Here is a 56,783-nt window from a genome sequence, read left to right as displayed (position 1 = left end):
CCATGATAAGAAAGAAACCCCAGCTGTGGCTGGGGTTTCTACTGCTGACGTAACCAAAACAAGGCCAGGGAATGGCGCCGCATGAACTGGGCATCACCGAACAGCGTGGCATCATACCTGCGCAGTCTCATCCCCTGCAATTGGCCTCCTAGAGTTTTGTTCTCATCCGAACCTGTGGCAGACTACCCGCTCACAAAAAGGGCAGACAAATATCGGGAGAATTCATGGCGGCCAAAAACATCTGTGAGCTGAATCTCGACGAGTTCACCAGGATACAAGGCCCGGAGCGCGGCAGCGCCAGAGACGGCAGCAGAGTCATGGTGGGCCGAGCAGGGGATCGCGATAGCTGTGTGAAAATGGTGGACGGCAAACTGCAGATCACCGGCTCTGACGAGTTCCGTCGCACAGTCGAGGAAGCCTATGAGGCCAAGCAAACCCCATCCAGCGGGTTTGGTTCTGCCCCCTATCACCCACAACCTACTTCAGAACCCGAGCCTACCCTGAGCAAGCTGATGCCGGCAACCCAAGGCCCGGAGATAGAAATCTTTGACGTGGGGTACTACTGGAACGAATTCCACCAGAGCAAGGAAGCGATCTACAAGAAGTTGTACGGCCCAGAGGCCAACTTTCAGCAGCAATCGATGTTTGAACGCAATAACGAGCACCTGCAAGACATGGTGCTGCCAGGTGAGATTGTGATTCTGGCCAACAACCCTCAAACATTGGCAGAAAAAGACCGGCTGATCCTGCTTGAGACACAAGCGAAAGCAGCAAGTGGGGCGCTCCAGAAATTAACCCCAGAAGAGGCCTCAACACTCAAACAACATTTTGACGTCTTTGACTGGGTGGCGGCTCATGACCTAAGCACTACATCGGCAACATTCGGGGCAATAAGCACTGCAGCTTCCAAGAAGTTGGAGCAAGTACAAAATGTACTCAAAGAGCTCAATACCCTTTATGTTGCTCACGTCAGCAGCAGCAAAGGGAAACCTTTCCCCCCTGAATTTTACCTGCAAAGACAAATGCTATTCAGCAAGCTGGATGGACACTTGTCAAAACTAGCCGTGTCTGGAATCAGTATCTCGGATTACAGCACCCTCAAAAAGCGACTCGGTCTATCCACAAAATCGGTACTGCATAACTGGCGAACTGTCTCACGCCATGGAGAAGTCCCAGCACTTGGAGAACGAATTGCCCATATGAGTAAGTTCGTTGCAGGCGCAAACCGGATTGGATATGTCAGTATCGGGCTGGACGCGGCGACAGGCTTAACCAAGATTCATCACGCATGTACCGAAGGTACTCAATGCCAAAAAACTACTGCGCGTGAAATTGGGCGCTTTAGTGGGGCCGTCGGTGGAGGGATCTGGGGAGCTGAAGTTGGGGGTTCTTTCGCTATTGGGGCGGCCAGTGGTGTCGCTATCGCCTTTGGCGTTGTGCTATCAGCTCCTGTTATTGCTGTAGTTGGCATCGGTGGAGCAGTGGCCGGCGGCTATTACGCTGGTGACAAGTTCAGTGAGATGGGAGCTATGGTTGGAGAGATCATTTCCGATGCTGCCGACAAAGGTTCAGAAAAGATGATGGATGTTTTGTATAAAATGAAAGGTGTTCTTGATGACTGACATACTCAATCTGATTGGGGCCATCAGCAGCCTAATATTATTAGGGCTATTTTTCACATTGCCGTTCACTTTGCTCATGATGATTTTCATGACGCCAAAGCTGGATCAGTTCATGTCTGATAACCCAAAGTTTGAAAGCCAGTGGTTAGTTAATCGCTTCACAAGATTCCACCGGTATGGTATTGCACTAATGGTCGATTCAAAACGCTACAAATGCCCAAACGGGCTAAAGTGGCTAGCTGTCATATCAACCCTGATGAGTTTCATCTTCCTAGCCGCATGTGTTGGCACACTCTTAATACTTGGCTGACCCTAACCGGTAGACGATACCTCTTAAAGAATTTGATATAGCTCTAAATTAGAATAAAAAGACACCGGCTAGAGGCCGGTGTCAGAATATTACTAATATCCGCACACACATTTTTTAAAGAATTACATTTTCTTGTAATTACCATTATTATCTAGGCGGTAATTCTCGTTATCTACAGATTTTATTTCTGGCTTCTCAGTTTTCAAGCGGCCATCACTGCGGGCTCTATTGTTAGCCCAATGCAGTGGCCTGAGGTTGCTAAGGTTGTCAGAACCTCCTGACGACACTGGCGTGATGTGATCAATTTCCCACCCATAAGTACCTGTCGTACCGTAAGAACTTTTCTTAATCCAAGCGGTACACTGATCTTTCCTGAAGCCATTTCCTTCATTTTCGGTGCCACAATGTGTTGCTTTTGCCCAAACGGCATCTATCGTTTGTTGAGAAAATGCCATGTTATGCTTCCTCAGTTACTGGGATCAAATCGCTATCCCATGCTTTGAATTCATTTTCATTTGAGGTGTGATTACAATCGCTGCCTTTACAAAGAGGAAGAATGTATTCTTTGCCACCGTCTCCGGATTTGATGACATGTGCGCCAACTAGATCTTTGGTTTCTTCACAACCTAATCTCTCACATACAGTTGCAGCTTTTCCTTTCTTTTTTTCCCAAAAATCTAACCAGCTTGTGTATTCGGCTGGAGGGGTTTTATCCGATGTGTGCTTCTTATTCTTTACTAAAATAAAAGCCATATAATGTAACTTTGTGGATTTATATCGTGAGCACCATTGCTAAATTCTCATATGGGGCTATCCATTATTGATTTCAAGGTCTTTTTTGAGGTTTCTCAAGCCGCCTTTGGAAACGAGGCCATCACCCATAAACAGGTGGTATGGATGATGCTTAGGAAGAATGATCACGGCTATGCTGCGTTGAAGTGTGCGTTCACAAACTCAGAGGTACGGTTTGATAGAAGAAAGGGGCCAATGGCCCCAAGTATTCTCGATGTGGTCAACATGTGGACAAAATTAGAAATAAATCCTTTTATTTCAATCGATTGAACCATTTCACCAAGGCGCTCAAAGCGCCTTTTTATTCATTTCAGACTCACCCTTTCCCCAGCAGGGTGCCCAGGTCGTCCGCCTTGGTGTGGCGCACGTCCTTGCCTTTCACGTAGTAGACGATGTATTCGCAGATATGCTGGCAGCGATCGCCGACCCGCTCGATGGCCCGCGCCGCCCACAGCACGTTGAGCACCTGCGGTATGGTACGCGGATCTTCCATCATGTAGGTCATCAGCTCGCGAATGATGGACTCGTACTCCCGGTCCACCTTGTCATCTTCCTTGTAGACCGCCAGCGCAGCATCGAGATCCATACGGGCGAAGGCGTCCAGCACGTCGTGCAGCATTTTGATGGTGCGGCGGCCCATGTTCTCCAGCGACACCAGCGGCGGCTGCGGCTTGTTGGCGTTGTCGGTCAGCATGCGGGCGATCTTGTCCGCCACATCGCCAATGCGCTCCAAGTCGGTGATGGTCTTGATGATGGCCATCACCAGCCGCAGGTCGGAGGCGGTGGGCTGGCGCTTGGCGATGATGCGGGTGCACTCCTCGTCGATCGCCACTTCCATGGCGTTGACGTTATGGTCGTTGGCGACGATCTTGCGCGCCGCGTCCAGATCCTGATCGTGGATCGCCGCGATGGCGTCGGTCAGCTGCTGCTCCACCAGCCCGCCCATCACCAGCACCTGGTTGCGCACGCTCTCGAGCTCGGCATTGAACTGACCGGAGATGTGTTTGTTGAGGTTCATATTGTCCATACCAATAATCCTTGATGCTCCGAGTATGCCTTAGTCGTTGAACTGACGGGTAATCTGTTTGTTGATGCTCATCTTGCTCATCCCCATAACCCTTGTTGCACCAACACGCCCTAGCCGTTGAACTGACGGGTAATCTGTTTGTTGATGCTCATCTTGCTCATCTCCATCACCAGCATCCCTTAGCCGTAACGACCGGTGATGTAGTCTTCGGTCTTCTTCTTGGCCGGGGTGGTGAAGATGGTGTTGGTGTCCGAGTACTCGATGAGCTCGCCCATGTACATGAAGGCGGTCTGATCCGACACCCGCGCCGCCTGCTGCATGTTGTGGGTCACGATCACCACGGTGAACTGGCTCTTGAGCTCGTTGATCAGCTCCTCGATGGTGAGGGTGGAGATGGGGTCGAGCGCCGAGGTGGGTTCATCGAGCAGCAGCACTTCCGGCTCGATGGCGATGGCACGGGCAATCACCAGACGCTGCTGCTGACCACCGGAGAGGCCGAAGGCGTTGTCATGCAGACGGTCCTTCACCTCGTCCCACAGGGCCGCGCCGCGCAGGGAGCGCTCGGCCGCCTCGTCCAGGGTGCGTCTGTCGTTGATGCCCTGCAGGCGCAGGCCATAGACCACGTTCTCGTAGATGGACTTGGGGAAGGGGTTGGGGCGCTGGAACACCATGCCCACCTGACGGCGCAGGGCGGAGACATCGACGCTCTTGTCATAGATGTTGTGACCGTGCAGCTGAATTTCGCCCTCGATGCGGCAGATCTCCACCAGGTCGTTCATCCGGTTGATGCAGCGCAGCAGGGTGGACTTGCCGCAGCCGGAGGGGCCGATAAAGGCGGTGACCTGGCCCTTGGGGATCTTCATGTTGACGTTGAACAGCGCCTGTTTGTTGCCGTAGTACAGGTTGAGATCCTTCACCTCCAGCGCGGTCTGCTCCGGGCTCAGGTTGAGCAGGTCGGTCGCGGTATGCTGGGTCGCGGCGGTCGTTACGTTGATCATCTGTTACCTCAAAATCTGTCGGTGGCGGCGGGCACTCTCATTGCCCGCGGCCGGAACGCTTGGCTGGCAAGGAACCCCGTTCCCTGCCCGTCTCTGTGGTGCTGGTCTATCAATGTTCCAGCGACCGGAATTTCTCACGCAAGTGGTTGCGGATACCGATGGCCGTCAGGTTGAGGCCGACAATCACCGTCACCAGCAGGAAGGAGGTGGCGTAGACCAGGGGACGCGCCGCCTCGACGTTGGGGCTCTGGAAGCCGACGTCATAGATGTGGAAGCCCAGGTGCATGAACTTGCGCTCCACGTGCAGATACGGGAAGTTGCCGTCCATCGGCAGGGTCGGCGCCAGTTTCACCACCCCCACCAGCATCAGCGGCGCCACTTCACCGGCCGCGCGGGCGATGGCCAGGATGAGGCCGGTCATGATGGCCGGGCTCGCCATGGGCAGCACGATGCGCCACAGGGTCTCGGCCTGGGTGGCCCCCAGCGCGAGGGACCCCTGGCGGATGGTGCTCGGGATCCGGGCCAGCCCCTCTTCGGTGGAGACGATCACCACCGGCAGGGTCAGGATGGCCAGGGTCAGCGCAGACCAGATGACGCCAGGGGAGCCGAAGGTCGGACTCGGCAGCGCTTCCGGATAGAACAGCTGGTCCAGCGAACCACCGAGGGTGTAGACGAAGAAGCCCAGACCGAACACGCCGTACACGATGGAGGGCACGCCCGCCAGGTTGATCACCGCAATGCGGATGATCTTGGTCAGGCTGTTCTTGCCCGCGTACTCGTGCAGGTAGACCGCAGCGATAACCCCCAGCGGAGTCACGATGATCGCCATCAGGAACACCATGAAGACAGTGCCGAAGATGGCCGGGAACACCCCGCCCTCAGTGTTGGCCTCGCGCGGATCGTCGGAGACAAACTTGCCGATCTGGTGGAACCAGTAACCCACCTTGGCCGGCAGGCTCATGTCGTTGGGCCACACCACGTCCAGCACCTTGGACATGGGCATGGTCACCAGTTCGCCACGCATGTCCTTGACCGTGATGCTGTCTCTGTCTGCCTGGGCACGCAGGGAGAAGAGCTCCTTCTCCAGCACCTGATAACGATCGTTGAGGGCCTGACGCTCGCTCGCCAGCTCAGCTTTAAGCTGATCGGTCAGCTTGTCGTCCAGCTCGGCCTTGCGCTCTTTCAGGCGCAGCCGCTCCAGTTGATAGTTGATGCTGCCGATGTCCCCTTTTTGCAGATCGTCGGCCTGTTCGGAGAGGCCGTTGGCCCGCGCCAGCACCCGCTGCAGGGCAGGATGCAGATCCGAGGTGAGCTCGCGGCCATCCTCTTTCACCGCGACGATATAGCCGTAGAAGTTGCCGTTGGTGGCACGCTCCACCATGGCCAGCTCCGCCGGCAGGCTCTGGGACTTGATGTCGGTCTCCAGCACCCAGCGGAAGTCCAGGTCGACGAACTCGCGGTTGCCGGTCTTGACCAGATAGCGGGTCAGCAGCTCGCGCTCCTCCCCTGCCAGCGGCAGGCCGGCGGCCCGCAACCGCTCGACCGGCACCAGCTCGCGGTCGTTGATTTCGCCGATCAGCACGCTCTTGTTGCCTTGGGCGTCTTCCAATTGCCACTCATAGATGGGGTGGGGCCAGAAGTAGACCAGACCACGCCAGCCGATCAGCAGCAGCAGACCCAGTACCGCTACCAGACTCAGGCTGACGGCGCCGCCGGTCATCCAGATCCAGGGGGCCCCCGATTTAAACCACTTACCCATTGTCGATTCCTCGATCCTTACAGAGCAGCCCATCACAGGGAGCTGTATTTTTCACGCAACCGCTGACGGATGAACTCGGCCAGGGTATTGAACAAGAAGGTGAACACGAACAGCACGAAGGCGGCGAGGAACAGTACCCGATAGTGAGAGCTGCCCACTTCCGATTCCGGCATCTCCACCGCGATGTTGGCGGCCAGGGTGCGCAGCCCCTGGAACATGGAGAAGTCCATGATGGGGGTATTGCCGGTGGCCATCAGCACTATCATGGTCTCGCCCACGGCGCGGCCAAGGCCCATCATCACCGCCGAGAAGATGCCCGGGCTGGCGGTGAGGATCACCACCCGGCTCAGGGTCTGCCATGGCGTGGCACCGAGGGCCAGGGAGCCCTGGGTGAGGTGCTTGGGCACCGAGAAGACGGCGTCTTCGGCGATGGAGAAGATGGTGGGAATGACCGCAAAGCCCATGGCGATGCCGACCACCAGGGAGTTGCGCTGGTCAAACTTGATGCCCATGTCGTGGGTCAGCCAGATGCGCGAGTCACCGTGCATGAAGGCGTTCTCGATGAGCGGGCTCACCGCGAAGGCGCCCCAGCCAATCAGCAGCAGCACCGGGATCAGCAGGATGGCGTGCCATCCCTCCGGCAGCCAGGATTTGCCGCGCTCCGGCAGGTAGTTCCAGACCAGGGCGGTCAGCAGCATCCCCATCGGCAGCAGGATCAGCAGCAGCACCACGCCGGGCAGCGCCCCCTCGATGATGGGAGCGAGCCACAGACCCGCCAGGAAGCCGAGGATAACGGTCGGCAGGGCCGCCATGATCTCCACCGTCGGCTTGACGTATTTGCGCAGCCCCGCCGACATGAAGTAGGCGGTGTAGATGGCGCCGGCGACGCCGAGCGGCACCGCAAACACCATGGCATAGAAGGAAGCCTTGAGGGTACCGAACACCAGCGGCACCAGGCTCAGCTTGGCTTCGAAGTCGTTGCTGGCGGAGGTGGACTGCCACACGTACTGGGGCTCGGGGTAGCCTTCATACCACACCTGTTGCCAGAGCGCCGACCAGGTCACCTCGGGGTGCTCGTTCTCCACCGCAAACAGCTTGAAGGCGTCCCCCTGCTGCATCAGCAGCACGTTGTGACGGGGTGAGATGGCCAGCGCCGACAGGGCGCCGCCCTCCACCTTCTCGCTCAGCAGCTTGGTTTCGCCGGTGGCGTGGAAGAAGCTGATGGTGCCGCTCTTGTCGGCACTGATGAAGCCCTTGCGAAAATGTTCCGGGGTCAGCTGCGCCACGGCACCATCACCCTTGAAGTCGCGGATCTGGGTGAACTGGCGCTTGCCGTCCCGGGCCACTTCGAACCACTGGGAGATGACGCCATTGTCGTTGCCCACCAGCAGGGAGGAGGCACCTGAGAGCAGCTCGACCCGGGTCACGTTTGCATCGGGGGCATTGATCTCCAGCACGTTGCGCAGGGAGATGTCGTTCAGATTGTGAATGTCGTAGACCGAGAGGCGATTGCCCTCGCGCACGAACAGGATCCGCAGGTTGGGGGTCAGCAACATCTGATCCACGTGGCGCGGCAGGGAGGGGATGCTGTAGTTCTGGGCGCTCCACTCGACTTCGCCGGAGAGGAAGTTCTCCTCGCCGCTCATCACCATCATGACGCCGCGACCATCGGCGGTCACGGCCGCGGTGGCCATCTTGTCCTTGGTGGCTTCAAATACCATCAGCGACAGCGCCTTGCCCTCAGGGTCCACCACGACCGGCTCTTCGCCGAAGGGGTACTGCAGACTGGGTTCGATGACCCGCACGTCGTTGGGATAGGAGACCTTGAAAGCGGGCTGCACCACCTGGGCCTTGCCGTCGGCAAAACCGTAGGCCATCAGCTTCTGGCCCGGCGACGGCGGCGCGACGGCGGTGATGTCACCCTTTACCTGTGCCTGACCGAGCGACTGGCCCACCTTGACCTTGCCATCATTCTGGACGGCAAAGAAATTGACCTGGCCCTGGTCGCTGAAGCGATAGCCGATCTCGTTCTGCTCCTCCACCCCGAGCCAGGCGGTTTTGCCCTGAATGGGCAGGGTAAACGATGCGGTCGGCTCCATGGAGGCGCCATTGAAGATGGGTTTCACCACATAGAGCAGATAGAAGAAAATAAGCAACAGGGCGACCAGTACCAGGGCTCCGCCCGTGGTCACCCCGTACTTGGCCAACTTATCCTTGATACGGCGCTTTCTGCTCCCCGCCATAACCAGGTGCAACGATTCCGATGACATGCAAAACCTCAATGTGAGCTAGGCTTGGCGGCATTATATGGCGGTTGCATGACAGTTTTGTTACATGAAGGTCCCGTGAACCAGGCTTATTTGCAGGCAAGAAAGCGGCATCAAAGATGCCATGGAGAAGATGGCAACCAACTGTTTTATAAGGCTAAAAATGTAGTGCAAGCACCTCTGGGGCGCGCCGCTTGCGCCGATGCGCCTCAATCGTTGGCGGCCGGGGTTTGTTGCAGTGCCAATCTGGCGGCCTTTTTCTCGGCGCGGCGACGCCTGAAGAAATCCGACAGCTGGGCCGAGCAGGCCTCTGCCAGCACGCCGCCGGTCAGCTCGACCCTGTGATTGTGACGCGGGTCCTGCAGGATCTCGAACACTGAGCCGGCCGCGCCGGTCTTCAAATCCCGCGCGCCATAGACCACCCGCTTGACCCGGCTGTGGATCAGGGCGCCGGCACACATGCAGCAGGGCTCCAGGGTCACATAGAGGGTGGTGTCGAGCAGACGGTAGTTTTGCAGCCGCTCGCCGGCAGCCCGGAGCGCCATCACCTCGGCATGGGCACAGGCATCGTGCTCGCTGATGGAGCGGTTCCAACCCTCTGCGACGATCTCCTCCCCCAGCACCAGCACGGCGCCCACCGGGATCTCGCCGATCCCCTCGGCCCTGGCGGCCAGCGCCATGGCATGGCGCATCCAGCGTTCATCCTGCTCGTGCTGGCTCGCCTGTGCGGCAACGTCCGATGGTTTCACGCCCTGCTCCTCTCTGACTGGTTGATGACGACAGATAATGCTGTCGGCGAAAGACGGTATCACGGCCCCGTGCCGCCGATCTCTGTGGCATAGGTCCCGCCATCCATGCCTGCGGCAGGGCGGCGATTATGCCAAATCCCGCTGGCGCCCCCAAGTTCCATCTGTGCTGAGCAATAAAGAAGCAGTCAGCATCTCTATGATAAAAAAGGAGTTGCGTCCAAAGGTGCGGAACATTAGACTTCCTCCCCGTCAGCACAGACTGACCTTGTCGGCGTGTAGCGCAGCCAGGTAGCGCACTGTCATGGGGTGTCAGGGGTCGGAGGTTCAAATCCTCTCACGCCGACCATCATTCCCCGCAAATAGCCCAGTCCAGCGACTGGGCTATTTTTTTGTCCGTCATCCCGATCTTCACCCGCCGCTCGCCATTAGCCTCTCGTGTCACGCCCTCTCCTTCAAAGAGTCACCAATCAGTTGCGGTACGGATTTTATTCAGAACCGCTTGAAACCTTTCGAGAGTATCGCTAGGATACGCGACTTTTCCGCCGGCATTTCGTACAGGGAGGTGGAAACCCGGGTGATGGAGTCACCAACCGGCTTGCAATCCAGTGAGGCAAGCACCCATGACGCAAGCAGTTGAAGCACAACCCGAACACTCTCCCCTGCCCCAGCCGACTACCGAAACCGGTGCCAACCAGTATGTGGCCGAGCATGGCCCCGTCGTACGGCTCGACATCGTCGATCTGGCGGCGCCGGACGATGACTACTGAACCGTCAGCCTTGGCGTCAACCCTTCCTGTCACGGGAGCTCAGGGTCGCGACACTCGGGATCATCTCCCCTTGATACCTCCTTTGAGGGCCAGGATGGCCCGCTGATACAAATAACAACAATATCCTGCGTAACGAAATAGCGGCAGTCATATCTGCTGCCAGCGTTCCTCCCCTCACCTGCACACGCCATCCTCTGAGGTGATACAAACCTACGTTATTGCCCATCACTTTCTCACTCTGCTGCCACTGGACCCCATTTGGTCCCATTGAGCGACTTAAGTTTTAAACAACCGTTCTCCAGCCAATGCCAGAAGGCACCAAGCGCTTGCTGGGTTGCTCAAACACATTTCATACGGACGTTTTTTGAAAGCTTGGAGTGAGGTCGGGATTTGTTTTTGCATTTGTAATTTTATTACGTAATAAGTTACATCCCGTCGACTGTTCTCCCCCCGATATGGGACCACCGCGAAGGGATGGAAAACAAGAGCATAACCATCTGCATAGAGTTTTTGCGCTAATCAAACAAAATCATTTAAAACATATAGTTAACATCATGACCAAAACGGGTGTTTTAAAAAAGCTGTTGACGAATAGAGCAATATTTCGCACCTTATGAATCGTGTTATCCCGTTGTTACGGGAAGATTGAAAAAACAGGGATCGACTTTAGTCGTAGTTAATTAGTTCAAAATGTAATTCTCAAAGGAGTGAACACTATGTCGGCACCGGCCCAGACCCACTGTAGCGCCCGTCTGCGCATCCAGGGCGAAATGCATCCCGATTACGCGCAAATTCTGACGCCGGACGCGGTGGCCCTGGTATCCGAACTGGTGGAACGCTTTGCTCCCCAACGGGACGAATTGTTGAAACAACGTGTGGCACGCCAGGCCCGTATCGATGGCGGCGAGCTGCCGGACTTCCTGCCTGAGACTGCCCACATCCGCGCCGGCGACTGGACGGTACGCGGCATTCCTGCCGACCTGCAGGATCGCCGTGTGGAGATCACCGGCCCGGTCGAGCGCAAGATGGTGATCAACGCCCTCAACGCCAACGTCAAGGTGTTCATGGCGGACTTCGAAGATTCGCTGGCCCCCGCCTGGAACAAGGTGATCGAGGGTCAAATCAACCTGCGCGATGCGGTCAATGGCACCATTGCCTATCAGAGCCCGGAGGGGAAATCCTATACCCTAAATGCCGATCCGGCCGTGCTCATCTGCCGGGTGCGCGGTCTGCACCTGCCGGAAAAACACGTCACCTTTGATGGTGCCCCCATTCCCGGCGGCCTGTTCGACTTCGCCCTCTATTTCCTGCACAACCACAAGGCGCTGCTGGCCAAGGGATCCGGCCCCTACTTCTACGTACCCAAGTTGCAGAGCCATCTGGAAGGGCGCTGGTGGAGCGAGGTGTTCGCCTGGACCGAAGACAAGTTCGGCCTGCCCCGCGGCACCATCAAGGCCACCGTGCTGATCGAAACCCTGCCGGCGGTATTCGAGATGGACGAGCTGCTCTATCAGATGAAGGATCACATCGTGGCCCTCAACTGCGGCCGCTGGGACTACATCTTCAGCTACATCAAGACGCTCAAGAATCACCCTGATCGCGTCCTGCCGGACCGCCAGGTGGTGACCATGGACAAACCTTTCCTCTCCGCCTACTCGCGGCTGCTGATCAAGACCTGTCACAAGCGCGGCGCGCTGGCGATGGGGGGCATGGCCGCCTTCATTCCGGCCAAGGATGCCGCCGTCAACGAACAGGTCTTCGCCAAGGTACATGCCGACAAACAGCGTGAAGCCGACAACGGCCATGATGGCACCTGGGTGGCCCACCCGGGCCTGGCCGACACCGCCATGGCCGTGTTCAACGCTACCATCCCGACCAGCGCCAAGAACCAGATCGGCGTACTGCGCGAGCAGGATGCCCCCATCACAGCCGCCGACCTGCTGGCACCCTGCGAGGGCGAGCGCACCGAGGCAGGCATGCGCACCAACATCCGGGTTGCCCTGCAATACCTGGAGGCCTGGATCAATGGCAACGGCTGCGTGCCCATCTACGGTCTGATGGAAGATGCGGCCACCGCCGAGATCTCCCGCACCTCCATCTGGCAATGGATCCGCCACGGCAAGAGCCTCTCCAACGGCCAGGTGGTGACCAAGGATCTGTTCCGCCAGATGCTGGCCGAGGAGCAGGAGGTGGTCAAACGCGAGGTGGGCGAAGCCCGCTGGCAGTCGGGTCGTTTCGCCGAGGCGAGCGCCCTGATGGAAGAGATCACCTGCGCCGATACCCTGATCGATTTTCTGACGCTGCCCGGTTACGAGCGGCTCTGAATCACGGGCTCCGCAAGGGGCTCGCCAATAACAAGTCAATGGAAACGTGAAATCAATGAAAGAGGGAACTGATATGGCACTGACCCGTGAGCAACAGATCCAGGCTATCGAGAAAGACTGGGCACAGAACCCCCGCTGGAAAGGGATCAAACGCGGCTACAGCGCCGAGGACGTGGTCAACCTGCGCGGCAGCCTGCAGCCGCAGCACACCCTGGCCCAACGCGGCGCAGACAAGCTGTGGGAGCTGATCCACGGCGGCGCCAAGAAGGGCTACGTCAACTGCCTCGGCGCCCTGACCGGCGGCCAGGCGGTGCAACAGGCCAAGGCGGGGATCGAGGCGATTTACCTCTCCGGCTGGCAGGTAGCGGCAGACAACAACCTCTCCTCCACCATGTATCCGGATCAGTCCCTCTATCCGGCCAACTCGGTGCCGTCGGTGGTGGAGCGCATCAACAACTCCTTCGCCCGTGCCGACCAGATCCAGTGGGCCAACAAGGTCGGGCCGCAAGATGAGGGCTTCATCGACTACTTCCTGCCCATAGTCGCGGATGCGGAAGCCGGCTTCGGCGGCGTGCTGAACGCCTTCGAGCTGATGAAGGGGATGATTGAAGCGGGCGCCGCCGGCGTCCACTTCGAAGATCAGCTCGCCTCCGTCAAGAAGTGCGGCCATATGGGCGGCAAGGTGCTGGTTCCGACCCAGGAAGCGGTGCAGAAGCTCGTCGCGGCTCGTCTGGCGGCCGACGTGTGCGGCACCAGCACCCTGGTGATCGCCCGAACCGACGCCAACGCGGCAGACCTGCTGACCACGGATGCAGACCCTTACGATGCGGACTTCCTGACCGGTGAGCGCACCGCCGAAGGTTTCTACAAGGTGCGAGCCGGCATCGATCAGGCCATCGCCCGCGGTCTGGCCTACGCCCCTTACGCCGACATGGTGTGGTGCGAAACCGCCAAGCCGGATCTGGACGAGGCGCGCAAGTTTGCCGAAGCGATCAAGGCCCAGTTCCCGGATCGCATCCTGGCCTACAACTGCTCGCCGAGCTTTAACTGGAAGAAGAACCTGGACGATGCCACCATCGCCCGCTTCCAGCAGGAGCTGTCCGACATGGGTTACAAGTACCAGTTCATCACCCTGGCGGGCATCCACAACATGTGGTTCCACATGTACGAGCTGGCCTACCAGTACGCCCGTGGCGAAGGGATGAAGCACTATGTCGAGATGGTGCAGCAGCCCGAGTTTGCCGCCGCCGAACGTGGTTACACCTTCGTGGCACACCAGCAAGAGGTGGGCACCGGTTACTTCGACAAGGTCACCACCGTCATCCAGGGCGGCCAATCCTCGGTGACCGCTTTAACGGGTTCCACCGAAGAAGATCAGTTCCACTGATAGGCAGAACTCTTTGAGAGAGTCCTTGAGATAGCAAAACCCCGGCCACTGGCCGGGGTTTCTTTTTATTCATTGCTTAGGCGTCGCTCACGCTCAAACACACCCGAAGGGCTCAGAGCTCGAGGATCTCTTTAACAAAGGGGATAGTCAGCTTGCGCTTGGCACGAAAAGAGGCGTTGTCGAGCTGATTGAGGGTGGTGAGCAGGGTGCGCATGTCGCGCGAGAGGCGGTTGAGCAGGAAGCGGCCCACGTCGATGGGCAGTTTGAAGCCCCGCAGCTCGGCACGCAGCTGCAGGGCACTGAGCTTGCCCTCATCGTCCAGCTCGTCGAGGTGGAAGCTCACCCCCCAATCGAGGCGGGAGGCGAGATCCGGCAGCTGCAGCCCCAGTTTGCGCGGCGCGCTGCAACCGGTCACCACCAGGGTCCCCTCGCCCTTCTCCTTCCAGCGGTTGTAAAAGTCGAACAGGGCCCGTTCCCACAGGGCATTGCCGGCGATCGCCTCCAGGCTGTCGAGGCAGACCAGCGGCAGGCTCTCGAGGGCGTCGAGCATGCTGGGATCCAGCTGTTCGAACTGATCGAGGGAGAGATAGGCGGCTGCGGCGTCGCGGGCATTGACCTCGGCACAGGTGGCGTGCAGCAGATGGGAGCGGCCCGATCCCTTGGCCCCCCAGAAATAGAGGAAAGGCGAACCCTGACCAATGGCCGCATTCTTGAGGGCGGTGATCAGATGAGCATTGTTGCCGGGATAAAAACTGACGAAGGTTTCATCATCCGGTAGTTGTACGGCTAAAGACAGTTGGGCCGGTTGCTTCACTCGTTGGGCTTTGACTGTGACATTTGCGGGCAAGTGTATCATCGCGAAGGCGGATAGAGAACCGCCCGGACGATGCCGGGCGGTGTGGATCCTCATAAAGGATCCAGGCTGCGACCATTGCTAACGGGAACGGCTACTCCTTGGCCGACGCACTCAAGCCCTGGCAGGAGAGCGCCCATGGCTCTCGGCCGAACGGTCAGGATCCTCGGCCAGGATCAGGGCTGCGACCATTGATAGCTCAGCCCCTCTGGGGTATCCGCCAGCTGGCGCAACCGGCTCTCCAGCTGCAGCCCGCGGATGAGCTCGGCCTTGTCCCCCTGCAGGCTCAAGTTGAAGGTCACCTTGTCCCCCTCCAGTTTACCAATCTCCACCTTGGTGACGCTGGCCATCCCCTGCAGCATTTTCTGCACCGTGATCATGCCGTCGATACCGGACAATCCCTCCACCACCAGTGTCTGGCTGGAGGCCACGCCCGAGATGCGCGCCCCGTAGTTTTGTACCAGCCAGCCTGCCAGGGCATCGGCGAACGTCTGCGCTACCTCGGCCTGGCTGCCGGCGCCCTCGCCCCTGGTCAGTTCACTCAGCTCACCGCCAGCCTTGGGCCCGTAGAGACCCCAGTCGATGCTCCACTTTTCCCCCTCCGGGGTGAGCTTGCCCAGCACCACCATCTCGGCACCGTAACGCTGGCTCGCCTTGAGGATGGGATCGGCGAAACGGCCCCAGACGTCGGTGGCATTGACCGCCATGTTGTCATCCAAGTCCATCAGCGGAATGCTGACCGGCAGCCCCATCGCCTGGGCCTGGGTACGCAGGGCGGCGGCCCAGCCATCGCTGGACTGATCCGGCAGAATGCGCCGCTCCCCTTCATTGATCACCAGCCAGATGGCCACTTGCGGCCGGGCCGGGCCCAGCAGGGCGAACTTGCTCTCGGCCACCAGGGCATTGACCTTGGTCACGTCGAAATCGGCCTTGAGAAACTTCACCGGCCCCACGTCCTGATAACCGTAGTGCTGCACGAACGCGCCGGGGGCCGCCAACGCCTTGATCACCGCCGGCTGGGTCAGGATGTCGCGCTTGCCGGTCACCTTGACGAGCACCTCGCCCAGGGCCTGGGACTGGGCTGCCGCCATGTCGCCGCTGGTGGGGGCCTTGCCCTGATAGAGATCGGTCACCTGGGCGGCCGACACCATGAATGACAAGCCGCAGCAGAAGGCGGTCACAACACGTTTGAGCATGAGAAAAGTCTCGAAATGGGAGATGGTGCTTATGGTAGCGGCAAGGCGCGCATGGCAGCAAGCCGGGGGCGGGAGAAACAGCGGAGCCGGCGAGGTGCCGGCTCCGTTTGCGCGCCTGCAGGCACGCGATGAGGCGATCGCGGCTTACTTGGTGCCGAAGATCTTGTCGCCGGCGTCGCCCAGACCCGGGACAATGTAGCCCTTCTCGTTCAGACCCTGGTCGATGGAGGCGCAGAACAGCTCCACGTCCGGGTGAGCGGCTTCCAGCGCCTTGATGCCTTCCGGCGCGGCAACCAGCACCAGCACCTTGATGGACTGGCAGCCCTTCTTCTTGAGCAGGTCGATGGTGGCGATCATGGAGCCGCCGGTGGCCAGCATGGGGTCGATGACCAGCGCCAGACGTTCTTCGATGTTGCTGACAATCTTCTCGAAGTAGGGAACCGGCTGCAGGGTCTCTTCGTCGCGGTAGATACCGACCACGCTGACGCGGGCGCTCGGCATGTGCTCCAGCACGCCATCCATCATGCCCAGACCGGCACGCAGGATGGGCACCACGGTGACCTTCTTGCCCTTGATCTGGTCAACTTCCACTGGCCCGTTCCAGCCATCGATGGTAACCTTCTCGGTTTCGAAGTCAGAGGTCGCTTCGTAGGTCAACAAACTGCCCACTTCCTTGGCCAGTTCACGGAAACGCTTGGTGCTGATATCGCCTTCACGCATCAGACCGATCTTGTGCTTGACCAGGGGGTGTTTGACTTCAACGACTTTCATTATTATCTCCTCTAACTGCCGCAAAAAAATCGCGGAATCATACAACAAAAGCCGCCGCTTGTAGAGCATTTCCGCGCAAAAACGCGCAAACGATTTCCTTTCTGGTTTTTCACTGCCACTGTTAGAATACGCCCCGAATTTTACCCTCCACTTCTTTATATGACGGGGAATACGCGTGACTGACAAAACCTCACTGAGCTACAAGGATGCTGGCGTGGATATCGATGCCGGCAATGCACTGGTTGAACGTATCAAGGGCGTGTCAAAGCGCACTCGTCGTCCTGAAGTCCTTGGTGGTCTTGGCGGCTTTGGGGCCTTGTGTCAAATCCCTGCGGGCTACAAGGAGCCGGTGCTGGTCTCCGGCACCGACGGGGTGGGCACCAAGCTGCGCCTCGCCATCGACCTGAAGAAGCACGACACAGTGGGCATCGATCTGGTGGCCATGTGCGTCAATGACCTCATCGTGCAGGGCGCCGAGCCCCTCTTCTTCCTCGACTACTATGCCACCGGCAAGCTGGATGTGGACACCGCCGCGGCCGTGGTCACCGGCATCGGTGCCGGCTGCGAGCAGTCCGGCTGCGCCCTGGTGGGCGGCGAAACCGCCGAGATGCCGGGCATGTATGAAGGGGAAGATTACGACATCGCCGGTTTCTGCGTCGGTGTGGTGGAGAAGAGCGAGATCATCGACGGCAGCAAGGTCGGCGAAGGGGATGCCCTGATCGCCCTGGCCGCCAGCGGCCCCCACTCCAACGGCTTCTCCCTCATTCGCAAGATCCTGGAAGTCTCCAAGGCAGACGTGCAGCAACCACTGGGTGATACCACCCTGGCCAATGCCCTGCTGGAGCCGACCCGCATCTACGTGAAACCCGTGCTCAAGCTCATCAAGGAGTGCGAGATCCACGCCCTCTCCCACATCACCGGCGGCGGTTTCTGGGAGAACATTCCGCGCGTGCTGCCCGCCAACACCCAGGCGGTGATCGACGAGCAGAGCTGGCAGTGGCCGGCGGTGTTCAGCTGGCTGCAAGAGGCCGGCAACGTCACCCGCCACGAGATGTACCGCACCTTCAACTGCGGCGTCGGCATGATCATCGCCCTGCCGGCGGATCAGCTTGAAAAAGCGCTGACCCTGCTCAAGGCAGAAGGCGAGAACGCCTGGCATATCGGCCATATCGCCAAGGCGGCCGATGGTGAGGAGCAGGTCATCATCCAATGATGCGGATCCTGGTCCTTATCTCCGGCAACGGCAGCAACCTGCAGACCATTCTCGACAGTTGTGCCGATGGCAAGATTGCCGGTCAGGTGGTCGGCGTCATCAGCAACAAGGCCGATGCCTATGGTCTGGTACGTGCCAAAGAGGCGGGGGTGGCCACCGCCATCCTGGCCCAGCAGCAGTTTGCCAGTCGGGAGGAGTATGACGCCGCCCTGCTGGCGCTGATGAACGACTATCAGCCCGACCTGGTGGTGCTGGCCGGGTTTATGCGGATCCTGAGTGCCGACCTGGTGCGGCACTTTGCCGGGCGGATGGTCAACATCCACCCCTCCCTGCTGCCCAAGTACCAGGGGCTGCACACCCACCAACGCGCCATCGACGCCGGTGACGACGAACACGGCGCCAGCGTCCACTTCGTCACCGAAGAGCTCGACGGCGGCCCGGTGATCCTGCAGGCGCGCGTCCCCATCTTCGAAGGGGACACGGCCGAGGAGGTGGCGGCCCGGGTACAAGTGCAGGAGCACAGCATCTACCCGCTAGTGGTGCAGTGGTTCTGTGAAGGCAGACTGCAGATGCTGGAGGGGGCCGCCCTGCTCGACGGCGCCCTGCTCGGCCCCGCGGGTTATGCCAGCGAGTAACGGTTAACTGCCACATGCAAAATAGAACAAGGGAGGCTTAAGCCTCCCTTGTCATTTCTATCTACCAGCGCACTTGCTGCAGTCACGTCCAATTACGCGGCTAATCGAACCTAGACCGGATTGTCGATATCGATAAAGGTGACATCCAGCCCATGCACCGTCGCCAGCCACTCCCCCAGCGCCTTGACGCCGTAACGCTCGGTGGCGTGGTGACCGGCAGCGTAGAAGTGCATGCCCATCTCGCGGGCGGTGTGGATGGTCTGCTCGGAGGCTTCGCCAGAGATGAAGGCATCGATGCCCTGCTCCGCCGCCAGATTGATGTAGCTCTGACCGCCACCGGTGCACCAGGCTACCGAGCGGATGAGCTCGGGGCCGCTGTCGCCGCAATGGAGCGGTTCACGGCCAAGGCGCTCGGCAATCAGCTTGGCAAAATCGCTGCCGCTCATGGGCTCTTCCAGCTTGCCCACCATGGCGACGCTCTTGCTGTTCCAGGGCTCAAGGCCGCGGCGCACCTTGATGCCCAGCAACTGGGCCAGCTGGGCGTTGTTGCCCACCTCGGGGTGCACGTCCAGCGGCAGGTGATAGGCAAACAGGTTGATGTCGTGGGTCAGCAGAGTCTTGATGCGGCGCTGTTTCATGCCGGTGATCTGGGCCGGCTCGCCGCTCCAGAAGTAGCCGTGATGGACCAGGATGGCGTCAGCATCGGCAGCCACGGCCGCGTCGATCAGGGCCTGGCTGGCTGTCACGCCGGTCACCACCTTGCGAATGCGCTCACGCCCCTCCACCTGCAGGCCATTGGGGCAGTAGTCCTTGATGGCATGAGGCTCGAGCAGGTGATTGAGCAGGCTTTCCAGTTTTCGATGAGAGATCATAGGGGTCCCTTATAAAGGCGCCGACCCCTGTGCTGCGATACAGACAGGAATCGGGCTCATAACGCCGAGGCCCCATGATAATCGAGGCGGGCCGCCAAGACCATGATGCCTCCCATACAGCGGCCCATGGGCGGGCCCGGAATGGCATCAGGCCGGCAGGTCGATCCCCGCCTCGCGCATCTGGGCCAGCTTGTAGCGCAGAGTGCGCGGGCTGATGCCGAGCCGGTCGGCCACCGCCTTGCGGCTGCCGTTGCAATCCTGCAGGGTGTCGAGAATGATCTGGTGCTCCTGCTGCTTGAGCTCGCTGCCCAGGTGTTCGCTGCCGCTGCTGCGCTCGTTGCCGACCAGGCGGATCTCCTCTTCCTCCACCTCTTCCAGAATGAGGTGCTCGCAGCCGATGAGGCCGTCGGGGCTCAGAATGAGGGCGCGCTGCACCACGTTGTCGAGCTCGCGCACGTTGCCGGGCCAGGGGTGAGCCAGCAGCCGCTCGCGAGCGGGTTCTGTGAGCTGCGGCGTCGGCAGTCCCTGCTGACCGGCATGCAGCGCCAGCAGGTGCTCCGCCAGCGGCAGTATGTCGCCCGGGCGCTCCCACAGCGCCGTCCAGCGCAGCGGGAAGACATTGAGGCGATAGTAGAGATCCTCGCGAAACAGGCCATCCTGCACCGCTTTTTTCAGATCCCGGTTGCTGGTGGCGATGACCCTCACATCGAGCGGGATCAGCTTGCGACTGCCGAGCCGCTCCACCTCTTTCTCCTGCAGCACCCGCAGCAGCTTGGCCTGCAGCCCCAGATCCATCTCGGTGATCTCGTCGAGCAGCAGGGTCCCCCCCTGGGCCTGTTCGAACTTGCCGGGGCAGCCCTGCACCGCGCCGGTAAAGGCCCCCTTCTCGTAGCCAAACAGGGTCGCCTCCAGCATGTTTTCCGGAATGGCGGCGCAGTTGATGGCGACGAACGTCTGTTCGGCGCGGCTGGAGTTGTCGTGGATGTAGCGGGCCAGCACCTCTTTACCGGTCCCGCTCGGGCCGGTCACCATCACGGTGGCCTCGCTTCTGGCCACCCGGGTCGCCAGCTGGAACAGCTCGGCAGTCTTTGGATCGCCGTAAACCACGGCCCGTTTCTCCACCTTCTGGGCCGGCACATAACGACTGACCTGATTGAGCAATACCTCGGGGGAGAAGGGCTTGGCCAGATAGTCGATGGCGCCTTCGCGCATGGCACGCACCGCACCGTCGATGTTGGCGTAGGCGGTCATCAACAGCACCGGCACCTGGGGATATTGCTGGCGAATGTTGGCCAGCAGGGTCAGGCCATCCATGCCCCCCATCTGGATATCCGAGATCACCATGTCGAAACTCTGGCGCGACAGGGCCAGCAGGGCCCGCTCGCCGCTGTCCACCTCGCGACACTCATAGCCGCCGAGCAACAGGGTATCCATCAGCGCTTCGCGCAGGCCATTGTCATCTTCCACTACCAGGATCCGGGCCTGAGTCATGCTACACCTCCCACCACAGCCAGCCTGGCCGCATTGATATTGATCCCTGCCGGATGGCGCTGACAATCAAGTCTCATGCGACACCTCCGAGCTGCACCGCCTGCTGATGCAGGGGGAACGACAGGGTAAAACAGGTGCCCTCGCCAGGGACCGAGGCCACGCTGACCTCCCCCTGATGAGCACGGACGACGGATTGCACCACCGCCAGCCCAAGGCCTGTGCCCTGAGAGCGAGTGGTAAAAAAGGGTTCGAAAATCTGGCTCAGCAGGTGGGCGGGCATCCCCTTGCCGTTGTCGAGGATGCGCAGCTCCACCCGGGCGCCGCTGCGCACCGCGCTCACCAGCAAGGAGGTTGCCCCCGCCTGCTGGGCGTTGGCGATGAGGTTGTTGACGGCTCCCGCCAGCGCACTGTTGTTGGCCAGCAGGCAGAGATCGGGCTCCGGCGCCTCCATGTGCAGCTCGCAGCCCTGCTGGGCGCAGAAGGCTTCGGCCCCCGCCTGCACTTCGGCCAGCAGTCCCTGTACCGAGGTGGGGGTCACCACCTGGTTGTCACCGTTGCGAGCAAACAGCAGGATGTCGTTGATCTGCTTCTCGAGATCCTGCAGACGTGCCATCAGCTTTTGCTGGAACTGGCTGCGGGATTCGGGTTTGAGGGTGCGGTTGGCTAGGTTGGCGGCATAGAGCATGGCGGCGGAGAGCGGCGTGCGGATCTGGTGGGCCAGCGAGGCGGCCATGTTGCCAAGGGCCGACAGCCGCTTCATGTGGTTGATGCGATCTTGCAGCTGGCGGGTTTCGGTCAGATCGTTGATGAACACCAGCTGGCCCGGCTGATCCGGCAGCGGCTGGGTCGACAGCTGCACCCGGCGCCCATCGCGCAGGGAGATCTCGTGGCCGTCATCCTCGCGGGGCTGAAAGCAGCGGTCGATGATCTGGCGCCAGGCCTGCCCTTCCAGCGGCTCCCCCAGCAGCGCCTTGGCGGCCGGATTGGCCCGGGTGATCCGGCCCTCGCCGTCGAGCAGCAAGACACCGGTGGGCAGCGCCGTGAAGATGGCGTAAAGCTGGCTCACCTCGTGAGACTGGAGCGGGGTTTCTTGCGACTGGGCTGTCATAAAGCTGACCTCAAACTGGCGACTGAGTCAGCTTATTCAATTTCCATGCCACTAAAATTTATACTTTAAATCAAAGCCTTGAAGCTAGGCGTCAAGGCTTTGACCCTTATGCTTCCTTGCTCATTCCGTATTTTTTCATCTTCTCCACCAGGGTGGTACGGCGCATGCCGAGCAGGTCGGCAGCGCGGGCCACCACCCCGTCCTGGGACTCCAGCGCCTGGCGGATCAGCTCCACTTCCAGGTCAGCCAGCATCTCCTTGAGGTTGACCCCCTCCTCCGGCAGCTGCATGGCGCGGGCGTGGCTGGCGGGCAGATCCAGCTCGGGCGGATCCTGGAACACGGCGGCCAGCGCATCGCGCTCGTCCATCTCGGTCAGCCGCTCATCCCGCGGCTCGCAGGGCAGCAGCCGATAGCGGCTCGGCAGGTCGGCCACATCGACGATCTGCTGCGGGTAGAGGATGAGCAGCCGCTCCAGCAGGTTGGAGAGCTCGCGCACGTTGCCCGGCCAGGGATACTGCATCAGGGACTCCATGGCGCGCTGGGTCAGGCGGATCATCCCCTGATGCAGCTCGGCATGGCGATTGAGCAGCTCCTGCAGCAGCAGCGGGATGTCGTCGGCCCGATCCCGCAGCGGCGGCGTCTCGATGGGGAAGACATTGAGGCGATAGTAGAGATCTTCACGGAAGACCTGGGTGCGGATCATCGCCTCCAGATCCCGGTGGGTAGCCGCAATGATGCGCACGTCCGCCTGAATCGGCTTGCCACCGCCGACCCGATCAAACATCCGCTCCTGCAGCACCCGCAGCAGCTTGACCTGCATCGGCAACGGCATGTCGCCGATCTCGTCGAGAAACAGGGTGCCCCCCTGGGCCAGCTCGAAGCGGCCGCGCCGGGCGGCGATGGCGCCGGTGAAGGCCCCCTTCTCGTGGCCGAACAGCTCGCTCTCGAGCAGCTCGGCCGGGATGGCGCCGCAGTTGATGGGCACGAAGGGGCCCGCGCTTCGGGCCGAGAGTTCATGGATGGCGCGCGCCACCACCTCCTTGCCGGTACCCGATTCGCCGAGGATCAGCACGTTGGCATCGGTCTCGGCCACCTGGCTGATGAGCCGGCGCACCTCCTGGATCCCCTTGCCCTTGCCCACCAGCAGGCGCAGCAGCGCCTGCCCCTTGTCGTGGGTCTGCTGACGGGGATGGAGGGAGACGAAGGCCTGGCAAAAATGGAGGTGACGGGTCAGGGATTCGTAGGTGAAGGGGGACTCGGCCACCCCGATGAAGTTGCTGTTGGGGAAGTCGGCTTCCACCAGCGACAGGAAGGGCACCCGGGGAAAACCGGTCAGCAGCTCGCCCAGCGGCCGGCCATTGAGGGCACCGGTCAGTACCCCCTGCAGCGGGCCGGATGACTCGATGGCAACCTCCAGATCACCCTCGGCAACCTCCTGCCAGGGGATCCCCATGAACGAGAGAACTGTCCCCAACTGTTGGCGCCGCTGCGCATCGGCGTCAACAATCAACACTCCCATTGCCATCATATCCATCCCTCTATTCTCGACGTAACTTATTGTTTTATTGTGCTTATGTGGTCAAGCCACGCACTTTATGCAGGATGCACAAAGTGCCAAAATTCCGACGCATTGTCAAAATTTGTCGCATTTCACCTAAGTTTATCGACCCAACGGCGCCACAAGATAAATTTTGTCGACTCTTTTTTGGGTAACGCGGGCAGGCCGCAGGCAAACAAGAGGATGAGAGGAACAGGAGCGAGAGCGCCTGCTTGCGGCCCGTAGCGGGCCGCAAGCAGGCAGGATGGTCAATGGCGGGCGTGAGTGTGGGGCGCGGCGTAACGGCACTCGGGGAAGCGGCTGCAGGCCAGGAACAGGCGGCCGGCATGGGGTCCCTTCTTGGCTTCCCGCTCCACCAGCGGCGCATCGCAACGGGGGCAGTGCGGCACTTGATGGGGAGCCTCGTCTTCGTCCTCTTCCACCTCGGCAAACAGATTGTCCACCAGCTCGGCGTCGGCCGCCGGCAGCGGCGCACGGCGTGGCGATACGATAGCCTTGATGGGGGCCACAGCCGGGGCTCGGCCACCATGGTGGGGCTCTTCCACCTCGACCCTGTCCAGCTGCAGAGGGCTGAAGGTGGGTTCGCGGCGCTCGCCCGGCAGCAGATCCTCTTGCGGCAGATCCGTGCTGCGGTTCAGCAGCGGCAGGATCTGTTCGCGCAGCTCCTCGACCTGATAGTGGCTGCTAGCCGGGATCTGCAGCAGCGGCAGACCGGCACTGTCAAAGGCGGCCTTGAGGAAGCTATCCCGCGCCTTGCGCTTCTGATGGCGGTGGGAGCTGTCATCGAGCTCTATGGCGCAGATGAAGGAGAGATCCGAGGGGTTGCAAAGCAGATAGTCCACGTGCTTGGCGCTGATCTTGTTGAAAGCCTGCTGCCACTTGCTCTTGCCCATCCCCGCCTCCGGCGTCAGCACATCGGCCACCCGCACCTTGGCAAAGACCCGGGCCTGGTCGCCCACCGCCAGATCCAGCACACCGAGGAAGGATCGCTCCGCAGGGCTGAACAGGGTCTCCTGCAGCTCATAGGGCAGCACCTTGCCCTTCTTGCCCCTGCTCCAGAAGATCGCCAGCAGAAGCAGCACCAACAACACCAATCCCGATACGACAAGGCTATTCATACGCGCACATCCCGCTCACCAGAGCCAGCTAGTTTCACAATACAAAACAGGGGCATCACTCTACCACGCAGCTGCGGGCGCAGGCAGTGCAGAAATGGCGTCAGCCCCCTCTTCGCCGCGCTTTTTCGCCATTTTTGCTGCCGGCGGGGCTTCATATGGCCTGTGACAGCAGGCACAATGCTGGAGAAACCCAATTCCAAGGAGAGCAGGATGCAAAAGCAATTGGTCGTGACCGTGATCGGAGCGGACAAGCCCGGTATCGTCGAGAGTCTGGCGGACGTCATCAGCCACCAGCAGGGCAACTGGCTGGCCAGCTCCATGAGCGAGCTGGCGGGACAGTTTGCCGGCATCCTGCACGTGAGCGTGCCTGACGAGCACTACCGCAGCCTGTGCGAGGCACTGGCGATGCTGCCCGGCCTCACCGTCAGCTTCGCCGAAGGCCAGCTCAGCCAGGAGCCGGAGCGGCAGGTGATGGTCAGCGTCACCGGCAACGACCGGGCCGGCATCGTCCACGAGGTGGCCAGCATCTTGCGCCAGCTCAACGTCAACGTGGCCGACCTCACCACCGGCTGCGAGCCCGCCCCCCACTCCGGCGCCCCGCTCTTCTACGCCCACGCTCTGGTGGCGCTGCCGCCCCGGCTCGAACTGGGGGATCTCATCAGTGCGCTGGAGTCCCTCTCCGACGATCTGGTGGTCGACATCGACCAGGCCTTCATCGACTGAGCGGATGGTCATCAATCTGTCATATTTCCACGCCATAACTGCCGCGCAGACGCGACCTGACCACAGAGGCATCACATGAGCACCGACAAGCAGTATGAAGAGAAGGAGCTGAGTTGGCTCTCATTCAATGAACGGGTGTTGCAAGAGGCGATGGACAAGACGGTCCCGCTCATCGAGCGGGTCCGTTTTCTGGGGATCTTCTCCTCCAACCAGGACGAGTTCTTCAAGGTACGGGTGTCGGACGTCAAGCGCCGCATCCTGATCAACGAGGTGCACGGCGGCGACGACGAGGCCAAGGTGTTGCTGCGAGCCATCCAGCAGAAGGTGATGGCGCTCGGCGAGGCGTTCGACAACACCTACAAGGAGCTGCTGATCGCGCTGGCCCGCCACAACATCTTCCTGGTCAACGAGAACCAGCTCTCCGAATCCATCCAGCAGTGGCTGCGGGTCTTCTTCAAGGAGAAGGTGCTGCGCCACATCATCCCGATCCTCCTCAACAAGGAGGTCAACCCGGTCAAGTTCCTGAAAGACGAGTACACCTATCTCGCCATCGAGATGAAGAAGAACGGCCAGGTGATCCAGTACGCCCTGGTGGAGGTGCCGACCGACGACCTGCCCCGCTTCTTCCAGCTGCCGCCGGAAGGGACCCGTCGCAAGAAGCAGATCATCATCCTGGACAACGTCATCCGCTTCTGTCTGGACGAGATCTTCAAGGGCTTCTTCGATTACGACGAGATTGCCGCCTACGCGGTCAAGCTGACCCGGGATGCCGAGTATGACCTCTCCGACCAGCTGGACTTGAGCCTGGTGGACAAGATGAGTGATGGCTTGAAACAGCGCCTCACCGCCATGCCGGTGCGCTTCGTCTACGAGCGGGAGATGCCGGCGGCCATGATAAGCTTCTTGAAGCTCAAGCTGCAGATCAGCTCCTACGACGCCATCATGCCGGGCGGGCGCTATCACAACTTCAAGGATTTCATCGGCTTCCCCAACGTGGGTCGGGACTATCTGGAAAATCCCAAACTGCCGGCCCTCGATTGCCGCGACTTCGATGGTTTCGTCAACGCCTTCGACGCCATCACCAAGCAGGACATACTGCTCTACTACCCGTACCACAAGTTCCACCACTTCACCGAGCTGGTGCGCCAAGCGGCGTTCGACCCGGCGGTGAGCGCCATTCGCATCAACATCTACCGGGTGGCCAAGAAGTCGCGCATCATTCACTCCCTCATCGATGCCGCCAACAACGGCAAGAAGGTGACCGTGGTGGTGGAGCTGCGCGCCCGCTTCGACGAGGCGGCCAACATCGACTGGGCCAATATCCTGACCAATGCGGGGGTCAAGGTGGTGTTCGGGGTGCCGAGCCTCAAGATCCACTCCAAGCTCTGCCTCATCACCCGCCACGAAAATGGCGAGGCGGTGCGTTACGCCCACATCGGCACCGGCAACTTCAACGAGAAGACCGCCAAGATCTACACCGACTTCTCCCTGCTGACCCGCCACCCGGACATCACCGCCGAGGTGGAGAGCGTGTTTGAATACATCGAATATCCCTACCGGCGCTACAAGTTCAACCACCTGCTGGTCTCCCCCATCAACAGCCGGCGCCAGCTCTATCGGCTCATCGACAACGAGCTCACCAACGCCAAGGCGGGGCAACCCAGCGGCATCACCCTCAAGATCAACAACCTGGTGGACAGGGATCTCATCAACCGGCTCTATGCCGCCGGCCAGGCCGGGGTGCCCATCCAGATGATCATCCGCGGCATGTGCGCCCTGCGCCCCGGGGTGCCGGGTCTTAGCGACAACATCCGGGTCATCAGCATCATCGACCGCTTCCTCGAACATCCGCGGGTGATGGTGTTCCACAACCGGGGCAACCCCCAGCTCTATATCTCCAGCGCCGACTGGATGAGCCGCAACATTGACGGTCGCATCGAGGTGGGCACCCCCATCTACGACGAGCGTCTCAAGCAGCGCATCCTGGATATTCTCGAGCTACAACTGAGTGACACCTGCAAGGCGCGGGTCATCGATGCCGACCAGAAGAACGAATACGTGAAGCGGGGCAACCGCCGCAAAATTCGCTCCCAGGTCGCGATTTACGACTACCTCAAACGCATAGAGTCAAACAATGGACAATAGCCTGTACGCCGCCGTCGATCTCGGCTCGAACAGCTTTCACATGGTGATCGCCCATCTCAGCGAGGGGCGCTTTCGCATCGTCGATCGCATCAAGGAGCGGGTGCGGCTGGCCGAAGGGATGGATGCCCACAAGCGGATGAGTCCGGAGGCGATGGCTCGCGGCCTCGCCTGCCTGTCGATATTTGCCGAGCGGCTCACCAACATCAATCCGGATCAGATCCGCATCGCCGGTACCTACACGTTGCGCCGCGCCAGCAATGCCCGCGAGTTTGTGAGCGAGGCGGCCAAGGTGCTCAACCACCCCATCGAGATCATCAGCGGCCAGGAGGAGGCGCGCCTCATCTATCAGGGGGTCGCCCATACCCAGCACATCGAGGGACAGGTGCTGGTGGTGGACATCGGCGGCGGCAGCACCGAGCTCATCATCGGCGAGGGGTTTGAACACAGGGCGCTCACCAGCCGCAAAATGGGCTGCGTCAGCTTTACCCAGAGCTTCTTTGCCAACGGCAAGCTCGGCGAAAAAGCCTTCAACGGCGCCGTGCTGGAGGCCCAGCACCAGCTCGCCCCCATCATCAACCAGTACCGCAAGCTGGGCTGGCAGAGCTGCCTCGGCAGTTCGGGATCGATCCGCACCGTGCGCGATGTACTGCAGGGTGAGGGCTGGACCGACGGCAGCATCACGCTCGCCGGGCTGGAGCAGCTCAAACGGGAGATGCTGGCCCACAAGCGGGTCGGCGATCTCAAGCTGGCCGGCCTCACCGAAGAGCGCCAGGAGGTGTTTGCCGCCGCGGTCGCCATCCTGATCGGGCTCTTCACCTCCCTGCCCATCGAACGGATGGAGTACTCCGACGGCGCCCTGCGCGAAGGCTTGCTGTATGAGTTCGAGGAGCGGCTGCAGCACCACGACATTCGCGAGCGCACCGCCCAGGCCCTCGGCACCCACTACCGGCTGGACCGAAAGCAGGCCGCCCGGGTGGAGCAGAGCGTGCTGACCCTGTTTGATGCCCTGCAGGTGCCATGGCAGCTGCCGGTAGAGCCCTATCGCGCCATCCTCGGCTGGGCGGCGCGGCTGCACGAGATTGGCCTTGCCATCAACTACAGCGGCATCCACCGCCACTCCGCCTATATCCTGCAGCACACCGACCTGCCCGGCTTCAACCAGGACGATCAGGCCCTGCTGGCGGCCCTGGTGCGCTTCCAGCGCAAGGGGCTCAAGCTCTCCGAGCTGCCCGCCCTGCCCAACCACGACGAGCAGACGGTGCTGCGCTGCATCCGCATCCTGCGCCTCGCGGTGGCCGCCCACCACAGGCGTCAGGACAACCTGCTGCCCGAGTGGAAAGTCGCGGCGCAAGGCGATCAGCTGGTGGTAACCCTGCCGCTCGACTGGTGCGAGGAGAACAAATTGCTGATGCAGAATCTGGAGAAGGAGCACCGCTATTGCCAGGAGCAGGGCTGGCCGCTGCTGTTCCAGCTCGGCTGAGCGCGGGCGACGGATGCAAAAAAGGCAGCCCATGGGCTGCCTTTTGCGTTTTCTCAGATGGCGACTTACTGCAGCTCGGGCAACAGCAGCTTGGCGATCTCGAAGTAGATGATGAGACCGGTGCCGTCCACCAGGGTGGCGATGAAGGGGGCGGACACCACCGCCGGGTCGATACGAAAACGACGCAGCACCATGGGGATCACAGAGGCGACGGTGGCGCTCCACAGCACGATGGCGATGATGGTCAAGGTGACGACCATGCCGATCTGGGGGCCGACCCCCAGGCTCCAGGCCCGTACCCAGGCCGCCAGCGCGATGGCGGCCGAGATGAGCAGACCGGTGGAGATCTCTTTTTTGAGCACGGTGCCGAGGTTGCGCAGACTCACCTCCCCCACCGCCATGGCACGCACGATCGTGGTGGTGATCTGGGTGCCGCTGTTGCCGCCGGTGCCGATCAGGAGCGGAATGAAGAAGGCCAGCGCGATGGCGGCCTCCAGCTGCTCTTCAAACGCCCGCAGCACGGTACCTGTATAGGCTTCGGCCACGAACAGGATCAACAGCCAGCCCACCCGCTTGCGCCACAGCTGCCAGGGTGTGGCCTGCAGATAGGGAGTGTCGAGCGGCGAGGAGCCACCCTGCATCTCCGCATCCTCGGTGGATTCGAGCTCCAGGATGTCGGCGGCATCGTCCACGTGGAAGATACCCACCAGCTTGCCCTGATCCTCGACCGGCAGGGTCGAGAGGTCACGATCGATCAGCAGGCGGGCGGCCAGCTCCTGATCCGCCCGGGCGTTGATGCGCACCACCTCCCGGTCCATCAGCTCGCTCACCGGCAGTTGCGGGTCGGCAATCAGCAGGGATTTGAGCGAGATGCTGCCGAGCAGGCGTTTGTCGTTGTTGACCACATAGAGGTTCTGGAACAGCTGGGCGTTGTCCCAGGCATCGTGGATCAGCTGCTTGGCACTGCCCACCGTCTCCTGATCGCCGATGGCCAGAAACTCGTGGCGCATGTTGGCGCCCACCGATTCGGTCGGCCAGTCGAGCAGGGAGTAGAAGGTGGACTGTACCTGCTCCGGGAAGCGGGCAAGCAGCATGGTGCGATCACTGCTGCCCAACCGGCGCAGAATGGCCAGCATGTCGCGCCGGGGCATGGCCCCCTGCAACAGGCTGACGATGCTGACATGCAGTCGCATCAGCAGCCGGCCGGCACAGTCTGCCGACAGCGAGCCAAGCAGTGCAGCCCCCTCGTTGATGGGCAGGGTATCGAAGATGCAGTTGAGCTCTTCCGGACGCAGGGTCAGCAGTTGATCGGCGCGCTGCACCGGGTCCAGATTGTGCTCCAGCCAACCCTGCAGGGCAGCCAGATCGAGCAGTTGGTGACGATTGAGTAGTGTCTGTGTTTTCTTCATCACAAATGACCTCATGTGATTTCAGGCAAGCCTGAGCGCGAACGGTGATCCGTCGCCGTCTGAAAGAAAACAGCAATTTGATTGACGAGTAATAGGCAGGAAATGACGCCGTTCGGCGTGTCATCATCCCCACGTACCAGCTTTAGCACTGCATAACGTATCCGGCATGCCGGAAGCCACTTGGGTTTACACCTTAATCCGATGAAAACTGTCCTGATCTTGGGCGTCTCTGGACGTCGTGAGATCAGTGGCCTGTGTTTATACAGGAGCCTCGCCTAACGAGATGCTGCAAATAGTCGCACAACCCTCTGTTGTGCGGGCAGCATGATTATCGAACGCTCAATAGGAGTCAACCCGGGGCAAGGGGCTAAATGGCCTATGGCAACAGCTTGTTACAATTGGTTGGCAAGGGGAGTTGAATGAGGATAAAAAAGCGAGAGAAAGGGACTGGAACGGCAACCATCGCTTGCGGCCAGCCGGGGCCGCAAGCGATGAAAAAAGCTCAGCGGATGTAGTCGAACAGGGTCAACTTGCTGATCTTGCTGAAGGAGAGCTGGGTGGCGCTCAGGGCTGCATCCTCTTTCGACAGGGTGGCGATCACCTCGTAGAGATCCGCTTCGGAGACCTTGGCCCTCGCCTGCTGGTTGAGGGTACTCAAGCCTTCGTTCGAACCCATCACCTGCTCCAGCCCGTTCATGCGCCCGCCGATCTCCCCCAGCCCCTGATCCACGTTCAGACGGGCATTCTTCATGTGGGCGGTGGCATCCGCCACCTTCAGCTGGAAGGTATCCGGCGTGATGTTGGGATCCCGCAGCGCCGTGATGAAATCGGACATGCCATCCAGGATGTTGTTGTTCTGGGGCGGATCCAGCACGAAGTTCTGCGCCGCGCCCCCCGCCGGCAGCGACAGGGTCAGCTCCAGTCCGTTGAAGGGGATCTTGTTGCCCGCCACATAGTCGCCGCTTTGCAGCAGGGTACCGCCGCCATCCCGGATCTCGTAGGTATCCGGCGTGCCGGCGATGGTGTTCACCGTGTACTGGTTGCTGGCGAGCGAAGGATCGTAATTGTTGCGGTAAAAACTGTCGAAGTGGCCCTGATCGGCCACCCCGACCTGAATATTGGCGCTCCCCGCGCTGCTGGTACGGCGGGTAGGCACGATTTCGAACAGGTTGAAGCCCGAATCGTTGGCGGCAATCTGCACCGTCGGTGACACCTGGATCTTGCGCTGGCCGGTATCCCCCTGAAAGATGTAGTTGCCGCTGGCATCCTGAATGAAGGGCTGGGTCTTGCTCTGATTGCCGCCGAAGATATATTCGCCCTGGGAGTTCTTGCTGTTCATCAGGTCGAACATCTGCTTTTGCAGCCCCTCCAGCTCGCTGGCAATAGCCTGGCGATCCTCGTACCCCACCGCCGAGTCGTTCGCCTTCTGGATCAGGGTCTGGGCACTGGTCATGGCGGTGTTGAGGGCGGTCAGCACCGTCTCCTCGTGGCCCAGGCTGTTTTCCAGCAGGCTGCCGTTGACCCCGTACTGCTTGAAGAGATCGATCTCCTTGGTCAGCGCCAACTTCTGGCTCATGCCGGAAGGGTCCTCCCCCGCCGTCTTGAACTTGTTGCCGGTCATCAGCTGTTCATAAGCAGTGCTCAGCCGCTCGTTGGCGCCGTTCAGCGAGGTGATGTTGCGGTCATAGACCATGTTGGTGGTGATACGCATCGGGTTACCTCACTGATGACAGCAGGGTGTCGAAGATGGTCTTGGCGGTGCTGACGATCTGGGCGGAGGCGGCATAGGACTGCTGATAGCGGATCAGGTTGGCCGCCTCCTCCTCCAGACTGACGCCGGAGACACTCTCGAAAATCTCCCTGCTCTGGGTCAATTTCGTTTCATCGGCCTTGAGCTGGCTCTTGGCCTGGCTGGTGGTGTTGCCCACCCCGGTCACCAGGCTGGAGTAGGCCTCGTTGAAGGTCATCTTGTCGTTGCTGGTGCCGGCGTTGCTGCTCTTGCGCACCAGATCCTTGTTCTGCAGTTCGGCCAGCGCCAGGCCGTTGGCGTTGTCGGCAAAACCGTCGGTGTTGTAGCTCAGGGTGAAGTTGTCACCACTCTTCACTTGGCCGGTGATGCTGAACTCATAACCCGGGGTCTGGGTCGGAGTGGCATACACCTTGGGGCCACCAAGCGGATTCTCGAGGGCCGCCATCAGGTTCTGCCCCTTGCTGGCGGCGGGGGCAACCCCGATCAGGGTGGTACCGTCCGCGGCATAGACCTGGTAGTTGCCGCTGACGTCTATCTTCACCACCTGGGGTGAGGCCGGATCCAGGCTGTTGGTGCCAAAGCCGGAACCGGCGCCGGTATTGGTGATGCCATTTAGCTTGATCTCGCCCGAACCGAAGTTGTCCTTGCCTTTATCCGCCTTGAGCGGCGATGCCAGCGCCAGATCTTCGGCCCGGGTCACCAGCTGCTCCAGGCCGGCAGCTGCCCGCTTGGTGGGTTGCAGCAGGATCCTGTCCCCCGCCGCCGGTGTGCCGGAGAGATCGAACTGGATGCCGTGCCCCGCCACCTGCACGGTGGCGGGTGGCGTGGTGCCGGTGGCCAGCGAGGTGCGGTTGCCATCCTTGTCCACCGAGAACACCTCGTAGCCGGTGGCACTGCTGAACTGCACCTCGTAGTCGAAGGTGGTCACTTCCGTCCCCTTGCCGGGCACGAAGCTCACCTTGGCGGTAGCGTTGCCGGTATTCTGGCTGTAGGGCAGGCCATCACTCGTGCCGAGAGAGAAGAGATCCCCCCCCAGCTCGTTGTCCAGATCCATCCCCAACCGGTTTTGCTGGTTCATGGCATCCGCCATGGCGGCCGCCAGCTGACCCAGCTCGCGCTTGGCCGGCTCCAGATCGTTGCGGGCAGAGAAGAGCCCCCCTATCCCGCCACCTATGTCCTTGTCATTCAAGGCGACCTTGTTGGGGTCCATGACCAGTTGCAACTCGGACTCACGGGCATCGGGATTGCCCGGCACCACGCTGAGCTGGGCAACGCTGCCGTTGAGCACCAGAGAGTGACCGGTGCTCATGTTGACCAGCATGCTGCCGTTGTCCTGCGGCACGGTGCGGATCTCCATCTTCTCGGAGAGCTGGCGAATGGCCTCGTCCCGCTGGTCGAACAGCATCAGGTTCTCTTCCGGCGTGCCCTGGGTGCGAATGATGGCCTGGTTCAGATCGTTGATGCTGTTGATCAGGCTGTTCACCCGCTTGGCTTCATCTTCGATGGTGGTGTTGATGGTGTCGGTCTGCTTGTCCAGCTGGGCCGACAGGGTATGAAAGCGATTTACCATGCCACTGAGTTGACTCAGGGTGGTCTTGCGGCCGGAGATATCGGCGGGGGCCTCGTTGGCGGTATGGAACCCTTCGAAATAGGAGCTGATGGCGGCGCCGACGCTGTTGCTGGTGTCTCCCAGCAGGCTGTCGGTGTTGGCGAGCTGCTGATAACGGGTGGAAGAGGCATAGAAGGCGGACGTGTCGCGCCTGACCTCTCCCTGGGCATAGGCGTTGATGACCCGCTCGGTCAGCATGTCCCCGGTGCCGAGTCCGTTGGCATTGGTATAGATCAGGGTCCGTTCACGCACATAGCCCTGGCTATTGACGTTGACGATGTTGTTACTGGTGGTCTGCAGCAGTCGCTGCTGGGCCATCACACCCGAGGTACCAATTCCAAGCAGATCGCTTGCCATGACTTACAGCTCCATTTCTGTATTGTTGGTCGCGGAGTAGCCGGCAATGGCATCACTGCGCAATACCTGTTTCAGTTTCCTGGCGTAGTGCGGGTCGGTGGCGTATCCAGCCTGTTGCAAGGCTTCGAAATAGCGATCCGGACTGTCCACCTTGGCCAGGGCTCCCTTGTAGCGGGAACCCGAGGTCAGGAAATCGACATAGTCGTTGAAACTCTCCTCGAACGACTCGTAGGAGCGAAACGCCGCCTTCTGGCGTGATGCCACTCCTTTCTCGTATTCCAGGGTGCTGACCACCGTCTTGGGCCCTTCCCAGCGCGGATCGGCCTTGATGCCGAACAGGTTGTGGGTCACCTGCCCCTCCCCGTTCTTGATCACCCGCTTGCCCCAGCCGCTTTCCAGCGCCGCCTGGGCTACCAGAACTGCCGGGCTCAATCCCAGCTTGTCGGCCGCCTTCTTGGCCAGCGGCATCAGCCGGTCGACAAACTCTTCAGGGGAGTCGAACACCTGCGCGGTATCATCCAGCGCCTTGTGACTGCGCATGCCATGTACCTCTGCCGCCGGCCCCATGGGCGGTACGGTTCGGCGGGTACGGTGCAGCGCTGTCTGAGGCTGGGTATCCCCTTGCATCTCTTTCTCAGCAAAATCTTTGCCAACTTTTGAGGCAGAGATGAGATCGTTGGCGGTGGAGGTGGGCGGCTGATAGGGTTTGTAGACCCGCTCGGTGCGCTGGGGCATCTTGAGCACCCGCCCGTCGTGATGGGTGAAGGTCTCCGGCGAGAGCTGCTTGGCTACCATGGCGGCCAGGCCTATGCCCCCCTTGCTCGACATGTCGGCGACCCGCTGCTCATCCAGCATCCCTTCGTAGAACTGGGTGTAGCTGCTGTTGAAAGGGCTGTCCTGGGTCAGTACCTGGTTGGCCTGGCGCATGCTCTGGAACAGGGTCTGGGTAAAAATGGACTCGAACTGGCGGGAGGCGGCCATCAGCGCATCCGCTTTCCCCTCCTTGCTCTGGCTCAACTGGCGCAGGCGATCCAGGTTCTGGATGTCCTGTACCATGCCCAGATTCACGCCGCCGTTGTTATCTAACTCTGCCATTTTGCTTACCTCATTGCCGCCCGTGGCAACCCCTTGCCGCTTGTTGATTACAGTATGACCAGTTGGCCTTCGATGGCGCCAGCCTGCTGCAGCGCCTCCAGGATCGCCATCAGGTCGCCGGGTGCCACCCCGACCTGGTTCACCGCCCGCACCAGATCATCCAGGGTCGCCCCGGTATCCAGCTTGAACATGCGCCCCTGCTCCTGCTGCACATTGATGGTGGAGTTGTTCGTCACCGCCGTCTGGCCACCCGAGAGCGGATTGGGCTGGGACACCTGCTGATTCTCCGCGATGGTGACCGTCAAGCCGCCGTGGCTGATGGCCGCCGGCTTGAGCCGCACCTGGCTGCCGATGACGATGGTGCCGGTACGGGAGTTGACGATGATCTTGGCCGCCTCGGTGGCCGGATCCACCTCCAGGTTCTCGATGGTGGCGAGATAGGAGACCCGCTGGCCCGGATCCCGCGGCGCATAGACCTTGACCGAGGTGGCATCGAGTGCCTGCGCGGTGTTGGGGCCGACCAGATCATTGACCACGTCGGCCAGCCGGCGCGCCGTGGTGAAGTCGGGACGATTCAGGTTGAAGGTGATGGTATCCCCCTGGCTGAAGGAGTTCGGAACCTCCCGCTCCACGGTGGCCCCGTTGGCGATGCGGCCGACGGTGGGCGTATTGACCACCACCTTGGAGCCGTCAGCCCCCTCGGCCCCTAGCCCGCCAACTACCAAGCTGCCCTGCGCTACGGCATAGACCCGGCCATCCAGCCCTTTCAGGAAGCTTTGCAGCAGGGTGCCGCCACGCAGGCTCTTGGCCTCACCGATGGCCGATACGGTCACATCTATGGTCTGTCCCGGTTTGGAAAAAGGGGGCAGATCGGCATGGATGGCCACCGGCGCCACGTCCTTGATCTTGGGCTTGATGTTGTCCGGCACCTTGATGCCGAAGTTGTTCAGCATGGTGCGAAACGTCTGCTCGGTGAAGGCGTTGCTCTTCTCACCCGTACCGGGCAGACCCACCACCAGGCCGTAGCCGATCAGCTGGTTGCTGCGCACCCCTTCCACCGAGCTGATGTCCTTGATCCGGGAGGCATGAGCCATCCCCAGGGGCAACAGGCAGCAAAACAGGGCAACAAGACGGAGCGACTTCATAACACCTCCTAGAGCGGCCACCAGGGACCATTGAAAAAGCTGGTGAGCCACCCCTGTTCCTGGCTGTTGGCCAGATCGCCGGTACCACCGTAATGGATGCGGGCATTGGCCACCTTCTGGGAGGAGACGCTGTTGTCCGTGGTCACATCCTCGGGGCGGATCATGCCGGTGATCCGGATATATTCATTGCCGTTGTTGAGCATGATCCACTTCTCGCCGCGCACCAGCAGGTTGCCGTTGGGCAGCACCTTGGCCACGCTGACGGAGATGTTGCCCTGCAGGCTGTTGCTCTGATCCGCCTTGGCCTGCCCCTTGAAAGCGCCATTCTGGCCAAGAGAGGCCGACAGATCATAGGGGCCGGCCGTTACCGGCACACCACCCAGCATCGCCGTGTTCATCGTCAGCTTGTTGTCCTTGCCGCTCTGGGTATTGGCCTTCTTGGAGGCAGAGGTGGACTCGGCCAGCTCGATGGTGATGATGTCGCCCACCTTGTGCGCCTTGATGTCCGAGTAGATGCCGTTGACCTGATCGGGCTGGAAAATCGCCCCGGTCGGTCTGACCGAGACCGGCTCCGACTCCCCGTAGACGGGGGCAAACTCGGGATCATCGGGCTTAGGGGTATTGGGGGTGCTGCTGCAGCCCCCCAACACCATCAGTCCCAGCATCCATATGGCTTTCATGGTGCGCCTCCTACTTATGTGCGCTGGATCAGGAAGGACATCATGCCGTCCACCGCCGAGAGAACCTTGGAGTTCATCTCGTACACCCGCTGGGCCTGGATCAGGTTGACCAGCTCTTCGGTCACGTTGACGTTGGAGGTCTCCAGCATGCCCTGCTTGATCACTCCAAGCCCGTCCGTGCCGGCCACCCCCTGAATGGGGGCACCGCTGGACTGGGTCTCGACGAACATGTTCTCCCCCATCGGCTGCAAGCCGGAGGCATTGACGAAGTCGCTGGTATTGATCTGGCCGATGACCTGGGAAGCCCCATCCCCCTTGAGCTGCACCGAGACCTGCCCATCTTCCCCTATGGTGACGCTCTGGGCGTTCTCGGGGATCTGGATTTCCGGCTGCAGCGGATAACCGTTGCCCGGCGTGACTATGGTCCCTTCATCGTTGAGGGTGAACTGGCCGTTGCGGGTATAGGCGGCGCTGCCGTCCGGCAGCTGGATTTCGAAGTAGCCGCGGCCGCTTATCATCAGATCCAGCGAGTTGTCGGTGGTCTGCACGTTGCCCTGGCTGTGGTTCTTCTGAGTGGCCACAACCTTGGCACCCGCCCCCAGCATCAGGCCGGAGGGGAGCTCGGTGTCGGCCGACGAACGACCGCCCGGCTGATTGATGTTTTGATAGAGCAGATCCTCGAAGATGGCCCGGGATTTTTTGTAACCCACGGTGCTGGCGTTCGCCAGGTTGTTCGAGGTAACCGAGATATTGGTCTGCTGTGCATCCAACCCGGTCTTGCTGATCCAGAGTGCAGGGTTCATGTAAAACTCCTTGGTTAGCTGATACGCAGCAGCTGGGTTTGGGCCTCGTCATTCTCTTCCGCGGTCTTCATGATTTTGACCTGGGTTTCGAACTGACGTTGCAAGCGAATAAGGTTGGTCATTTCATCGACCACGTTGACGTTGCTTCCCTCGAGGGAGCCGGCGATGAGGCCCACATTGGCCGACGCCGCTTCATTCTGGCCATCCTTGCGACGGAACAGGCCATCCTGCCCCTTCTCCACCGCATCGGCTGCCGGGTTGACCAGCTTGATGCGCTGGTACTCCTCCGGCAGGTTGGGGGCGGCCCCCTCCGGCCGGCCGCTGATGGTACCGTCCCGGTTGATTTCGATCTTCTCCATCGGCAGCGGCAGCACGATGGGCTGACCGCCATCGTCCACCACGTTCAGGCCGGTGGAGGTCTGCAGATTGCCGGTGGCACTGAGCTGCAGGTTGCCCATCCGGGTATAGGCTTCACCGCCCTTGGGATCCTGCACCGCAATCCAGCCCGGACCGTCGACGGCAACGTCAAGATCCCGACCCGTGGTCATCAGCATGCCGTGCTGCAGGTTCTGTCCCGGCCGCTCCGCCATGGCAAACACCCGGGTGGGCAGCCCTTCGCCAAACGCCTGCATGCTGCGCGCCTGCTCGAAGTCAGACTTGAAGCCGGTGGTGTTGGCGTTGGCCAGGTTGTTGCTTCGAACAGCCAGGCTGTTCATGCTCTCCTTGGCACCGGACATGGCGATGTATAGCAGGTGATCCATGGGATCCTCCGTCAAACTGATGACTCTGACAGAGGAACTGCAATTTGAATGCCAATCCCCATCAAGCTTGTCAGTTACCGCCGCTATCACCCGCAACAACAGCCAATAAAAAAGGGCGCCGAAGCGCCCCTTGTCGTGCATGCAACCAGACTTAACGGATCTGCAGTATGGTCTGCTGCAGGGAGCTGTTCACTTCCAGCGAACGGGAGTTGGCCTGGAAGTTGCGCTGCGCCGTGATGAGGTTGACCAGCTGGGAGGTCAAATCCACGTTGGATTGCTCCAGCGCAGAGGACTTGATGCTGCCCAGGGTACCCGAATTGGGGGTGCCCGGCAGCGCATCACCTGAGAGCAGAGACTGGCGCCAGGAGGTATCGCCGACCTGGGTCAATCCTTGCGAATTGGCGAACTTGGCAAGTGCCACCATGGCAACCTTCAACGTGGTCGCATTGCTGTAGGTCGCCGACACAATGCCGTCCGGCGTAATCTCGACCTTGGTCAGATTACCAACGGTGGCGCCATCCTGGGTCAGCTTGGTGACGTTGAAAGGCGAGCTGTATTGCGTCACGTCACCGAGACGGATCTCCAGTGTCTGGGTGGGATCGGCACCGTTGGTGATAATCCCGGCCGCAGTACCAAGCGTGACGGTTTTGATCGGATCTGCCGGAACGGTCAGCGCTGTATCCAGTTTGCCGCCGGAGGTAAAGGTCATCTGGACGCCGGTGGGGACGCCTGTGGCCGGGCTGGGTGAACCACCAGCGATGTCGATGGGCTTGTCCCCCTCATACATGTACATGCTCCAGGTACCCGGTGTCAGCGGCGTTCCCGGGGCAGCCGGATCCTCGTGGCGGACAAAATACTTGGTGATCACATGGGGGGCCCCCAGCGAATCATATATCGTCACGGAAGTTGAGTGGGCAAAGGTGGCGGAGTTGGTGTGATCAAACGCAGCCGGTGACGTCGGTTTGGTTTTCGACTCGATACTCAGGTTGAAACTGGCTTCCACCAGCTCGGTCATTTTGGGCTCACCCGCCCGATCCGGAATTTGAATCGGCTTGGTGGCGTTGATGCTGACCGCCTTGGGTGTCCCATCCGTGTTGATTTCATAACCTTGCAGATAGTTGCCCTGATTGTTGACCATATAGCTGTTTTCATTCAGCTTGAAGGCCCCAGCCCGGGTAAAGGTACGATCCAGGTTGGTCAGACCGTCCGACGTCACGAAGAAGCCGTTGCCCTGGATGGACAAATCAAGGGCGTTGTTGGTGAATTGCAGCGCCCCCTGATGGAATTGTTGTGCCACCGCCCCCGTTGCCACACCGTTGCCGACCTGGGTTTTGGCATTGACGAAGATGGAGTTGGCGTAGACGTCCGCAAACTCGGCACGAGACTCTTTAAAGCCCGTGGTATTGACGTTGGCAATGTTGTTGGCGGTAACGTTCAGATCTTTTTGTGCCGCGTTGACACCGCTCAAGGCATTGTTAAATGACATATCCAGCTCCTTAGATCGATGCTGTTGGCGTGGTGGTTGATGGTGTTTTCACCGTACCTGCAATCTGCAAGATACTGTTCAAGCTTGTTGTACCGAGGCCTTTCAAATTGAGCTGGGTCGGATTGCTTGCCGAACCCAGGATCACGCTGTCGACCTTGCCGTAGGCAAAGATCGGCACACTCTCCGACTTCCCGTCCACGGTACCGTTTGCCTTGAGGGTGTATTTGCCCTCTTTGGCCGGGTTTCCGTCCTTGTCCTTGCCATCCCATACAATCTCGACGTTGCCCTTCTGGTCACCTTCCAGAGGAAACTCCTTGATGACCTGTCCACTCTCGTCTTCGATGGTGATCTTGACGTTCGAATACTTGTTTTCTGTGCCCACTGCGACCACACCCGGCAAAGAACCATCTTTTTCCAGGTAGCCGACGTTGCTCTGCAGCAAGACGTTTTGCCCCACCAGTGCCGATGCCTGCAGCGCCTGGCTGGAGGTCATCAAGGTATTGAGGCTGCCAATCTGGTTCGACAGGCTGCTGATCCCCTGGGACGTCGACATGGACGTCATCTGGGAAAGCATCTGGGCGTTGTCCACCGGTTTGAACGGGTCCTGATAGGAGAGCTGCATGGTCAGCAGCTTCAGGAACGACTCCTGATCCAGCTCCTTCTTCGGAGTGGTGGTCGTGCCCGTGGTCTGGGTGGAGGTATAGCCAATACCGTTCACACCACTGGTTGTATCTGCCATTTATGCGTCCCCCTGTCAGGACTTGCCGAGGTTGAGCGTCTGCTGCAGCATCTTCTTGGCAGAATCGGCCACCTGCACGTTGGTTTGATAGCTGCGCGAGGCGTTGATCATGTCCGCCATCTCTTCCACCATGTTGACGTTTGGCTTGAAGATGAAGCCATCCTTGTCTGCCATGGGGTGGTTGGGGTTGTACTCCTTGAGCAGAGGGGCATCGCTCTCGACAATGCCCTTCACTTCAACCCCGGCCGACGCCTGTTTGTCCGACATGGCCTGATCCAGCTGGGCGGCAAAGATTGGCCGCCTGGCATGGTAAGTTTTTTCCACGCTGGAGCTGACGCTGTCGGCGTTGGCCATGTTGCTGGCTACCGTGTTGAGTCGAACAGACTGTGCACTCATGGCCGAGCCTGCAATGTCAAAGACCTTGAACAAACTCATCACTGTTCTCCTTTCAAGGCCTTCAGCAGGCCACTGATCTTGCTGTTCATAAATTCAAGGGAGGTCTGGTATTCAAGGCTGTTGCGCAAGAACTCGCTGCGTTCCTGCTGCACGTCCACCGTGTTGCCATCACCGGTATCCGGCTGCAGGGGATTGCGATACTGCGTCACGCCGGGCGCATCCATCTGCAGGGCAAAGTGCTTCTCGCTGGTCGTGGCAAGGCCGAAGCCCTGATGTTGCTGGGCCTCTTCCAATGCTTGCGAGAAGTTGATGTCTCTGGCCTTGAAGCCAGGGGTATCCGCGTTGGCAATGTTGCTGGACAACACCTCGGCACGCTTGGAGCGAACGCTCAGCGTGTATTGATGGATACCAAATGCCTTGTCGAATGAAATTGCCATAGCACACCTCCTGCTTGAGAAATTATTAGCAAAAGGTGTGCCAAGGAAGGATTTAAGCGGGGATCATTTAACCTTGTAGACGATGCCGGGGTTGCAGCGGATCATCTCGAACCTGTCGGTCAAACCGGCCAGCGACTCGGAAGCCCCCAACATCAGGTAGCCGCCAGGATTGAGGCTGGCTGCAAACTGGTTGAGGATCTTCGACTTCACTTCCGGGGCAAAGTAGATGAGTACGTTGCGACAGAAGATGATGTCAAACTTGCCAAGCAGGCTGTAGCTCTCCAGCAGGTTCAAGGGGCGGAAGGTGGTCAATTTTCTGACACGCTCCACCACCCGCATCTTGTTGTCACCATGGGGTTCGAAGAACAGCTTCTTACGCTCGGGCGACAGACCACGGGCCAGTGCCAGGCTGTCGTATACCCCCTCCTTGCACTGATTGAGCATGGTGGTCGAGATGTCCGTCCCCACGATCTGGACGCCACCTGGCAAGGTGCCGGGCTTCTTCATCTGCTGTTCCAGCGCCGTCATGGCGATGGAATAGGGCTCCTGTCCGGAGGAAGAGGCCGCAGACCAGATCTTGATGGGCCGACCGCTCTTGCCCAGTTCGGGAAAGATCTTGTCGGTCAGCAGCTGGAAGGGATAGGTATCGCGGAACCACAGGGTCTCGTTGGTGGTCATGGCATCAACCACTGCCATTTTCAGGTCACGCTCACGCACACTCATCGCTCGAGTAACCAGATCAGACAGACTCTCAATACCAAACTGAGTCATCAAGGGTGAAAGCCGACTCTTGACCAGATACTGTTTGTTGTCACCCAGCACGATTCCGCTCTGTACCGCCAGAAAATTGCTGAATTGTTTGTATAAGTCGTCCGAAAGTGTCTTCATGCAGTTTGTTCTTCTTGATTAGAGTGCGCCTTGTACGGCCTTGGCCAATTCATCCGGCTGGAATTTGGCAATGAAATTGTTCGCACCAACTTTCTGCACCATGGCCTGATTGAACACCCCACTGAGGGATGTGTGCAGAATAACATGTAAGTCCTTGAGATTGGGATTGTTGCGGATCTCTGCCGTGAAAGTATATCCATCCATCTCCGGCATCTCGATGTCCGAAATCACCAGGGCGATCTGATCCTTGATGGGACCGTTTTTGGACATCTCCAGCAACATGTTGAGCGCTTCGCGTCCATCCTTGGCCAGCACGCACTGTACCCCGATGGCTTCGAGGGCGCGCTGCACCTGCTTGCGGGCCACAGAAGAGTCATCGGCCACCAGCACCGGACGTCCCAGGGTCGGGTGTTCTACGCTGGCCTCCACCAGCTCCTGGCTCACTTCGGTCGACACCGGCGAAATCTCGTTGAGGATGCGCTCCACGTCCAGGATCTCGACCAGCTCCCCATCCACCTCGGTGACGGCCGTCATGTAGTTGATGCGCCCAGCCCCTTTCGGCGGTGGCAAGATGGATTCCCAGTTCATGTTGATGATGCGCTCGACCGAGTGCACCAGAAAGCCCTGAATGGAGCGGTTGTATTCAGAAATGATGATGAAACACTTGGTCAGATCCTCGATAGGACGCTTGCCCATCGCCATGCTCAGATCGATGACGGAGATCGTCTGGCCACGAATGTGGGCCACCCCGCGAATGCAGGAGTTGAGCTTGGGCATGACGGTCAAGGGAGGACACTGCAACACTTCACGAACCTTGAATACGTTGATGCCAAATCTTTGACGTCCGTTGAGACGAAACAACAACAATTCCAGCCGGTTTTGCCCCACCAGCTGGGTACGTTGGTTGACCGAGTCCAGGATACTGGCCATAAACACTCCCTAAAAACGCTTGGCATTAATCATGCATGCGTGTTGGCTTGCGTCAGACTGTCGATGTCACTACGAACGAATTCTGAAGCAAGCATAGTTAAATATGGTGATATACGTGAACAACTTATCGGCCTGCGAGCGAAAATGATTAGTAGACTTTTCCTCACCTTACTGCTGTTTTGCGGCATTTCTCACGCCACAGCATCCGAGGTGACCAGTTACTTGCAAGAAAAGGCGCAGGAATTTGTGCTCGGCCAGCTCGATGTCCCCCTCGACGCCCAGGCACAGGTGCAGGCCGCTTCCATCGATGAACGTCTGCCCCTGAGTCGCTGCGAAGAGCATCTGTCCATCACCCTTCCCGCCAAGATGGAGATCCGCCGCAATACCACCGTCTACCTCAAATGTGAGGAGGAGAAACCCTGGGATCTCTACCTGCCGGTGCGCATCAGCATACAGAAGCCGTATGTGACCGTCTCCACGCCGGTGGCCAAGGGCGACATCCTCAGCGAGAGCGTGCTGACGCAGGCTTACCAGGATCAGACCCTGATCCGCGGCGACTATCTCAGCGATACCACGGCCCTCATCGGCGTTCGCAGCAAACGGGAACTCAAGCCGGGCCAGCCCATCCGGCTCAGCCAGGTCTGCGTCGTCTGCAAGGGTGACCAGGTGACCCTCAGCGCAGAAAATAGCAGCATGCAAATCAAAACCATGGCCCGAGCCTTGCAAGATGGCAGCTTCGGAGACATGATCAGGCTCGTCAATATCCGGTCAGGCAAAACGGTGCAGGGAAAAGTCAACGCAGTTGGCTCCGTGGTGGTCACCTTCTGAGTATTTTCGGATCACTTTTTTCTAAAGTTATGACGGCAGCCACCGATAAACAGGTAAGCGAACAGCAAAGCAGGCGAAGGTAAACACTATGGCTATTAACAATATCAACAACTTGGCGAACAATCGGTTGCAAAATACCGGTAGCAGCCAGGGTGCCAGCACCAAACCAGCGACCTCGTCCTCCGACAACCGTGCGGCGGCCGTCAAGACCGACTCCGTCTCTCTGACCAGCGAGGCGCAGCAATTGCAACAGATGCAGAAGAACCTCAACTCAGCCTCCACCGGCAATGAAAGCCGGGTCGAGAGCCTGAAGAAAGCCGTGGCCAATGGTGAATATCGGGTCGACAGCGAAGCTGTGGCCAAGAAGATGTTCAGTTTTGAATCCAACCTCGACAAGTTGCTGGGATGATGGATTTACCTTCGCTGCTGCACACCCAAGACGACTACCTCTCCCAGATGCAGGGCTTGCTGGAGGAGGAGTTCAACCTGCTCAAGCAGCACCAGGCACTGGCGCTGCCCGAGCTGGCAGAGCGCAAGCAGAAGCTGCTTGCCGATATTGAAGAGCTGGACAAGGCCATGGCCCTGCTGCCCGACCTGAAACAGCAACTGAATGCCTATCCCGAGCAGATGCGGGTACTGCGTGAGAAACTCGATGCCTGCCAGGAACAGAACGATCTGAACGGGCGCCTGCTCGAGCTCAGCATCGTCTCCAACCGCCGGCTGGCCAGCTACCTGAGCAAGCTGCGGGATCGCAACTCCCTGACCTATGACGCCAAGGGCAATACCCGCTCCGGTACCCGCTCCATCGGCATCAAGGCCTGACCTCCCCCGTTACGACGACAGGCTGCCCCGCAGCACAACCATCCCCCTTCTCTTTTTTACAGCGCCAGCTGCAACAGCACTTCGCTGTCCGCACAGGCGTGAATGCCAAGCAACCCATCCTCGTAGCGGCCATAACTTGCCGCCAGGTTGCCGCGTGGAAAACAGATGGATCCCGGGTTCATCAACACCAGCTCCCCTTCCCGCTGCAGCACGGGCAGATGAGTGTGGCCGCTGATGAACAGACTGCCGGCAGGCAGCGGCACCGCTGCAGGCTGATAGAGATGCCCATGACTGACGAACCAGCGCCGGCCATCCACCAGCAGCTGGTTGTAAGGGGCGGTGATGGGGAAATCCAGCAGCATCTGATCCACTTCCGAATCACAGTTGCCACGCACCGCCATGATGCGGGAGGCCAGCCCGTTGAGCCGCTCGGCCACGGCCGCGGGAGCATAGCCAGGTGGCACCGGGTTACGCGGGCCGTGATTGAGCAGATCACCGAGCAGCAGATAGTGATCCGGCTGCCAGGGGGCAAGCTGGTCGAGCACCTGCTCCAGCGAGCTCAGGCTGCCGTGCAGGTCGGAAAGAATGGCAATCTTCATGGCAAGCTCCTTACTGCTGGCTGAAGTAGAGATCCTTGGTGGCGATCGCCCCCTTCAGGTTCTGCACCGGCAGGCCGCGCAGGGTGGGATCCACCAGTCGCATCTGGTTGTAGTGATAGACGGGAATGACCGGCATCTCGTCCATCAGCAACTGCTCGGCCTGGTGGTAGATCCCGCTCCTGGCATTGCCATCCAGGGTATCGGCCGCCTGTTGCAGCAGGCCGTCGAAGGCGGGGTTGCAGTAACCGCTCTCGTTCTGGGGATCCTGGCAGCGGAAGCTGTTGAGCATGGCTGAGGGCTCCACGTAATCCCCGAACAGGAAGGATCGGGCCAGCATGAAATCGCCGCTGTCTTTGGCCACCTGATAGGCATTCCACTCCATGTTGTTGAGCGTCACTTCGACCCCCAGCGGCTTCCACATGGCTGCGACGGCCAGCGCCAGCTTCTTGTGATTCTCAGAGGTGTTGTAGGTGAGCGTCAACTTGAGGGGATGTTGGCTGTCATAGCCCGCCTGGGCCAGCAGCGCCGCCGCCTTAGCCAACCGGGTCGGCTGATCCTGCAGGGCCAGGGGGGAACTCAGCGCCTCATAGCCCGGCATGCCGGGCAGCAACGACCAGGCGGGTTGCTCACCCTGCCCGCTGACCTTCTCGGTCAACAGGTGACGATCGATGGTCATGGCCAGTGCCTGGCGCACCCGCACGTCCTGCAGCTCGGGGCGGCGCAGGTTGAAGGTGTAGAGGTAGGTGCCCAGCAGCGGCAGACCCCAGATCCGCTCGGGGGTTGCCTCCCTGGTTTTCTGGTAATACTCCAGCGCCACCTTGTTGGTGAGCTGGATCTCCCCCGCCTCGTAGCGCAGCCGCTCGGCATGCTGGGAGGCGAGCGGCAGATAGGTCACCCGCTGGATCCGGGTATGGGCATCATCCCAGTACTGCACGTTGCGCTCCGCCTCGATGCGCTCGTTCGGTACCCAGTTCACCAGCTTGTAGGCGCCGTTGCTGACCAGCTTGCCGGGCTGGGTCCACTGCTTGCCGAACTGGCTGATGGCCTTCTCGTTGACCGGCACGAAGGGGCGTTGGCTTATCAGTTGCAGGAAGTAGGGAATCGGCCGCTCCAGCGTCACTTTCAGGATCTGCTCGCTCTCGGCTTCCACCCCCAGGGTGTTGAGATCGAGCGCACCGGCGTAGATGGACTGGGCATTGTTGATGCCGGTTGCCAGTAGCAGGCCGGCAGAGGGGGAAGCCTGGGCGGGGTCCAGCAGACGACGCCAGGCATAGACGAAATCGGTGGCGGTGAGCGGCTCGCCGTTGGACCACTTGAGCTGCGGGCGCAGGAAGAAACGCCAGACCAGTCCGTCTGCACTGGTCTCCCAGCGCTGGGCCTGGGCCGGTACGATCCGGCCCTGACCATCCTCGCTCACCAACCCTTCAAACAGGTCCACCAGCACCACTTCACCGGGGAAGCCGGAGCGGATCTGGGCCGGGTCGAGGGATTCGGGCTCGGCGCCATTGCCCTTGACCAGGGTCTGGCGATCCGACAATGCGGGATCCTGGGATACCGTGGTCGCCTGCAGCGGCGGGGTCAGCAGCAGCCCCAGCAGCAAGGGGGAGAGCCAGCGTGGTGCCGGCCGGCGTACTAAGCGGTAAACCATGACATAAACCTCGTTCAATGCACTTATTTCAGGAAAGGGGGAAGGCCGGCGGCGCGCCTAGATACGAATGCATGATGCCGCGCTTGTTATCCCCGAAGACGCCCCGTATTGTATCGGGCTTGCCCAAGAGATGGAGTCTCTCGGGCTATTTTTTTCAGGAGTTTTTATGGGGTATGAGTGGCTGGCGCTGGCAGCGGCCAGTTTATGGGCAGTAGCGGCCCTGATTTCCGTCAAACCGGCTCGTCATCTGGGGCCATTTGCCTACAGCCGCTGGCGGATGTGCCTGGTCAGCCTGATGCTCGGCAGCATGAGTCTCTTGACCGGCGGCTGGCATACTCTCTCGGGCAGCGCCCTCCCCCTGCTGGCCATCTCCGGCCTCATCGGCATCTTCATCGGCGATACGGCCCTTTACGCCTGCATGAACCGGCTGGGCCCCCGTCGCAGCGGTCTGCTGTTTTCTTGCCATGCCCTGTTTTCCGCCCTGCTCGGGCTCTGGCTGTTCAACGAGCAGTTGACCGGTTCCCGGCTGGCTGGCGCCATGCTGGTGTTTGTCGGCGTCATGCTGGCCATACTGTTTGGTCGGCGCAGCAGCGGCAGCGAATGGGAAAAAATACGGGGCAGCCTGGCAGCCGGGGTCGCGCTGGGGCTGACCGCCGCCCTCTGCCAGAGCCTGGGGGCCATCATCGCCAAACCGGTGATGATGGGCGGCGACGTCGATGCGGTGAGCGCCTCCGGCGTCAGGATGGGCAGCGCTCTGCTGGCTCACTGCGCCCTGCGCATGACCGGGCTGCCACTGAGCAAGCCGCTGCATCCCATCAACCGTCGCATCTTCGGCATGATAGCCCTCAACGGATTCCTCGCCATGGCGCTCGGCATGACGCTGATCCTGGTGGCCCTGAAACAGGGGGATGTGGGCATGGTGGCCATCCTCTCCTCCACCACCCCCGTCATCTTGCTGCCACTGCTGTGGTGGCACTCTGGCGAGCGGCCGTCCGCCGCCGCCTGGGCCGGCACCCTGCTGGCCACCCTAGGGACCGTGCTGGTGCTGGGAGCCAGCGGCCACTGACTCCTGGCGATCAGAAGCGGGCGATTTCGTCGGCGGTCAGCTCGCGATATTCGCCCGGCGCCAGATCGTCGTCCAGCACCAGATCGCCCACCCGCTCCCGGTGCAGCCCCACCACCTTGTTGCCGATGGCGGCAAACATCCGCTTCACCTGATGGTACTTGCCCTCGTGGATGGTGAGGCGCGCCTCGCACTCCCCCAGGATCTCCAGCTGGGCCGGCCGGGTCTTCTCGGTCTCGCTGCGCAGCAGCACCCCTTCGGCAAACAGCGCAATGGCATCCGGGCTCACCGGATCGGCCAGCCAGACGTGATAAGTCTTGGCGCACTCGTGACGGGGGGAGGTGATGCGATGGGACCACTGGCCGTCATCGGTCACCAGTACCAGACCTGTGGTGTCGAGATCGAGCCGCCCCACCACGTGCAGCTTGCCCATGGCCGGCTCGTCCATCAGGAAGAAGACGGTGGGGTGATCCGGATCCTCGTTGGAGCAGACATACCCTTCCGGCTTGTGCAGCATGAAGTAGCGGTTGCGCTGATCCAGAGTCAGGGTGACGCCGTCGAATTCAATCTGGCTCTGCTCGTTGATGTGGAAGGCGGGCTGCTTGACCACGATGCCGTCCACCATCACCTCTCCCTGCCGGATCAGTTTGCCCGCCAGCGAGCGGGTCAAGTCGGAACAATCGCAAAGAAATTTATCGAGCCGCATGCACAACCTCAGAGTCCATCAAGAAAGGGGCGTCATTATATCGGCCGGGGCCGACAACTCCAGCACTAAGCGCCAAGGCCGGCCAGCATGTCGCCATGACGAACCCCGGCGCCGGTGTTAGACTGCCAACAGAGGGCCTAACGTCACGCATAATAATAATGTCAGGAAGCCGTATGAAGTCGCACACTCCTCATCCCGTTATCCCCGTCAACCAGCTGCAACCCGGCATGTACGTGATCGCCATTACCAGCCAGACCGGCGGCATGGAGATTGCCCAGATGGGGCTGGTGACCACCCGTCAGCAGATCAACGATCTGGTCAGGCGCGGCGTACTCACGGTGCGGGTCGATCTCGCCCGCAGCAAGCTGCCCGGCATCGAACAAGTCATCTCCCCCCAACCCGCCGTCTCTGCGACCAGCTCACAACGTCCCTCCGGCAGTGGCAACGGCGAGGGGCGCGAGCTCAAGATCCGCCGGCTTTATCAGGAGGCTCGCGAGTTGCAGGGCAAGTTCATCCGCCACCTCAAGGCGGGGGAGCCCATCGACATCACGCCGCTGGCGGCAGTGGCCGAGGAGATGGTGGACACCATGTTCACCCACGGCGACGCCATGCTCTGTCTGGCCCGCATTCGCGCCAAGGATGCCTACCTGATGGAGCACTCCATGAACGTCGCCATCCTGCTGGCGAACTTCGGCCGTTATCTGGACCTGGATCGCAGCGTGCTCAAGGAGCTGACCCTGGGCGGCCTGCTGCACGACGTGGGCAAGATCATGACCCCGGACGAGGTGCTCAACAAGCCGGGCAAGCTCACCGACGAGGAGTTCGCTGTCATGCGCCAGCACGTGGTGCACAGCTACGAGATCCTGAGCAACACCCCCGGCATCACCGCCACCATGCTGGAGGTGGCCGCCAACCATCACGAACGGCTCGACGGCACCGGTTACCCGCAGCGGCTCAAGGGCGAGCAGCTCTCGCTCTATACCCGCATGAGCGGCATCGTCGATGTCTATGACGCCGTCACCGCGGATCGTGTCTACAAGCAGGGGATGCAGCCGACCCAGGCCTTTCGCATTCTGCTCAAGGGGATCAACCACCACTTCGATGCCGAACTGGTTACCAAGTTCATCAAGTGCATGGGGGTCTATCCGGTGGGTACCCTGGTGCAGCTCTCCAACCAGCGGCTGGCCATCGTCATGCAGCGCAATCCCCATGAACCGCTCAAACCGGTGGTGAAGGTGATCTATCACGGAACCCAACGCCACTACCTCGAGGTGCAGTGGCTGGATCTTGCCAAGAACGGGGTGCAGGAGACCATCGAGAGCACGGTTGATCCCAAGGAGTTCGGCATCAACCTCGCCAACTTCGTCTAGTTGGCGCCCCCTTCCCGCAACCGCTCGGTGCAGTGCTGGATGAGGAACTCCTCATCCAGCGGCGACAGATCGAAGCGGATGCAGGCCTCTTCGATGGCCCGGATGTCGTGTTGATGGTGCTCGCTGAGCCAGCGCACGGCGCGGCGCAGATCTTCACCGTGGGGCAGCAGGGTATGGTCGCTCATGGGGCACCTCCGATCAGCCATAGATACCGGCCCGCCACAGCGGGCCCTCTCTTCTAGCTTAGTCCGCCCACCGCCCCTTCATCCTGCCTTCAAACAGCCTCAGGCAAACGCCCGCTGCCAATCCTGATCAAACTTCGCCAGCGCCGCGTCCACCGCCGGCACCCGCAGCAGCTGTTCGGCCACGTCGAGCGGCAATGTGATGGACTGGCAACCCGCCAGCAGGCAGTCGAGGGCCTGGCGCGGGGTGCGGAAGGAGGCTGCCAGCACCTTGCTGTGCGGCGCGTGCAGCGCCAGCAGCTGTTGCAGCTCCTGCACGGTGGCGATGCCATCGCCCCCCTGGGCATCCAGCCGGTTGACGTAGGGCGCTACGTATTCGGCCCCCGCCACCGCCGCCAGCCAGCCCTGCAGCGGGGTATAGACCGCCGTGCCCAGGGTTGGCACCCCGTTGGCCGTCAGGGTCTTGATGGCCGCCAGCCCTTCTTCACATACCGGGATCTTGATCACCAGGTCCCGGTCCAGCTCACGCAGGGCAAATGCCTCGCGCACCATCTCGGTCTCGGTTTTGGCCATCACCTGGGCAAACAGCCGAGCCTTGGGCCCCAGCGCCTCCCGCAGGGCAGGCAGCAGCTCGGCCAGCGGCATGCCACCGGCAGCGGTAATGGACGGATTGGTGGTGACGCCGGCCAGCGGCAGGATCCGTGACCAGCAGCGCACCGCAGCCACATCGGCAGTATCGAGATAAAGCTCCATCTCTGACTCCTTAAGGGGATGTGCAATCTGTCACCATTCTAGCGAGATAACATCCGCAATTTAGTTGATCAAAATCAAATAAACCTTCGAACGAAAGAAAATAGAATGCAAAAACAAAAGGAGGCGGTATGATTTTCGACCTGCAACGCTATTCAACCCACGATGGCCCCGGCATTCGCACCCTGGTGTTTCTCAAGGGGTGCTCGCTGGCCTGTCGCTGGTGTCAAAACCCGGAAAGCCGCTCTCCCAAGCTGGACATACTACTCGACCGGCGCCAATGCATCGAGGGATGCCGGCTCTGCAGCGACGCCTGTCCGGCAATCTTGCGTGACAGCCAGGGTGTCCAGCTCACCCGCTCAACCCTCGGCAATCAGGATGTGGAACGGCTGCGCGGCCTCTGCCCGAGCGAAGCGCTGCAGGTGTGCGGCCGGGAGGAGAGCCTGGACACCCTGATGGCCACCATCCTGCGGGATCGCCCCTTCTTCGAGCGCAGCGGCGGCGGGGTTACCCTCTCCGGCGGCGAGCCCTTCATGCAGCCTGAATTTGCCGCCAACCTGCTGGCCCGCTGCAAGGCCGAGGGGCTGCATACCGCGGTGGAAAGTTGCCTGCACGTGCCCTGGCACCAGATTGAACCCAGCCTCCCCCACCTCGACCTGCTGCTGGCAGATCTCAAGCAGGTGGATGAGAAGCGCTTCTTCGACTGGACCCGCGGCAAGGCCGCCCTGCCCCTGGCCAACCTCAAGCGGCTGGCCGAGCGCGGCGTGGCCATGCAGATCCGGGTGCCGCTCATCCCCGGCTTCAATGCCGACCACGCCTCCATCGAGGCCATCACCCAGGTCGCCGCCAGCCTCGGTACGGTGCAGGAGATCCACTTTCTCCCCTACCACACCCTGGGCGCGGGCAAATACGCCCTGCTCGACCAACCCTACCAGGCCCCCCTGCAGCCGCTCGATGACCCGGCACTGCTTGCCTTTGCCCATGAGTGTGCCCGAGCACAGGGGCTGACCCCGCTCACCCGGGGCTAGCAATACCCATGACATCCGCCACTGACCGTCAACTCACCGTCCTATGACCAGAGGATAAGACCATGACCCAGCTCGACCTCACCACCCTGCCCCCGCGGATCCGTGCCCACAAGGAGAGCCTGATCCACATCGTCCAGCCGCCGGTCTGCACCGAACGTGCCCGCCACTATACAGAGGCCTATCAGGCCCACCTGGCAAGGCCGCTGCCGGTGCGCCGTGCCCTGGCGCTGGCCCACCACCTCAAGGAGCGCACCATCTGGATCAAGCACGACGAGCTCATCGTCGGCAACCAGGCGAGTCAGGTGCGGGCGGCGCCGCTCTTTCCCGAATACACGGTGGGCTGGATCGAGAAGGAGCTCGACGAGCTGGCGGATCGCCCCGGCGCCGGCTTTGCGGTGAGCGAGGCGGACAAGCTGGCCATCCACGCCCTCACCCCCTTCTGGCGCGGCCAGACGGTGCAGGATCGCTGCTACGGCCTCTTTACCGACGAGCAGAAGGGGCTGCTGGAGAGCGGCATCATCAAGGCCGAGGGCAACATGACCTCGGGGGATGCCCACCTCGCGGTCAACTACGAGCAGCTGCTTGCCCTCGGTCTCGACGGCCTCAAGGCCAGGGTGGCCGAGCGGCGCGGCCGGCTCGATCTGGCTGACTGGGCCGATCTGCAGCGCGAGCAGTTCCTGCAGGCCGTCGCCATCACCTTCGATGCCGTCAGCCAGCACATCGAGCGTTACGCCGCACTGGCCCGCGAACTGACGCTGCAGGAGCCGCACCCCGAGCGCCGCTGCGAGCTTGAGACCATCGCCCTCAACTGCGCCCGTATCGCCCACCAGCCCCCCGAGACCTTCTGGCAGGCGCTGCAGCTGTGCTACTTCATCCAGCTCATCCTGCAGATCGAGTCCAACGGCCACTCGGTGTCGTTTGGCCGGATGGACCAGTACCTCTACCCCTGGTATCGCCGCGAGGTGGAATTGTCGGAATCCCTGCCGCGCACCCGCGCCATCGAACTGCTGCAAGGGTGCTGGCTCAAGCTGCTGGAGGTGAACAAGATCCGCTCCGGCACCCACTCCAAGGCCTCCGCCGGCAGTCCGCTCTATCAAAACGTCACCATCGGCGGCCAAAATTGGCGCAATGGCAAGGCCCACGACGCGGTCAACGGCCTCTCCTACGCGATTCTGGAGTCCTGCGGCCAGCTGCGCTCGACCCAGCCCAACCTCTCGGTGCGCTACCACGCCGGCATGAGCGAGGATTTCCTCGACGCCTGCATCCAGGTGATCCGCTGCGGCTTCGGCATGCCCGCCTTCAACAACGACGAGGTGGTGATCCCCGAGTTCATCAAGCTCGGGGTGAGCGAGGAGGATGCCCACCACTACGCCGCCATCGGCTGCATCGAAACCGCGGTGCCCGGCAAGTGGGGCTATCGCTGCACCGGCATGAGCTTCATCAACTTCGCCCGCATCCTGCTGGCAGCGCTCGATGGCGGCCGCGATGCCACCACCGGCAAGGTCTTCCTGCCCCAGCCCCAGTCGCTGCAGGCAGGCTCGTTCGGCCACTTCGATGAGGTGATAGCCCGCTGGGACGAGCAGGTGCGCTACTTCACCCGCAAGTCCATCGAGATCGACTGCGTGGTCGACAGCGTGCTGGAGGCCCAGGCCCACGACATCCTCTGCAGCGCCCTGGTGGATGACTGCATCGAGCGCAGCAAGACCATCAAGCAGGGGGGCGCCGTCTATGACTGGGTCTCCGGCCTGCAGGTGGGGATCGCCAACCTGGGCAACAGCCTGGCGGCGCTGAAGAAACTGGTGTTCGAGCAGGGGGTGGTGGATCAGCGTGAGCTGGCCGAAGCGCTCGAGCAGGATTTTGCCGGGCTTGAGGGCGAGCAGCTGCGCCAGCGCCTCACCAATGCAGCTCCCAAATATGGCAACGATCTGGACGAGGTCGACCTGCTGCTGGTGCAGGCCTACCAGAGCTACATCGACGAGCTCAAGGGGCTGCACAACACCCGTTTCGGCCGCGGCCCCATCGGCGGCACCTACTATGCGGGTACCTCCTCCATCTCGGCCAACGTGCCGTTCGGTGCGGCCACCATGGCCACCCCGGATGGCCGCCACGCTCGCACCCCGCTGGCGGAAGGGGCCAGCCCAGCGTCGGGCTCGGATCGCCTCGGCCCCACGGCGGTGTTCAACTCCCTCGGCAAGCTGCCCACCCCGGCCATCCTCGGCGGCGTGCTGCTCAACCAGAAGCTGAGCCCGGCCAGCCTCGAGAGCGAGCGGGACAAGGCCAAGCTGATGAGCCTGCTGCGCACCTTCTTCGAGGTACACAAGGGGTGGCACGTGCAGTACAACATCGTCTCGCGGGAAACCCTGCTGGCCGCCAAGGCCCATCCCGACCAGTATCGGGATCTGGTGGTGCGGGTGGCGGGCTATTCGGCCTTCTTCACCGCCTTATCCCCCGATGCGCAAGATGATATCATCGCCCGCACCGAGCACAGTCTCTGACGGGCCCCACCAGGGGCAGCTGTGCCCCATTATGACCGGCAAGCCACCCGCGAGGTGGCTTGCCGCTATCCACTGCCAGCCAGCGAGGTCCCATGAACCCACGCCACCAACTGATCCTCACCCTGGTCCATCAGGCCCGCAAGATGAGCGTGAGCGAGCTCTCCCAACGTACCGGGGTCTCGGAGGTGACGGTGCGCAACGACCTGACCGCCCTCGAAAAACAGGGGCTGCTCAAGCGGGTGCACGGCTCGGCCATGGCGCTGGAAAGCGACGACCCCGACGCCCGGATGAACATCAACTATCTGCTCAAGGAGCGCCTCGCCGAGCGCGCCGCCCAGCTGGTGGAGGATGGCGAGACGGTCTTTATCGAGGGAGGCAGCGCCAACGCCCTGCTGGCCCGTCATCTGACCCTGCACAAGCGAGTCACCATCATCACCATCAGCAGCTATATTGCCCACCTGCTGCGGGACACCCAGGCCCAGGTGGTGCTGCTCGGCGGCCTGTTCCAGCATCAGAGCGAGAGCGTGGTAGGGCCGCTGACCCGGCTGTGCATCGAGCAGGTGCACTTCTCCAAGGCCTTCATCGGGGTGGACGGCTTTCATCCCGAGGTGGGCTTCACCGGCCGCGACATGATGCGGGCGGACGTGGTCAACAGCGTGCTGGCCAAGGGGGTGACCAATGTGGTCATCACCGACAGCAGCAAGTTCGGCGCCATCCACCCAAGTCCGCTCGGCACGCCAGGGCAGATCGGCGTGCTGGTCACCGACGACGCCCTGCCCGCCCCCATGCGGGCCACCCTGACCGCACGCGGCATCACAGTGCACTGCGTCGCCGCCTGAATCACACCTTGCCGCCTGTTACCGGGTTGCTCCCCCGCCTGGCGGCTTGACGGCGCCCACCCAGACGAGGGTATGCTCGTCCTCTTTTGGCCACCGCCTGGCAAGGGCCACTCTTTCAAGGACGTGACATGCACACCAAGGACAAGTTTCTGGCCGCTCTGGTCATCCTCTGCTGGGGGCTCAACTTCGTCGCCATCAAGTGGGGGCTGGAGGGGATCCCGCCGCTGCTGCTGGGGGCACTGCGCTTCGTCGGGGTGGTCTTTCCCGCCATCCTGCTGGTCCCCAGACCCGCCATGCCGTGGCGCTGGCTGCTGGCCTACGGCGGAGCCATCAGCCTCGGCCAGTTCTCCTTTCTGTTCTGCGCCATGAAGTTCGGCATGCCGGCCGGCATGGCCTCGCTGGTGCTGCAATCCCAGGTGGTGTTTACCCTGCTGTTCGCCATGATCTGGCTGGGTGAGCGCTGGCAGCCCCACCACTGGGTGGCCCTGCCGCTGGCGGGGGCCGGGCTCTACCTCATCGCCACCCATGGCGAGGGCAATCTCACCCTGCTCGGCTTCGTGCTGACCCTCTGCGCAGCCGCCTGCTGGGGCCTTGGCAATGTCATCAATCGCCAGATCGGCCTGCGTTACAAGACCTCTCTGCCAAGCCTGGTCGCCTGGGGCGGGCTGGTGCCCATCCTCCCCTTCTTCGCCCTCTCCTGGCTGTTCGAAGGGCCTGAGCTGATGGCCAGCAGCCTGCTCAACATCAGCTGGCAGGGGATCCTGTGCGTGCTCTATCTCTCCTTTGTCGCCACCTGGCTCGGC

The 56,783-nt window shown here is 60.9% G+C and carries 54 protein-coding genes, 1 tRNA gene and 1 riboswitch (1 of these 56 only partly in view); of the genes, 21 read left to right on the top strand and 34 right to left on the bottom strand.

What is annotated here, in order from left to right; genetic code table 11:
- Positions 1-224 precede the first annotated feature (224 nt).
- The gene (locus G5134_RS12760) at positions 225-1,622 is read left to right on the top strand and encodes a hypothetical protein (RefSeq protein ID WP_065017011.1); all 1,398 of its coding nucleotides are present in this window, start codon (positions 225-227) and stop codon (positions 1,620-1,622) included.
- A complete protein-coding gene (locus tag G5134_RS12755; RefSeq protein ID WP_065017010.1) occupies positions 1,615-1,932 on the top strand; it encodes a hypothetical protein in 318 nt (105 codons plus the stop codon). The genes G5134_RS12760 and G5134_RS12755 overlap by 8 nt, the downstream gene beginning before the upstream one ends.
- A 122-nt stretch (positions 1,933-2,054) precedes the next feature.
- Here the strand turns inward: G5134_RS12755 and G5134_RS12750 are convergent, their stop codons facing one another.
- Both G5134_RS12750 and G5134_RS12745 read right to left on the bottom strand, forming a co-directional pair.
- Entirely contained in the window at positions 2,055-2,387 is a 333-nt protein-coding gene (locus tag G5134_RS12750) for an HNH endonuclease signature motif containing protein (RefSeq protein ID WP_082969908.1), read from the bottom strand.
- Between the two features lies 1 nt (position 2,388).
- The gene (locus G5134_RS12745; protein ID WP_156559748.1) at positions 2,389-2,685 is read right to left on the bottom strand and encodes a hypothetical protein; all 297 of its coding nucleotides are present in this window, start codon (positions 2,683-2,685) and stop codon (positions 2,389-2,391) included.
- 51 nt (positions 2,686-2,736) lie between these two features.
- Between G5134_RS12745 and G5134_RS12740 the strand changes: the two genes are divergently transcribed.
- Positions 2,737-2,994 carry a hypothetical protein gene (locus tag G5134_RS12740; RefSeq protein ID WP_065017009.1) on the top strand — a complete coding sequence of 86 codons (258 nt, stop codon included), beginning with the start codon at positions 2,737-2,739 and terminating at the stop codon, positions 2,992-2,994.
- A gap of 46 nt (positions 2,995-3,040) precedes the next feature.
- Here G5134_RS12740 and phoU read toward each other — a convergent pair whose 3' ends face one another.
- The 5 genes from phoU to tadA all read right to left on the bottom strand — a co-directional run bounded on the left by phoU (position 3,041) and on the right by tadA (position 9,524).
- Complete coding sequence (gene phoU, locus G5134_RS12735; RefSeq protein ID WP_005302735.1) at positions 3,041-3,751, bottom strand: phosphate signaling complex protein PhoU; 711 nt, start codon at positions 3,749-3,751, stop codon at positions 3,041-3,043.
- Positions 3,752-3,930: 179 nt separating this feature from the next.
- Positions 3,931-4,749, bottom strand: coding sequence for a phosphate ABC transporter ATP-binding protein PstB (gene pstB, locus G5134_RS12730; RefSeq protein ID WP_005302736.1), 819 nt, complete (start codon positions 4,747-4,749; stop codon positions 3,931-3,933).
- A 109-nt stretch (positions 4,750-4,858) separates the two neighbouring features.
- Positions 4,859-6,508, bottom strand: coding sequence for a phosphate ABC transporter permease PstA (pstA, locus tag G5134_RS12725; protein WP_017782339.1), 1,650 nt, complete (start codon positions 6,506-6,508; stop codon positions 4,859-4,861).
- A 32-nt stretch (positions 6,509-6,540) separates the two neighbouring features.
- The gene (locus G5134_RS12720) at positions 6,541-8,778 is read right to left on the bottom strand and encodes an ABC transporter permease subunit (RefSeq protein ID WP_005302738.1); all 2,238 of its coding nucleotides are present in this window, start codon (positions 8,776-8,778) and stop codon (positions 6,541-6,543) included.
- A gap of 206 nt (positions 8,779-8,984) precedes the next feature.
- Positions 8,985-9,524 (bottom strand): tRNA adenosine(34) deaminase TadA, encoded by a 540-nt coding sequence (gene tadA, locus G5134_RS12715; RefSeq protein WP_081050920.1) that lies wholly within the window; start codon positions 9,522-9,524, stop codon positions 8,985-8,987.
- Positions 9,525-9,793: 269 nt separating this feature from the next.
- Between tadA and G5134_RS12710 the strand changes: the two genes are divergently transcribed.
- From G5134_RS12710 to aceA, 4 genes are all read left to right on the top strand, one after another.
- A tRNA-Pro gene (locus tag G5134_RS12710) sits at positions 9,794-9,870 on the top strand.
- A gap of 274 nt (positions 9,871-10,144) precedes the next feature.
- Positions 10,145-10,291: a hypothetical protein gene (locus tag G5134_RS12705; protein WP_197495582.1), complete on the top strand. Its 147-nt coding sequence runs from the start codon at positions 10,145-10,147 to the stop codon at positions 10,289-10,291.
- 716 nt (positions 10,292-11,007) lie between these two features.
- Positions 11,008-12,615 (top strand): malate synthase A, encoded by a 1,608-nt coding sequence (gene aceB, locus G5134_RS12700; protein WP_214454981.1) that lies wholly within the window; start codon positions 11,008-11,010, stop codon positions 12,613-12,615.
- Between the two features lie 73 nt (positions 12,616-12,688).
- Positions 12,689-14,002 (top strand): isocitrate lyase, encoded by a 1,314-nt coding sequence (aceA, locus tag G5134_RS12695; protein ID WP_005302742.1) that lies wholly within the window; start codon positions 12,689-12,691, stop codon positions 14,000-14,002.
- A gap of 112 nt (positions 14,003-14,114) precedes the next feature.
- On the opposite strand, the gene hda is transcribed toward aceA, so the two are convergent.
- The 3 genes from hda to upp all read right to left on the bottom strand — a co-directional run bounded on the left by hda (position 14,115) and on the right by upp (position 16,822).
- Positions 14,115-14,816, bottom strand: coding sequence for a DnaA inactivator Hda (gene hda / locus G5134_RS12690; protein WP_010633474.1), 702 nt, complete (start codon positions 14,814-14,816; stop codon positions 14,115-14,117).
- 215 nt (positions 14,817-15,031) lie between these two features.
- The gene (locus G5134_RS12685; RefSeq protein WP_065017006.1) at positions 15,032-16,051 is read right to left on the bottom strand and encodes a DUF2066 domain-containing protein; all 1,020 of its coding nucleotides are present in this window, start codon (positions 16,049-16,051) and stop codon (positions 15,032-15,034) included.
- Positions 16,052-16,195: 144 nt separating this feature from the next.
- Positions 16,196-16,822 carry a uracil phosphoribosyltransferase gene (gene upp / locus G5134_RS12680; protein WP_005302745.1) on the bottom strand — a complete coding sequence of 209 codons (627 nt, stop codon included), beginning with the start codon at positions 16,820-16,822 and terminating at the stop codon, positions 16,196-16,198.
- Between the two features lie 175 nt (positions 16,823-16,997).
- Between upp and purM the strand changes: the two genes are divergently transcribed.
- Both purM and purN read left to right on the top strand, forming a co-directional pair.
- A complete protein-coding gene (gene purM / locus G5134_RS12675) occupies positions 16,998-18,035 on the top strand; it encodes a phosphoribosylformylglycinamidine cyclo-ligase (protein ID WP_017765614.1) in 1,038 nt (345 codons plus the stop codon).
- A complete protein-coding gene (gene purN, locus G5134_RS12670) occupies positions 18,032-18,670 on the top strand; it encodes a phosphoribosylglycinamide formyltransferase (protein WP_010633472.1) in 639 nt (212 codons plus the stop codon). Before purM ends, purN begins: the two co-directional genes overlap by 4 nt.
- 110 nt (positions 18,671-18,780) lie before the next feature.
- On the opposite strand, the gene G5134_RS12665 is transcribed toward purN, so the two are convergent.
- From G5134_RS12665 to G5134_RS12645, 5 genes are all read right to left on the bottom strand, one after another.
- Positions 18,781-19,542 carry a Nif3-like dinuclear metal center hexameric protein gene (locus G5134_RS12665; RefSeq protein ID WP_065017004.1) on the bottom strand — a complete coding sequence of 254 codons (762 nt, stop codon included), beginning with the start codon at positions 19,540-19,542 and terminating at the stop codon, positions 18,781-18,783.
- Between the two features lie 147 nt (positions 19,543-19,689).
- On the bottom strand, positions 19,690-21,033 hold the full coding sequence (locus G5134_RS12660) for a sigma-54-dependent transcriptional regulator (protein ID WP_017783963.1): 1,344 nt from the start codon (positions 21,031-21,033) through the stop codon (positions 19,690-19,692).
- A gap of 73 nt (positions 21,034-21,106) precedes the next feature.
- Positions 21,107-22,141, bottom strand: a complete 1,035-nt coding sequence (locus G5134_RS12655) for a sensor histidine kinase (RefSeq protein WP_017783962.1) — start codon at positions 22,139-22,141, stop codon at positions 21,107-21,109.
- Positions 22,142-22,247: 106 nt separating this feature from the next.
- Positions 22,248-23,669, bottom strand: a complete 1,422-nt coding sequence (locus G5134_RS12650; RefSeq protein WP_005302751.1) for a sigma-54 dependent transcriptional regulator — start codon at positions 23,667-23,669, stop codon at positions 22,248-22,250.
- Positions 23,670-23,947: 278 nt separating this feature from the next.
- Complete coding sequence (locus G5134_RS12645; RefSeq protein ID WP_065017003.1) at positions 23,948-24,817, bottom strand: DUF2726 domain-containing protein; 870 nt, start codon at positions 24,815-24,817, stop codon at positions 23,948-23,950.
- Between the two features lie 210 nt (positions 24,818-25,027).
- Here G5134_RS12645 and G5134_RS12640 point away from each other — a divergent pair, with 210 nt between their 5' ends.
- From G5134_RS12640 to ppx, 3 genes are all read left to right on the top strand, one after another.
- Complete coding sequence (locus G5134_RS12640; RefSeq protein ID WP_005302753.1) at positions 25,028-25,540, top strand: glycine cleavage system protein R; 513 nt, start codon at positions 25,028-25,030, stop codon at positions 25,538-25,540.
- Between the two features lie 75 nt (positions 25,541-25,615).
- Positions 25,616-27,685 (top strand): polyphosphate kinase 1, encoded by a 2,070-nt coding sequence (ppk1, locus tag G5134_RS12635; protein WP_017765621.1) that lies wholly within the window; start codon positions 25,616-25,618, stop codon positions 27,683-27,685.
- On the top strand, positions 27,675-29,165 hold the full coding sequence (gene ppx, locus G5134_RS12630) for an exopolyphosphatase (protein WP_017782330.1): 1,491 nt from the start codon (positions 27,675-27,677) through the stop codon (positions 29,163-29,165). The genes ppk1 and ppx overlap by 11 nt, the downstream gene beginning before the upstream one ends.
- A 65-nt stretch (positions 29,166-29,230) precedes the next feature.
- On the opposite strand, the gene mgtE is transcribed toward ppx, so the two are convergent.
- The 14 genes from mgtE to G5134_RS12560 form a co-directional block, all read right to left on the bottom strand.
- Entirely contained in the window at positions 29,231-30,574 is a 1,344-nt protein-coding gene (mgtE, locus tag G5134_RS12625; protein ID WP_017783958.1) for a magnesium transporter, read from the bottom strand.
- A gap of 120 nt (positions 30,575-30,694) precedes the next feature.
- A riboswitch (M-box (ykoK) riboswitch) is annotated at positions 30,695-30,864 on the bottom strand.
- Positions 30,865-31,076: 212 nt separating this feature from the next.
- Positions 31,077-32,285, bottom strand: coding sequence for a flagellar hook-associated protein FlgL (gene flgL / locus G5134_RS12620; protein WP_024942445.1), 1,209 nt, complete (start codon positions 32,283-32,285; stop codon positions 31,077-31,079).
- Positions 32,286-32,289: 4 nt separating this feature from the next.
- The gene (locus G5134_RS12615) at positions 32,290-34,290 is read right to left on the bottom strand and encodes a FlgK family flagellar hook-associated protein (protein ID WP_065017002.1); all 2,001 of its coding nucleotides are present in this window, start codon (positions 34,288-34,290) and stop codon (positions 32,290-32,292) included.
- Between the two features lie 3 nt (positions 34,291-34,293).
- On the bottom strand, positions 34,294-35,385 hold the full coding sequence (flgJ, locus tag G5134_RS12610; protein ID WP_065017001.1) for a flagellar assembly peptidoglycan hydrolase FlgJ: 1,092 nt from the start codon (positions 35,383-35,385) through the stop codon (positions 34,294-34,296).
- 47 nt (positions 35,386-35,432) lie between these two features.
- Positions 35,433-36,530, bottom strand: coding sequence for a flagellar basal body P-ring protein FlgI (locus G5134_RS12605; RefSeq protein ID WP_010633466.1), 1,098 nt, complete (start codon positions 36,528-36,530; stop codon positions 35,433-35,435).
- An 8-nt stretch (positions 36,531-36,538) separates the two neighbouring features.
- Positions 36,539-37,210: a flagellar basal body L-ring protein FlgH gene (gene flgH / locus G5134_RS12600; protein WP_005302761.1), complete on the bottom strand. Its 672-nt coding sequence runs from the start codon at positions 37,208-37,210 to the stop codon at positions 36,539-36,541.
- 14 nt (positions 37,211-37,224) lie between these two features.
- On the bottom strand, positions 37,225-38,013 hold the full coding sequence (gene flgG / locus G5134_RS12595; protein WP_005302762.1) for a flagellar basal-body rod protein FlgG: 789 nt from the start codon (positions 38,011-38,013) through the stop codon (positions 37,225-37,227).
- A gap of 14 nt (positions 38,014-38,027) precedes the next feature.
- Entirely contained in the window at positions 38,028-38,774 is a 747-nt protein-coding gene (flgF, locus tag G5134_RS12590; protein ID WP_005302763.1) for a flagellar basal-body rod protein FlgF, read from the bottom strand.
- Between the two features lie 151 nt (positions 38,775-38,925).
- Complete coding sequence (flgE, locus tag G5134_RS12585) at positions 38,926-40,260, bottom strand: flagellar hook protein FlgE (protein ID WP_065017000.1); 1,335 nt, start codon at positions 40,258-40,260, stop codon at positions 38,926-38,928.
- Between the two features lie 10 nt (positions 40,261-40,270).
- Entirely contained in the window at positions 40,271-40,999 is a 729-nt protein-coding gene (locus G5134_RS12580; RefSeq protein ID WP_017765626.1) for a flagellar hook assembly protein FlgD, read from the bottom strand.
- Between the two features lie 15 nt (positions 41,000-41,014).
- Positions 41,015-41,434, bottom strand: a complete 420-nt coding sequence (flgC, locus tag G5134_RS12575) for a flagellar basal body rod protein FlgC (protein ID WP_005302766.1) — start codon at positions 41,432-41,434, stop codon at positions 41,015-41,017.
- Positions 41,434-41,832 carry a flagellar basal body rod protein FlgB gene (gene flgB, locus G5134_RS12570; RefSeq protein ID WP_005302767.1) on the bottom strand — a complete coding sequence of 133 codons (399 nt, stop codon included), beginning with the start codon at positions 41,830-41,832 and terminating at the stop codon, positions 41,434-41,436. The genes flgC and flgB overlap by 1 nt, the downstream gene beginning before the upstream one ends.
- A 63-nt stretch (positions 41,833-41,895) precedes the next feature.
- The gene (locus G5134_RS12565) at positions 41,896-42,720 is read right to left on the bottom strand and encodes a CheR family methyltransferase (protein ID WP_005302768.1); all 825 of its coding nucleotides are present in this window, start codon (positions 42,718-42,720) and stop codon (positions 41,896-41,898) included.
- A gap of 18 nt (positions 42,721-42,738) precedes the next feature.
- Entirely contained in the window at positions 42,739-43,650 is a 912-nt protein-coding gene (locus G5134_RS12560; protein ID WP_005302769.1) for a chemotaxis protein CheV, read from the bottom strand.
- A gap of 222 nt (positions 43,651-43,872) precedes the next feature.
- Here G5134_RS12560 and flgA point away from each other — a divergent pair, with 222 nt between their 5' ends.
- The 3 genes from flgA (at position 43,873) to G5134_RS12545 (ending at position 45,300) form a co-directional block, all read left to right on the top strand.
- Positions 43,873-44,478: a flagellar basal body P-ring formation chaperone FlgA gene (gene flgA / locus G5134_RS12555; protein WP_010633464.1), complete on the top strand. Its 606-nt coding sequence runs from the start codon at positions 43,873-43,875 to the stop codon at positions 44,476-44,478.
- Between the two features lie 88 nt (positions 44,479-44,566).
- Positions 44,567-44,887 (top strand): flagellar biosynthesis anti-sigma factor FlgM, encoded by a 321-nt coding sequence (gene flgM, locus G5134_RS12550; protein WP_005302771.1) that lies wholly within the window; start codon positions 44,567-44,569, stop codon positions 44,885-44,887.
- Complete coding sequence (locus tag G5134_RS12545) at positions 44,884-45,300, top strand: flagella synthesis protein FlgN (RefSeq protein ID WP_010633463.1); 417 nt, start codon at positions 44,884-44,886, stop codon at positions 45,298-45,300. The genes flgM and G5134_RS12545 overlap by 4 nt, the downstream gene beginning before the upstream one ends.
- A 56-nt stretch (positions 45,301-45,356) precedes the next feature.
- On the opposite strand, the gene yfcE is transcribed toward G5134_RS12545, so the two are convergent.
- Both yfcE and G5134_RS12535 read right to left on the bottom strand, forming a co-directional pair.
- The gene (gene yfcE / locus G5134_RS12540; protein ID WP_065016999.1) at positions 45,357-45,899 is read right to left on the bottom strand and encodes a phosphodiesterase; all 543 of its coding nucleotides are present in this window, start codon (positions 45,897-45,899) and stop codon (positions 45,357-45,359) included.
- Positions 45,900-45,909: 10 nt separating this feature from the next.
- Positions 45,910-47,547: a peptide ABC transporter substrate-binding protein gene (locus G5134_RS12535; RefSeq protein WP_065016998.1), complete on the bottom strand. Its 1,638-nt coding sequence runs from the start codon at positions 47,545-47,547 to the stop codon at positions 45,910-45,912.
- A gap of 166 nt (positions 47,548-47,713) precedes the next feature.
- Between G5134_RS12535 and G5134_RS12530 the strand changes: the two genes are divergently transcribed.
- Entirely contained in the window at positions 47,714-48,613 is a 900-nt protein-coding gene (locus tag G5134_RS12530) for a DMT family transporter (protein ID WP_017786258.1), read from the top strand.
- A 10-nt stretch (positions 48,614-48,623) separates the two neighbouring features.
- Here G5134_RS12530 and rsuA read toward each other — a convergent pair whose 3' ends face one another.
- Complete coding sequence (gene rsuA, locus G5134_RS12525; protein ID WP_017765630.1) at positions 48,624-49,316, bottom strand: 16S rRNA pseudouridine(516) synthase RsuA; 693 nt, start codon at positions 49,314-49,316, stop codon at positions 48,624-48,626.
- Positions 49,317-49,489: 173 nt separating this feature from the next.
- Between rsuA and G5134_RS12520 the strand changes: the two genes are divergently transcribed.
- On the top strand, positions 49,490-50,686 hold the full coding sequence (locus G5134_RS12520; RefSeq protein WP_017765631.1) for an HD-GYP domain-containing protein: 1,197 nt from the start codon (positions 49,490-49,492) through the stop codon (positions 50,684-50,686).
- On the opposite strand, the gene G5134_RS12515 is transcribed toward G5134_RS12520, so the two are convergent.
- The gene (locus G5134_RS12515) at positions 50,683-50,871 is read right to left on the bottom strand and encodes a hypothetical protein (RefSeq protein WP_017783953.1); all 189 of its coding nucleotides are present in this window, start codon (positions 50,869-50,871) and stop codon (positions 50,683-50,685) included. The two genes, G5134_RS12520 and G5134_RS12515, sit on opposite strands and share 4 nt — an antisense overlap.
- A 99-nt stretch (positions 50,872-50,970) precedes the next feature.
- On the bottom strand, positions 50,971-51,621 hold the full coding sequence (gene fsa, locus G5134_RS12510; protein ID WP_065016997.1) for a fructose-6-phosphate aldolase: 651 nt from the start codon (positions 51,619-51,621) through the stop codon (positions 50,971-50,973).
- 128 nt (positions 51,622-51,749) lie between these two features.
- Between fsa and G5134_RS12505 the strand changes: the two genes are divergently transcribed.
- The 4 genes from G5134_RS12505 to G5134_RS12490 form a co-directional block, all read left to right on the top strand.
- Positions 51,750-52,646: a glycyl-radical enzyme activating protein gene (locus G5134_RS12505; protein WP_065016996.1), complete on the top strand. Its 897-nt coding sequence runs from the start codon at positions 51,750-51,752 to the stop codon at positions 52,644-52,646.
- 62 nt (positions 52,647-52,708) lie between these two features.
- Positions 52,709-55,141, top strand: coding sequence for a formate C-acetyltransferase/glycerol dehydratase family glycyl radical enzyme (locus G5134_RS12500; RefSeq protein ID WP_065016995.1), 2,433 nt, complete (start codon positions 52,709-52,711; stop codon positions 55,139-55,141).
- A 92-nt stretch (positions 55,142-55,233) separates the two neighbouring features.
- Positions 55,234-55,980: a DNA-binding transcriptional regulator YciT gene (locus tag G5134_RS12495; RefSeq protein ID WP_421232044.1), complete on the top strand. Its 747-nt coding sequence runs from the start codon at positions 55,234-55,236 to the stop codon at positions 55,978-55,980.
- Between the two features lie 128 nt (positions 55,981-56,108).
- Positions 56,109-56,783 carry the 5' portion of an EamA family transporter gene (locus G5134_RS12490; RefSeq protein WP_043169717.1) on the top strand. Its footprint extends 219 nt past the window's final position, so 675 of the gene's 894 nt are visible here — the first part of the coding sequence; the start codon lies at positions 56,109-56,111; its stop codon lies off the right edge, out of view.

This window comes from Aeromonas sp. 600276 (assembly GCF_049175815.1).
Taxonomy (GTDB): domain Bacteria; phylum Pseudomonadota; class Gammaproteobacteria; order Enterobacterales; family Aeromonadaceae; genus Aeromonas; species Aeromonas dhakensis.
This window is presented reverse-complemented; position numbering and strand designations above follow the sequence as displayed.

Bases quoted from the DNA above. Each gene is read 5' to 3' on its own strand.
- G5134_RS12760 (WP_065017011.1), top strand. From the start codon at position 225: ATGGCGGCCAAAAACATCTGTGAGCTGAATCTCGACGAGTTCACCAGG.
- G5134_RS12755 (WP_065017010.1), top strand. From the start codon at position 1,615: ATGACTGACATACTCAATCTGATTGGGGCCATCAGCAGCCTAATATTA.
- G5134_RS12750 (WP_082969908.1), bottom strand. From the start codon at position 2,387: ATGGCATTTTCTCAACAAACGATAGATGCCGTTTGGGCAAAAGCAACA.
- G5134_RS12745 (WP_156559748.1), bottom strand. From the start codon at position 2,685: ATGGCTTTTATTTTAGTAAAGAATAAGAAGCACACATCGGATAAAACC.
- G5134_RS12740 (WP_065017009.1), top strand. From the start codon at position 2,737: ATGGGGCTATCCATTATTGATTTCAAGGTCTTTTTTGAGGTTTCTCAA.
- phoU (WP_005302735.1), bottom strand. From the start codon at position 3,751: ATGGACAATATGAACCTCAACAAACACATCTCCGGTCAGTTCAATGCC.
- pstB (WP_005302736.1), bottom strand. From the start codon at position 4,749: ATGATCAACGTAACGACCGCCGCGACCCAGCATACCGCGACCGACCTG.
- pstA (WP_017782339.1), bottom strand. From the start codon at position 6,508: ATGGGTAAGTGGTTTAAATCGGGGGCCCCCTGGATCTGGATGACCGGC.
- G5134_RS12720 (WP_005302738.1), bottom strand. From the start codon at position 8,778: ATGTCATCGGAATCGTTGCACCTGGTTATGGCGGGGAGCAGAAAGCGC.
- G5134_RS12705 (WP_197495582.1), top strand. From the start codon at position 10,145: ATGACGCAAGCAGTTGAAGCACAACCCGAACACTCTCCCCTGCCCCAG.
- aceB (WP_214454981.1), top strand. From the start codon at position 11,008: ATGTCGGCACCGGCCCAGACCCACTGTAGCGCCCGTCTGCGCATCCAG.
- aceA (WP_005302742.1), top strand. From the start codon at position 12,689: ATGGCACTGACCCGTGAGCAACAGATCCAGGCTATCGAGAAAGACTGG.
- G5134_RS12685 (WP_065017006.1), bottom strand. From the start codon at position 16,051: ATGCTCAAACGTGTTGTGACCGCCTTCTGCTGCGGCTTGTCATTCATG.
- upp (WP_005302745.1), bottom strand. From the start codon at position 16,822: ATGAAAGTCGTTGAAGTCAAACACCCCCTGGTCAAGCACAAGATCGGT.
- purN (WP_010633472.1), top strand. From the start codon at position 18,032: ATGATGCGGATCCTGGTCCTTATCTCCGGCAACGGCAGCAACCTGCAG.
- G5134_RS12665 (WP_065017004.1), bottom strand. From the start codon at position 19,542: ATGATCTCTCATCGAAAACTGGAAAGCCTGCTCAATCACCTGCTCGAG.
- G5134_RS12660 (WP_017783963.1), bottom strand. From the start codon at position 21,033: ATGACTCAGGCCCGGATCCTGGTAGTGGAAGATGACAATGGCCTGCGC.
- G5134_RS12655 (WP_017783962.1), bottom strand. From the start codon at position 22,141: ATGACAGCCCAGTCGCAAGAAACCCCGCTCCAGTCTCACGAGGTGAGC.
- G5134_RS12650 (WP_005302751.1), bottom strand. From the start codon at position 23,669: ATGATGGCAATGGGAGTGTTGATTGTTGACGCCGATGCGCAGCGGCGC.
- G5134_RS12645 (WP_065017003.1), bottom strand. From the start codon at position 24,817: ATGAATAGCCTTGTCGTATCGGGATTGGTGTTGTTGGTGCTGCTTCTG.
- G5134_RS12640 (WP_005302753.1), top strand. From the start codon at position 25,028: ATGCAAAAGCAATTGGTCGTGACCGTGATCGGAGCGGACAAGCCCGGT.
- ppk1 (WP_017765621.1), top strand. From the start codon at position 25,616: ATGAGCACCGACAAGCAGTATGAAGAGAAGGAGCTGAGTTGGCTCTCA.
- ppx (WP_017782330.1), top strand. From the start codon at position 27,675: ATGGACAATAGCCTGTACGCCGCCGTCGATCTCGGCTCGAACAGCTTT.
- mgtE (WP_017783958.1), bottom strand. From the start codon at position 30,574: ATGAAGAAAACACAGACACTACTCAATCGTCACCAACTGCTCGATCTG.
- flgL (WP_024942445.1), bottom strand. From the start codon at position 32,285: ATGCGTATCACCACCAACATGGTCTATGACCGCAACATCACCTCGCTG.
- G5134_RS12615 (WP_065017002.1), bottom strand. From the start codon at position 34,290: ATGGCAAGCGATCTGCTTGGAATTGGTACCTCGGGTGTGATGGCCCAG.
- flgJ (WP_065017001.1), bottom strand. From the start codon at position 35,385: ATGGCAGAGTTAGATAACAACGGCGGCGTGAATCTGGGCATGGTACAG.
- G5134_RS12605 (WP_010633466.1), bottom strand. From the start codon at position 36,530: ATGAAGTCGCTCCGTCTTGTTGCCCTGTTTTGCTGCCTGTTGCCCCTG.
- flgH (WP_005302761.1), bottom strand. From the start codon at position 37,210: ATGAAAGCCATATGGATGCTGGGACTGATGGTGTTGGGGGGCTGCAGC.
- flgG (WP_005302762.1), bottom strand. From the start codon at position 38,013: ATGAACCCTGCACTCTGGATCAGCAAGACCGGGTTGGATGCACAGCAG.
- flgF (WP_005302763.1), bottom strand. From the start codon at position 38,774: ATGGATCACCTGCTATACATCGCCATGTCCGGTGCCAAGGAGAGCATG.
- flgE (WP_065017000.1), bottom strand. From the start codon at position 40,260: ATGTCATTTAACAATGCCTTGAGCGGTGTCAACGCGGCACAAAAAGAT.
- G5134_RS12580 (WP_017765626.1), bottom strand. From the start codon at position 40,999: ATGGCAGATACAACCAGTGGTGTGAACGGTATTGGCTATACCTCCACC.
- flgC (WP_005302766.1), bottom strand. From the start codon at position 41,434: ATGAGTTTGTTCAAGGTCTTTGACATTGCAGGCTCGGCCATGAGTGCA.
- flgB (WP_005302767.1), bottom strand. From the start codon at position 41,832: ATGGCAATTTCATTCGACAAGGCATTTGGTATCCATCAATACACGCTG.
- G5134_RS12565 (WP_005302768.1), bottom strand. From the start codon at position 42,720: ATGAAGACACTTTCGGACGACTTATACAAACAATTCAGCAATTTTCTG.
- G5134_RS12560 (WP_005302769.1), bottom strand. From the start codon at position 43,650: ATGGCCAGTATCCTGGACTCGGTCAACCAACGTACCCAGCTGGTGGGG.
- flgM (WP_005302771.1), top strand. From the start codon at position 44,567: ATGGCTATTAACAATATCAACAACTTGGCGAACAATCGGTTGCAAAAT.
- G5134_RS12545 (WP_010633463.1), top strand. From the start codon at position 44,884: ATGATGGATTTACCTTCGCTGCTGCACACCCAAGACGACTACCTCTCC.
- yfcE (WP_065016999.1), bottom strand. From the start codon at position 45,899: ATGAAGATTGCCATTCTTTCCGACCTGCACGGCAGCCTGAGCTCGCTG.
- G5134_RS12535 (WP_065016998.1), bottom strand. From the start codon at position 47,547: ATGGTTTACCGCTTAGTACGCCGGCCGGCACCACGCTGGCTCTCCCCC.
- G5134_RS12530 (WP_017786258.1), top strand. From the start codon at position 47,714: ATGGGGTATGAGTGGCTGGCGCTGGCAGCGGCCAGTTTATGGGCAGTA.
- rsuA (WP_017765630.1), bottom strand. From the start codon at position 49,316: ATGCGGCTCGATAAATTTCTTTGCGATTGTTCCGACTTGACCCGCTCG.
- G5134_RS12520 (WP_017765631.1), top strand. From the start codon at position 49,490: ATGAAGTCGCACACTCCTCATCCCGTTATCCCCGTCAACCAGCTGCAA.
- G5134_RS12515 (WP_017783953.1), bottom strand. From the start codon at position 50,871: ATGAGCGACCATACCCTGCTGCCCCACGGTGAAGATCTGCGCCGCGCC.
- fsa (WP_065016997.1), bottom strand. From the start codon at position 51,621: ATGGAGCTTTATCTCGATACTGCCGATGTGGCTGCGGTGCGCTGCTGG.
- G5134_RS12505 (WP_065016996.1), top strand. From the start codon at position 51,750: ATGATTTTCGACCTGCAACGCTATTCAACCCACGATGGCCCCGGCATT.
- G5134_RS12500 (WP_065016995.1), top strand. From the start codon at position 52,709: ATGACCCAGCTCGACCTCACCACCCTGCCCCCGCGGATCCGTGCCCAC.
- G5134_RS12495 (WP_421232044.1), top strand. From the start codon at position 55,234: ATGAACCCACGCCACCAACTGATCCTCACCCTGGTCCATCAGGCCCGC.